General features: G+C 59.5%; 50 protein-coding genes and 1 pseudogene (2 of these 51 only partly in view). 30 read left to right on the forward strand and 21 right to left on the reverse strand.

The window, feature by feature from the left end; all coding sequences use genetic code 11:
• The 8 genes from H586_RS0108850 to aroL all read right to left on the reverse strand — a co-directional run.
• On the reverse strand, positions 1-77 hold the start of the coding sequence (locus tag H586_RS0108850; protein ID WP_011368542.1) for a DUF370 domain-containing protein. It extends 178 nt beyond the left edge of the window; the window shows 77 of its 255 coding nt (coding positions 1-77); the start codon lies at positions 75-77; its stop codon lies beyond the left edge, outside the window.
• Between the two features lie 2 nt (positions 78-79).
• Complete coding sequence (locus tag H586_RS0108855) at positions 80-961, reverse strand: YicC/YloC family endoribonuclease (RefSeq protein ID WP_011368543.1); 882 nt, start codon at positions 959-961, stop codon at positions 80-82.
• A 252-nt stretch (positions 962-1,213) separates the two neighbouring features.
• Entirely contained in the window at positions 1,214-2,521 is a 1,308-nt protein-coding gene (gene mtaB / locus H586_RS0108865; RefSeq protein WP_027181857.1) for a tRNA (N(6)-L-threonylcarbamoyladenosine(37)-C(2))-methylthiotransferase MtaB, read from the reverse strand.
• Positions 2,522-2,713: 192 nt separating this feature from the next.
• Entirely contained in the window at positions 2,714-4,087 is a 1,374-nt protein-coding gene (locus H586_RS0108870; protein ID WP_027181858.1) for an NlpC/P60 family N-terminal domain-containing protein, read from the reverse strand.
• A 72-nt stretch (positions 4,088-4,159) separates the two neighbouring features.
• Entirely contained in the window at positions 4,160-6,355 is a 2,196-nt protein-coding gene (gene recD2, locus H586_RS0108875; RefSeq protein ID WP_027181859.1) for an SF1B family DNA helicase RecD2, read from the reverse strand.
• A 122-nt stretch (positions 6,356-6,477) separates the two neighbouring features.
• Positions 6,478-7,545: a chorismate synthase gene (gene aroC / locus H586_RS0108880; protein WP_027181860.1), complete on the reverse strand. Its 1,068-nt coding sequence runs from the start codon at positions 7,543-7,545 to the stop codon at positions 6,478-6,480.
• 157 nt (positions 7,546-7,702) lie between these two features.
• Positions 7,703-8,125 (reverse strand): universal stress protein, encoded by a 423-nt coding sequence (locus H586_RS0108890; protein ID WP_011368548.1) that lies wholly within the window; start codon positions 8,123-8,125, stop codon positions 7,703-7,705.
• 138 nt (positions 8,126-8,263) lie between these two features.
• The gene (gene aroL, locus H586_RS0108895) at positions 8,264-8,782 is read right to left on the reverse strand and encodes a shikimate kinase AroL (RefSeq protein WP_027181861.1); all 519 of its coding nucleotides are present in this window, start codon (positions 8,780-8,782) and stop codon (positions 8,264-8,266) included.
• A gap of 216 nt (positions 8,783-8,998) precedes the next feature.
• Here aroL and H586_RS0108900 point away from each other — a divergent pair, with 216 nt between their 5' ends.
• The 4 genes from H586_RS0108900 to H586_RS0108915 all read left to right on the forward strand — a co-directional run bounded on the left by H586_RS0108900 (position 8,999) and on the right by H586_RS0108915 (position 14,166).
• A complete protein-coding gene (locus H586_RS0108900; protein WP_011368550.1) occupies positions 8,999-10,408 on the forward strand; it encodes an MFS transporter in 1,410 nt (469 codons plus the stop codon).
• Positions 10,409-10,521: 113 nt separating this feature from the next.
• Positions 10,522-11,706: an aminotransferase class I/II-fold pyridoxal phosphate-dependent enzyme gene (locus tag H586_RS0108905; RefSeq protein ID WP_011368551.1), complete on the forward strand. Its 1,185-nt coding sequence runs from the start codon at positions 10,522-10,524 to the stop codon at positions 11,704-11,706.
• Positions 11,699-12,988 carry a homoserine dehydrogenase gene (locus H586_RS0108910; protein WP_027181862.1) on the forward strand — a complete coding sequence of 430 codons (1,290 nt, stop codon included), beginning with the start codon at positions 11,699-11,701 and terminating at the stop codon, positions 12,986-12,988. Before H586_RS0108905 ends, H586_RS0108910 begins: the two co-directional genes overlap by 8 nt.
• Complete coding sequence (locus H586_RS0108915) at positions 12,988-14,166, forward strand: BPG-independent phosphoglycerate mutase family protein (protein WP_027181863.1); 1,179 nt, start codon at positions 12,988-12,990, stop codon at positions 14,164-14,166. Before H586_RS0108910 ends, H586_RS0108915 begins: the two co-directional genes overlap by 1 nt.
• 77 nt (positions 14,167-14,243) lie before the next feature.
• Here the strand turns inward: H586_RS0108915 and mltA are convergent, their stop codons facing one another.
• Positions 14,244-15,494 carry a murein transglycosylase A gene (gene mltA, locus H586_RS0108920; RefSeq protein ID WP_234702950.1) on the reverse strand — a complete coding sequence of 417 codons (1,251 nt, stop codon included), beginning with the start codon at positions 15,492-15,494 and terminating at the stop codon, positions 14,244-14,246.
• A gap of 249 nt (positions 15,495-15,743) precedes the next feature.
• On the opposite strand from mltA, the gene H586_RS18740 reads away from it, so the two are divergent.
• The 3 genes from H586_RS18740 to H586_RS0108935 all read left to right on the forward strand — a co-directional run bounded on the left by H586_RS18740 (position 15,744) and on the right by H586_RS0108935 (position 19,487).
• Positions 15,744-17,999, forward strand: a complete 2,256-nt coding sequence (locus tag H586_RS18740) for a methyl-accepting chemotaxis protein (protein WP_034618953.1) — start codon at positions 15,744-15,746, stop codon at positions 17,997-17,999.
• A gap of 203 nt (positions 18,000-18,202) precedes the next feature.
• A complete protein-coding gene (locus tag H586_RS0108930; protein WP_027181865.1) occupies positions 18,203-18,616 on the forward strand; it encodes an acyl-CoA thioesterase in 414 nt (137 codons plus the stop codon).
• A 70-nt stretch (positions 18,617-18,686) separates the two neighbouring features.
• Positions 18,687-19,487, forward strand: a complete 801-nt coding sequence (locus tag H586_RS0108935) for an amidohydrolase family protein (RefSeq protein ID WP_027181866.1) — start codon at positions 18,687-18,689, stop codon at positions 19,485-19,487.
• A gap of 390 nt (positions 19,488-19,877) precedes the next feature.
• Here the strand turns inward: H586_RS0108935 and H586_RS0108940 are convergent, their stop codons facing one another.
• Genes H586_RS0108940 through H586_RS20040 form a run of 3 tightly spaced genes read right to left on the reverse strand, consistent with a single transcriptional unit; the run spans position 19,878 to position 21,143 of the window.
• On the reverse strand, positions 19,878-20,222 hold the full coding sequence (locus H586_RS0108940; RefSeq protein ID WP_011368558.1) for a ferredoxin-thioredoxin reductase catalytic domain-containing protein: 345 nt from the start codon (positions 20,220-20,222) through the stop codon (positions 19,878-19,880).
• Positions 20,219-20,578, reverse strand: coding sequence for a glutaredoxin family protein (locus tag H586_RS0108945; RefSeq protein WP_011368559.1), 360 nt, complete (start codon positions 20,576-20,578; stop codon positions 20,219-20,221). The genes H586_RS0108940 and H586_RS0108945 overlap by 4 nt, the downstream gene beginning before the upstream one ends.
• Before the next feature lie 10 nt (positions 20,579-20,588).
• Positions 20,589-21,143, reverse strand: a complete 555-nt coding sequence (locus H586_RS20040; protein ID WP_051363949.1) for a hypothetical protein — start codon at positions 21,141-21,143, stop codon at positions 20,589-20,591.
• Between the two features lie 211 nt (positions 21,144-21,354).
• Here H586_RS20040 and fusA point away from each other — a divergent pair, with 211 nt between their 5' ends.
• From fusA to H586_RS0108985, 6 genes are all read left to right on the forward strand, one after another.
• Complete coding sequence (gene fusA, locus H586_RS0108955) at positions 21,355-23,415, forward strand: elongation factor G (protein WP_011368561.1); 2,061 nt, start codon at positions 21,355-21,357, stop codon at positions 23,413-23,415.
• Positions 23,416-23,752: 337 nt separating this feature from the next.
• Positions 23,753-24,655, forward strand: coding sequence for a pyridoxamine kinase (locus H586_RS0108960; protein ID WP_011368562.1), 903 nt, complete (start codon positions 23,753-23,755; stop codon positions 24,653-24,655).
• Positions 24,646-25,503 (forward strand): glutamate racemase, encoded by an 858-nt coding sequence (gene murI / locus H586_RS0108965; RefSeq protein ID WP_011368563.1) that lies wholly within the window; start codon positions 24,646-24,648, stop codon positions 25,501-25,503. Before H586_RS0108960 ends, murI begins: the two co-directional genes overlap by 10 nt.
• A 26-nt stretch (positions 25,504-25,529) precedes the next feature.
• Positions 25,530-26,642, forward strand: a complete 1,113-nt coding sequence (locus H586_RS0108970; RefSeq protein ID WP_027181868.1) for a pyridoxal-phosphate-dependent aminotransferase family protein — start codon at positions 25,530-25,532, stop codon at positions 26,640-26,642.
• Between the two features lie 568 nt (positions 26,643-27,210).
• Positions 27,211-28,365 (forward strand): KamA family radical SAM protein, encoded by a 1,155-nt coding sequence (locus H586_RS0108980; protein ID WP_027181869.1) that lies wholly within the window; start codon positions 27,211-27,213, stop codon positions 28,363-28,365.
• 314 nt (positions 28,366-28,679) lie between these two features.
• Complete coding sequence (locus tag H586_RS0108985; RefSeq protein ID WP_011368566.1) at positions 28,680-28,835, forward strand: rubredoxin; 156 nt, start codon at positions 28,680-28,682, stop codon at positions 28,833-28,835.
• A 160-nt stretch (positions 28,836-28,995) separates the two neighbouring features.
• Here H586_RS0108985 and H586_RS0108990 read toward each other — a convergent pair whose 3' ends face one another.
• The gene (locus H586_RS0108990; protein WP_011368567.1) at positions 28,996-29,577 is read right to left on the reverse strand and encodes a BON domain-containing protein; all 582 of its coding nucleotides are present in this window, start codon (positions 29,575-29,577) and stop codon (positions 28,996-28,998) included.
• A gap of 182 nt (positions 29,578-29,759) precedes the next feature.
• Here H586_RS0108990 and H586_RS0108995 point away from each other — a divergent pair, with 182 nt between their 5' ends.
• A complete protein-coding gene (locus H586_RS0108995; protein WP_011368568.1) occupies positions 29,760-31,097 on the forward strand; it encodes a glycerate kinase type-2 family protein in 1,338 nt (445 codons plus the stop codon).
• Between the two features lie 138 nt (positions 31,098-31,235).
• Here the strand turns inward: H586_RS0108995 and H586_RS0109000 are convergent, their stop codons facing one another.
• Positions 31,236-31,511 carry an HU family DNA-binding protein gene (locus tag H586_RS0109000; RefSeq protein WP_011368569.1) on the reverse strand — a complete coding sequence of 92 codons (276 nt, stop codon included), beginning with the start codon at positions 31,509-31,511 and terminating at the stop codon, positions 31,236-31,238.
• A gap of 229 nt (positions 31,512-31,740) precedes the next feature.
• Between H586_RS0109000 and H586_RS0109005 the strand changes: the two genes are divergently transcribed.
• From H586_RS0109005 to H586_RS0109035, 5 genes are all read left to right on the forward strand, one after another.
• The gene (locus tag H586_RS0109005; RefSeq protein WP_011368570.1) at positions 31,741-32,211 is read left to right on the forward strand and encodes a GyrI-like domain-containing protein; all 471 of its coding nucleotides are present in this window, start codon (positions 31,741-31,743) and stop codon (positions 32,209-32,211) included.
• A gap of 32 nt (positions 32,212-32,243) precedes the next feature.
• On the forward strand, positions 32,244-32,828 hold the full coding sequence (locus H586_RS0109010; RefSeq protein ID WP_011368571.1) for a hypothetical protein: 585 nt from the start codon (positions 32,244-32,246) through the stop codon (positions 32,826-32,828).
• Between the two features lie 9 nt (positions 32,829-32,837).
• Complete coding sequence (locus H586_RS20045; RefSeq protein WP_051363950.1) at positions 32,838-33,905, forward strand: tetratricopeptide repeat protein; 1,068 nt, start codon at positions 32,838-32,840, stop codon at positions 33,903-33,905.
• Positions 33,906-35,177: 1,272 nt separating this feature from the next.
• Entirely contained in the window at positions 35,178-36,389 is a 1,212-nt protein-coding gene (locus tag H586_RS0109030; RefSeq protein ID WP_011368573.1) for an aminopeptidase, read from the forward strand.
• A 32-nt stretch (positions 36,390-36,421) separates the two neighbouring features.
• Positions 36,422-36,754 carry a hypothetical protein gene (locus H586_RS0109035; protein WP_011368574.1) on the forward strand — a complete coding sequence of 111 codons (333 nt, stop codon included), beginning with the start codon at positions 36,422-36,424 and terminating at the stop codon, positions 36,752-36,754.
• 122 nt (positions 36,755-36,876) lie between these two features.
• On the opposite strand, the gene H586_RS18755 is transcribed toward H586_RS0109035, so the two are convergent.
• Both H586_RS18755 and H586_RS0109045 read right to left on the reverse strand, forming a co-directional pair.
• Positions 36,877-37,233 carry a PilZ domain-containing protein gene (locus tag H586_RS18755; RefSeq protein WP_011368575.1) on the reverse strand — a complete coding sequence of 119 codons (357 nt, stop codon included), beginning with the start codon at positions 37,231-37,233 and terminating at the stop codon, positions 36,877-36,879.
• Positions 37,234-37,280: 47 nt separating this feature from the next.
• Entirely contained in the window at positions 37,281-38,069 is a 789-nt protein-coding gene (locus tag H586_RS0109045) for a tetratricopeptide repeat protein (RefSeq protein WP_011368576.1), read from the reverse strand.
• 196 nt (positions 38,070-38,265) lie between these two features.
• Here H586_RS0109045 and H586_RS0109050 point away from each other — a divergent pair, with 196 nt between their 5' ends.
• The 4 genes from H586_RS0109050 (at position 38,266) to H586_RS0109065 (ending at position 43,523) form a co-directional block, all read left to right on the forward strand.
• Positions 38,266-39,645, forward strand: a complete 1,380-nt coding sequence (locus tag H586_RS0109050) for a sensor histidine kinase (RefSeq protein WP_027181872.1) — start codon at positions 38,266-38,268, stop codon at positions 39,643-39,645.
• Between the two features lie 306 nt (positions 39,646-39,951).
• Positions 39,952-40,683: an amino acid ABC transporter ATP-binding protein gene (locus H586_RS0109055; RefSeq protein WP_011368578.1), complete on the forward strand. Its 732-nt coding sequence runs from the start codon at positions 39,952-39,954 to the stop codon at positions 40,681-40,683.
• 110 nt (positions 40,684-40,793) lie between these two features.
• Positions 40,794-41,621, forward strand: coding sequence for a transporter substrate-binding domain-containing protein (locus H586_RS0109060; protein WP_011368579.1), 828 nt, complete (start codon positions 40,794-40,796; stop codon positions 41,619-41,621).
• Between the two features lie 111 nt (positions 41,622-41,732).
• On the forward strand, positions 41,733-43,523 hold the full coding sequence (locus H586_RS0109065) for an amino acid ABC transporter permease (protein WP_011368580.1): 1,791 nt from the start codon (positions 41,733-41,735) through the stop codon (positions 43,521-43,523).
• 129 nt (positions 43,524-43,652) lie between these two features.
• On the opposite strand, the gene H586_RS18760 is transcribed toward H586_RS0109065, so the two are convergent.
• Together H586_RS18760 and purT are read right to left on the reverse strand one after the other, a co-directional pair.
• Entirely contained in the window at positions 43,653-44,966 is a 1,314-nt protein-coding gene (locus H586_RS18760) for a glycosyltransferase (protein WP_051363951.1), read from the reverse strand.
• A gap of 103 nt (positions 44,967-45,069) precedes the next feature.
• Entirely contained in the window at positions 45,070-46,251 is a 1,182-nt protein-coding gene (gene purT, locus H586_RS0109075; RefSeq protein ID WP_011368582.1) for a formate-dependent phosphoribosylglycinamide formyltransferase, read from the reverse strand.
• Between the two features lie 173 nt (positions 46,252-46,424).
• Here purT and H586_RS0109080 point away from each other — a divergent pair, with 173 nt between their 5' ends.
• Positions 46,425-47,678: an ABC transporter substrate-binding protein gene (locus H586_RS0109080; RefSeq protein WP_011368583.1), complete on the forward strand. Its 1,254-nt coding sequence runs from the start codon at positions 46,425-46,427 to the stop codon at positions 47,676-47,678.
• On the forward strand, positions 47,675-49,996 hold the full coding sequence (locus H586_RS20050; RefSeq protein ID WP_051363952.1) for a hybrid sensor histidine kinase/response regulator: 2,322 nt from the start codon (positions 47,675-47,677) through the stop codon (positions 49,994-49,996). Before H586_RS0109080 ends, H586_RS20050 begins: the two co-directional genes overlap by 4 nt.
• Positions 49,997-50,342: 346 nt before the next feature.
• On the opposite strand, the gene H586_RS0109095 is transcribed toward H586_RS20050, so the two are convergent.
• The gene (locus tag H586_RS0109095; protein ID WP_011368585.1) at positions 50,343-50,915 is read right to left on the reverse strand and encodes a hypothetical protein; all 573 of its coding nucleotides are present in this window, start codon (positions 50,913-50,915) and stop codon (positions 50,343-50,345) included.
• Positions 50,916-51,077: 162 nt separating this feature from the next.
• Positions 51,078-52,430 carry a Na+/H+ antiporter NhaA gene (gene nhaA, locus H586_RS0109100; RefSeq protein ID WP_027181874.1) on the reverse strand — a complete coding sequence of 451 codons (1,353 nt, stop codon included), beginning with the start codon at positions 52,428-52,430 and terminating at the stop codon, positions 51,078-51,080.
• A 259-nt stretch (positions 52,431-52,689) separates the two neighbouring features.
• Between nhaA and H586_RS20055 the strand changes: the two genes are divergently transcribed.
• On the forward strand, positions 52,690-53,928 hold the full coding sequence (locus tag H586_RS20055) for a glycosyltransferase family 92 protein (RefSeq protein WP_051363954.1): 1,239 nt from the start codon (positions 52,690-52,692) through the stop codon (positions 53,926-53,928).
• A gap of 91 nt (positions 53,929-54,019) precedes the next feature.
• Here H586_RS20055 and H586_RS18775 read toward each other — a convergent pair.
• Positions 54,020-54,907: pseudogene (locus tag H586_RS18775) on the reverse strand (YifB family Mg chelatase-like AAA ATPase); the annotation flags it as partial.
• 71 nt (positions 54,908-54,978) lie between these two features.
• On the opposite strand from H586_RS18775, the gene H586_RS18780 reads away from it, so the two are divergent.
• From H586_RS18780 to H586_RS18785, 4 genes are all read left to right on the forward strand, one after another.
• Entirely contained in the window at positions 54,979-56,193 is a 1,215-nt protein-coding gene (locus tag H586_RS18780; RefSeq protein ID WP_051363955.1) for a recombinase family protein, read from the forward strand.
• Positions 56,190-56,315, forward strand: coding sequence for a hypothetical protein (locus H586_RS21125; RefSeq protein WP_267878769.1), 126 nt, complete (start codon positions 56,190-56,192; stop codon positions 56,313-56,315). Before H586_RS18780 ends, H586_RS21125 begins: the two co-directional genes overlap by 4 nt.
• A 436-nt stretch (positions 56,316-56,751) precedes the next feature.
• Positions 56,752-57,321 carry an Hsp20/alpha crystallin family protein gene (locus H586_RS0109125; protein WP_011367675.1) on the forward strand — a complete coding sequence of 190 codons (570 nt, stop codon included), beginning with the start codon at positions 56,752-56,754 and terminating at the stop codon, positions 57,319-57,321.
• 140 nt (positions 57,322-57,461) lie between these two features.
• A protein-coding gene (locus tag H586_RS18785) for a Rha family transcriptional regulator (protein ID WP_051363956.1) crosses the window boundary here: on the forward strand, positions 57,462-57,671 show its 5' portion. Its footprint extends 243 nt past the window's final position; only the first 210 of its 453 coding nucleotides appear in the window; the start codon lies at positions 57,462-57,464; its stop codon lies beyond the right edge, outside the window.

Below are 57,671 nucleotides of genomic sequence, written 5' to 3' on the forward strand. Positions count from 1 at the left end.
GGATTCACTATGGAAACCACGCGTTCGGCAACCACAAAGTTGCCGAACCCGACATTAAGAAGTCTTTGTTTCTGCATGATTACTCGATGTTCTGCACCTGCTCACGGCATTTTTCCAGCTCATTCTTAAAATCAACCACAACGCGCGAGACCGAAGGATCCTGCACCTTGTTACCGCAGGTGTTGATTTCGCGGAAGCACTCCTGCAGGGTGAAATCAAGCCGCTTGCCGGCATCGGTGCCCTGATGCAGCAGCTCGCCCAGCCGTGTCAGGTGCGCGTCCATGCGGGTGATTTCTTCGCTTATGTCCAGCTTGTCGGACATGATGGTGATTTCCTGCAGAAAACGGTTCGGTTCCAGCTCCAGCCCTTCACGTTCAAGAATTTCGGCAATGCGCTCGCGCAGCGTTGTGAATTTTTCATCCTTGATGGCAGGGGCCTTGGCCGCAATGATTTCCGCCCAGCCGCGCATACGGCCTATGCGGGTTTCCAGATCGGCCAGCAGAGCCTGAGCCTCGGTCTCGCGCGCCTTGTTCCAGTCGGCCAGAGCCGCGGCCAGCCCTTCTTCCAGACTGCCCAGCAGTGTTTCGTCCAGTTCGCCGGAAGCATCTTCCCACAGGTAGGAAAGATTAAGCAGCCGGTTATAGTCGGGTACAAAGGCATCGCCGCGCTCTGCGGCAAAACCGGTCAGCTGCTCCAGCATGGATGCGGCCTGACGCGTGTTGAAGCTGACACCATCCAGTCCCTGCCGCCGGATATCCAGCGAAAGCGAGACGTCCACCCGACCGCGCGAACCGAACCGGCGCAGCACCTTTTCCAGCCGGGATTCATACCCGCGCAGAAAACCGGGCAGACGCCATTTGATATCCAGATGGCGGCTGTTCACGCTGCGGATCTCCCATGTCTGGGTCCAGTCGGGGCTTTCCTTGGTGCAACGGCCGAAGCCGGTCATACTACGAAGCATTATGGTACTCCATGCAGAACCGCCCTGCTGTGCAGGGCGGATGATAACGGTACAAAAGCGGCATGCCGGAAAGCATCACCGCCCGGAAAACAAAAAAACATGCGGACGCCACGGCAAAGGTCATCATGCAATGAAGAGGATTCCGGCTTTGCGCTGGCGTGCTCATATATACTCCTCTGACCGCGAACCGTGCCGCTGTGCGGCGTTCCATACGCCAGAAGCAACCCGCGCGCAACCACGCCGCGGGCACCGCTACTGCGGTGAAACAATCAAAACACCTTTGCGCACTTCTAAAGGACGGGCGCTGCGTATTTCACGCAGTGTAGCACCATCGGGCACCGAGTCAAAGCGGCAGTCGGTATAGAATTCACTCACCCCGCGGGCCGGGGACAGGCTCTGCAGCACCACATGCAGGCTGTCCCGCCTGAGCAGCGACTGCAGAAAAGCATCTTTCTTTTCCGCCGCAACAGCCCTCACCGCCGCAGCACGGGCCTTTTTTTCCGCCACCGGCAGTTGGTCCTTCATATCCGCTGCCGCCGTCCCCGGACGTCGGGAATACGGAAACACATGCGCATAGGTAAGCGGAAGCTCGCGGCAGAAAGCCAGCGTTTCTTCAAATTCCTCAAGGGTTTCGCCGGGAAATCCCATCAAAATATCAGCGCCAAGACCGTATACCGGCCAGATACCGCGCAGAGAATGCAGAAAATCAAGCAGCGGCTGCGGTGTATAGTGGCCCCGTCCCATGCGCCGGAGCACCGATGCGCTGCCGCTCTGCAAGGAAAGATGCAGCTGCGGGCTGACCAGCGGATTGGCTGCCAGCGTATCAAGAGCCTTGGAACCAAGCTGCCCCGGCTCTAGCGAACTGATACGCAGCCTTGCTCTGCCGGCCCACTCCGGACCGAACTCGTTGCCCAGCCGCGCCACCACATCCCAGAAGTCCGCGGGCATGGCAAGGTCGCGCCCGTACTGCCGCAGGTTCACCCCGCTCAGAATAAGTTCGCGGAACCCGCCCTGCAGCAGCCTGCGCACCTCGTCTGCAATGTCGTGCGGCGCCCTGCTGCGCGAAGGACCGCGCGTAAACGGTACAATACAGTATGTACAGCGGTGCGAACAGCCGTCCTGCACCTTGACCACCGCGCGGGCACGCGTGTACCCGCTGACCTGCATATCGGGAAAATCCTGTGCCGCGCCGCTGCCGGAAGGTGCACTCACCGCGCCCTGCGGCCACTGTTTCAGGCCTGCCTTGGCGTCCTGCGGTACCACCGCGGCCACGCCGGGCAGGGCTGCCAGCTCATCGCCCAGCACCTGTGCGGCACAGCCGGTGACCACTATGCGGGCAAGGGGGTTGGCTCTGTGCGCCTGCCGTACCGTGGCGCGCACGTCGCTGACGGCTTTTGCCGTCACCGCGCAGGTATTCACCAGCACAAGATCCGCCTCGGCCGCACTCTGTACTTCCGTAAAACCGCGGGCCAGCCACACTTCGCGCAGCGCCTGCGTTTCATACTGGTTTATCTTGCAGCCCAGAGTGGCCGCATAAAATCGTGTAGGATGTTCGCTCATTGCAATACCGCTGTTGTGCCGTCCGCCTGAACGGCATGTATATGGACCGGCAGCACGCACAAAAACACAGACGCGCAATGCCGGTTGACGGGGTGTATAGCCGGAATGCCGCCAAAAAGGTAGTGCCGCTTTAACATACCGTTCTCACTTGGCATTGACATCTGCGGCATGGTCTGCGGCACGGTACTGCCTTCAGGGAACCTGCGGCGGCAACAGCGTGAGTCCGCGGATACGGTCGAGCATCCAGTTCTTACGCACCTGCGGATATTCTTCGCCGGCGTGCAGGGTGGTCACCACCGCCCGCCCGATGACCAGACGCCCTTCGGGCGCACGTCCGCCGCCGGTCCGGATGCCCCACACGTTGTGAAACATGAGCGGTTTTCCCGCTGCGCAGTCCTGCCGGTCAGGCCCCAGATACAGGCCGATATGTCCGCGCATCCAGATAAAACTGAAAAAAGGCACACCCTGTTCCAGAATATGCGCCTCGCGTTGCGGGGGAGTCATTTCTTCCAGCGACACCAACGCTCCGGCCCGTGCCTGCTGTGATGAATTGCGCGGCAGCCAGATGCCGAAGGGGGCAAACAGATCATGCATGGCGGCCGAACAATCGCGGTTTTCCAGCAGACCGCCCCACCCGTAGGGCTGCCGCATCATGCCGTTGCCCACCATGGCCACCGCCACGGGGGTAAGCGGCAGCGGCATACGCGCCGCCGCACCGTACGAAACATGCACCAGCCGGATACCCGCGCCTCCGTCCGCCCCGCGTACGGGCACCCGCAGAACAAGACCGGCGGCATCAGCCTTGTCCACCGGAAAAACAGCACCGGTATGGGCCGTAAGCACCCAGCGGCCTTCCGCCGTCCGCAGCGGAGTATCGTCTGCCACAACAGCAGCATACATTCCGGTTCTGTACGCGTTCATAAACCCGGAATCCACATACGCCACATCGCGGGCGCGCACCCACCCGGCGGCCAGCGGCGTTTCGCACAGCAGCCATCCGCCGTCGGACGAAGCGTGCACCACAAAAACGGGCATACCGGCCCATAACGCACTGTACTGGAAATAATCAAAAGGATAGCCCTCGCCCGCTCTGGCCGGATCGCGGAAAAAGGGTTCGTCGTCCGGCGCCATGCGCAGCGAGGTATTGCCGGTGATAATGGCAGGAACTGCCAGCGATGGATATTCTCCGGTACGGCAGCGCTGCCACAGCGACTCCGTACGCGCGGGGGGTACGGGCAGCAGGTTGGCTCCCCAGCCTTTACCGTCCAGAGTGGCCCGCAGGTCGGCAAACATGGTGTGACGCGGCATGGACGGAGCACGCATATCCCATGCGGCAAAAAAGCGGCGCAGAAAAAAACCGGTCTGCCGTTCCTGCTCCTGCAGAGTCAGCAGCGGAGCATCGGGCTGCGGCAGCGCCCGCGCGTACACCATGAGGTCCTGTTCCAGACAGTCAATGTCGCGCACGGCGGGAGGGGCGGGAAAAGGCGGCTGCACCACGCGGGGGGCGCACCCGCCCGCCAGAAGCATACAGCCCAGCAGCACACAGACAACACGCAATGAAATCATGGCAGCACCTGTCGCGGAAGCATCCGCTGTTTACATACACCGCAGCACCGCACCGTCCGGCGGCGCCGCCGGTCATACCCCGCGGGCCAGGCGCTGCGCCAGATACGTAAAGCGTTTCTGCATCTTATTATTTTTGACGGCAATGGCCAGCGCGCGCTGCGATCCCACCAGCACCACCAGCCGCTTGCCGCGGGTGACACCGGTATACAGCAGGTTGCGCTGCAGCAGCACATAGTGCTGTGTCAGCACAGGCATGACCACGGCGGGATATTCCGACCCCTGCGACTTGTGCACTGATATGGCATAGGCAGGAACCAGTTCATCCAGCTCTGAAAATTCGTACACCACATTACGTTCTTCGTCGAACCGGACAGTCAGCTCGCGCTCTTCCTTATCAAGCCTGCAGATGCGCCCTATGTCTCCGTTAAAGACATCTTTTTCGTAATTATTGCGTATCTGCATCACTTTGTCGTCCAGCCGGAACTGCCGCTCGCCGCGCTGAATGACCAGCGTTTTGGGGTTAAGAGCCTCCTGCAGCCGCGTATTCAGGTTGGCGGCGCCGGCTGTTCCCTTGTGCATGGGCGTCAGCACCTGAATATCATTTATGGAGTCCAGCCGGAATCTGCGGGGAATATGATTTTTCACCAGATCGACAACCATATCGGCCACGCGGTCCGGGTCTTCCTGCCTGATGAAATAAAAATCGCTCAACCGGTCTTTGGAAGATTCCAGCGACGGAATCTCGCCCTGATTGATAAGGTGTGCGTTGCAGATTATTTCACTTTCCTGCGCCTGCCGGAACACTTCCACCAGTTCCACCACGTCCACCACGCCCGACCGGATGACATCCTGCAGCACGTTGCCCGGCCCGACGGAAGGCAGCTGATTCACATCACCCACAAAAACCACAGTGGCCCCCAGCGGCACCGCTTTAAGCAGATGGTACATGAGCATGGTGTCCATCATCGAGGCTTCATCCACCACCAGCAGGCTGCAGGCCAGCGGATTGTTCTCGTTGCGCGAAAAACCGTCCTCGCGCGGGATGTATTCCAGAAGCCGGTGAATGGTCTTGGACTCGCGCCCGCTGGTTTCGCTCATGCGTTTAGCCGCTCTTCCCGTGGGAGCAGCCAGCAGAATGCGCGCCTTCATGGCCGCGAACACTTTGATAATGGCGTTGATGATTGTGGTCTTGCCTGTACCCGGACCGCCGGTAAGCACCATTACCTTGCTGCGGGCCGCGGTGCGCACGGCCTGCTCCTGCTCTTCGGCCAGCGTGATGTCCAGTCCTGCGACTATCTCGTCCACCAGCGCATCCTCGTCGCCGCCGGACACGGATTTGGGTGAATGCAGAATACGGCGCAGATAATGCGATATGCCCGATTCGTACCGGTGATACCGCGAAAGATACACAGCCTGACCGCTGTCCGTCTCATCCAGAACGATGCGCTCTTCCAGCTGCAGGTTGTCTATGGCCTGATCGACCATGGGCGCGGAAATTTCCAGCTTGTCCGAAGTCTGTATGACCAGTTCGTCGCGGGGGTAGTACACATGGCCGTCCTCAGTCAGACGCATGAGCATGTAGAGCAGACCGGCCTCCGCACGCAGGTCGCAGTCGCGGGCAAAACCCAGTTTCTGCGCCACGGCATCTGCGGTCAGAAAGCCTATGCCGCGTATGTCCATGGCCAGCCGGTAGGGGTTTTCGCGCACCACGGCCAGAGCCTGCTGACCGTAATGCCGGTATATGCGCACCGCGTACGAGGTGCTTACCCCGTGGGGCTGCAAAAACATGATGAGGTCGCGGATACCCCTGTGCTCGGCCCATCCGTCGCGGATGCGCTCCATAAGCTTCTGCCCGACGCCCTCCACCTCCAGCATGCGCTCCGGTTCGTCATCCAGCACGTTGAATGTCCCGGTGCCGAAGGTTTCAACGATGCGGCCCGCCATCTTTTCCCCCACGCCTTTGATAAGGCCCGAAGAAAGATAATGCCGGATGCCTTCCAGGGTGGCAGGCAGCACCTGATCAAAGCTGGACATCTGAAACTGACGGCCGAAACGGGGATTTTCCGTCCAGTCCCCCTTGAGCGACAACGCCACACCGGCCTGCGGCTCCACCATGTGGCCCACCACCGTCACCTGATCGCGGTTGCCCTGCACCTTAAGCCGGAACACCGTGTATCCGTTTTCCTCATTGTGAAAAACCACACGCTCCAGTGTGCCTACCAGTTCGACCTGTGCGTCCATCTCTTCCTGCGGGGCGGGATCCTGCATGCTCTTACCAGTCCGTCAACTCCGGCATCAGCCGTCGATTATTTGATGTTATGTTTTCTGCCGGTATGGGCGGTACCCGACATGCCGTCAAGGTGTTACTGCGCTTCTCGCGGCGGGACGCCTTATGCACGCACGGCGGTCATACGGCGCTGCATCAGCAGCATGTCGGCCAGTGTCAGTGCGGTCATAGCTTTAAGAACAGGCACAATGCGCGGTATAGCACTTATATCGTGTCTGCCGCCCACGCGCAGAATCACTTCGCGGCCGGAATCATCCACCGTGTGCTGCTCCTGCGCGATGGAAGGAATGGGCTTGACGGCGGCGCGGGCCACAACGGTCTGCCCTGACGAAATACCGCCCAGAATACCGCCGGCATTGTTTCCGGCGTATCCGCGGGCGGTCATGGCGTCGTTGTTGCTGCTGCCCGTCAGACGCGCTGCGGCAAACCCCGCTCCTATTTCCACCCCTTTTACGGCACCCACCGACATAAGCGCACAGGCAAGGCGCGCATCAAGCCTGTCAAACACAGGCTCGCCCAGACCGGCGGGAACTCCGTAAGCTTCAACCTGCACGATGCCGCCCACCGTATCGCCCCTGCCCTTCACGTTGCGCACCAGAGCATCCCACTGCGCCACAATGTCTTCTTCCGGCGCAAAAAAAGGTCTGTCCTGGGCCCCTGCGGGGTCTTCCGGCCGCGCGGGCACACCGCCCAATTCCACGGTAAAGGCATTGACGGTTATGCCGCATTCCGCCAGCAGCGCCTGCGCCACCGCACCGCCCGCCACGCGTGAAAGCGTCTCGCGGCCTGACGAACGTCCGCCGCCACGGTAGTCGCGCCGGCCGTACTTGGCATCATATGTGACATCGGCATGCCCCGGACGGTAAACGTGCATTATATCGCCGTAATCGCGGGAACGCTGGTCCGTATTTTCCACATGAAAGGCCACAGGAGTGCCCGTTGTCCGGCCCTCGAACACGCCGGAAAGCAGCCGCACTCTGTCAGGCTCTTTACGCGCCGTGGCGGCGGGGCCGCCCTGCCCGGGTCTGCGGCGGTCAAGCTCGGCCTGAATCATGGCTTCCGTCAGGGCAATTCCCGCCGGACAGCCGTCCACCACGCCACCCAGACCGGCACCGTGCGATTCGCCGTAGGTCGTCAGTCTGAAAACACGGCCAAAGGTACTGCCGCTCATTGTTCCTCCGGAATCAAAAAAAAAGAATACGTGCGGCCGGAACATACGCCGCGCAGACGGCGCACGGTCCGGACGCACGAAACATATCCCGCAAGCAGGCATGCACAACGGCAGCCTGCCGCAGCAGACGGGCTGCGCCCGGCATGAAAACTGTCCGCTAGCGGATAACTGTCACAGGGCAGTCGGCAAGCTGCAGAACCCTGTGCGTCACGCTGCCCAGCAACAGACCTTCCAGTTCGGAATGCCCGCGCGAACCCATGACAATAAGGTCGCAGTTCTCGGCTTCTGCCGTTTCGGCAATGGCTTTATCCACAGCGCCTTCCAGCACCCTGCACGCGGCCTCCACCCCTTCGTCCTTCATGCGGTCGCAATACGATTCCAGCAGCACTTCAGAACGCTTGACCAGAGCGGAACGCGCCTGTTCCCAGCTGTCACGTCCCAGCATGGGCGGCAACGCCATGCGGCAGTTGACCACAAGCACCGAAGCCCCCACAAGCTGGGCCAGATTCGCGGCATATTCAGCCGCTTTTTCAGAACAGGCCGAACCGTCCACGGGAACAAGGATCTTACGGATTTCCATATTCAATTCTCCTGAAGGGCCAATGCCCGCATATAAAAGGCCGCCGGAACGGACCGGCAGAAACGCCTCTGCCTGCCATGCAGGCGGTACAGCCACAGCATACCCCACGGGGCGTCACGCGTACAGTGTCCGCGCCGGTCATCCCGCGGCAGCCAGCAGCCGCAGCATCTGTCCGGCAACCGCTGCGGCAGGCTGACAGGCATCCACCACATGATGCGCCGTCTCGCGGTACAGGGTATCGCGTTCCGCCAGCACGGCGGCAATCTCGGCCGCAGGGTTCCCCCCTGTCAGCGAAGGCCGCTGCGAGACCACAGGGTCCAGCACCAGTCTGGATGCCAGAACAGCCGCAGGAGCGCACAGATAAAACACAATGCCCCCCTCGCGCAGCGCCGCGCGGTTATCCGCGCGCAGCACCATGCCGCCGCCGGTGGAGACCACCACCCGTGTCAGCGCACACGCCGCCTGCAGCGCCCCGGCTTCCGCCTCACGGAACACCGGCCACCCGTCGCGGGCCACCATGTCCGCAATGCTGCACCCTGCCCTGCGCTGCACCATCTCATCGGTATCAGCACACCGCCAGCCCAGTTTTTCCGCCAGAATACGGCCCGCCGTCGTTTTGCCGCAGGCCCGCGCCCCGATCAGAAAAATACGCTCCATCCTACCTCCGCCTGCACCGCGCATGCGGCCTGTACCATCCGCACCCGGACGCCCGTAACAAGTGTGCTTTGTCTCTTTCAAATACCCGTCAATGCAGGTATGCTATGACATACGCCGAAACGCGCACTTTCGGCAACCGTACGGCGCAGCGTCTGTCCGGCGCTTTTTTACGGCGCGGCCGCACTCCGCAGTTCCACCGCAACAGCAAATTCCAGTATGAAACAATTTCTTTCCGGCCCCCGCGCGGGCATATCGTCAGGACTGCCGGTGCTGTACACCGTGGCCGCCACCCAGTTCATCATGCCGTTCATGTTTTCGGGCGTGGCCGTCACCCTGCCGGTCATGGGGCAGGAGTTCGGGGCGGGCGGCACGGCGCTGGGGCTTGTGGAATCCATTTATCTTGCCGCCACGGGCGCTCTGCTGCTGCCTTTGGGCAGGCTGGCCGACATGGCGGGGCACGCCCCGCTTTTCCGCTCGGGCGTGCTGCTGTACGCCGTTTCCACACTGCTGCTCAGTTTTACGCAGGACATGACAACCTTCATTCTGCTGCGTCTTGTGCAGGGCACCGGCGCTGCCATGACCATGGCGTCCAACATGGCCCTGCTGACCAAAGCCATTCCGCGCAGCGAACGCGGCAGGGCCATGGGCATAGCGGTGGCCAGCGTGTATCTGGGGCTTTCTGCAGGGCCGTTTCTGGGAGGCGCCATCGCCACGCATCTGGGCTGGCGCTGGCTGTACATACTGGGAACACCGCCGCTGGCGCTGGCCTATCTGCTGGCACGCCGCAACCTTAAAGAACGCTGGCAGCCCGTAACGGAACCATTTGACTGGGCCGGGGCCGCGCTTTCGGTCTGCGCCGTGGGTCTGGCTGTTTTCGGCGGGCCCAGACTGGCGGCCGGCCCCGGCGGCATACTGGCACTGGCCGGCAGCATGGTCTGCGGCGCACTTTTTCTGGTGGTAGAATCACGCACAGCCAATCCGCTGCTCGACCTTGCCCTGCTGCGGCGCAACAAAACGTTCAGCTTTGCCACGGCTGCCCAGTTCATCAATTATGCCGCAACATTCGGCATCACATTTCTGTTCAGTCTGTATCTGCAGAACGCCCGCGGCATGACTGCGCAGGAGACCGGCACCGTATTGCTGGTACAGCCTCTGGTGCAGACGCTGCTTTCGCCGTTGTGCGGACGGCTGGCAGACAGCATGCCCGCGCACCGCATAGCCACGGCGGGCATGGCATGCTGCACCGCGGGCACCCTGATGGCGGCCATGACCGGCGCAGACACGTCCATGGCTTTCATGCTGACCATGTTTGTGGTGCTGGGGGTGGGTTTTGCCCTGTTTGCATCGCCCAACATGAGCATCATCATGGGCAGCGTGCAGACCGGCCGCTACGGCATAGCCTCGGCCATGGCGGCCAGCATGCGCACGCTGGGCATGGTACTCAGCATGGTTCTGGTAACCGCCGCCATGTCGCTGCATACGGGCGATGCCGTGGTGACCGCAGAAAACGCCGACGCCTTTATTTCGGCCATGCGCTGGTCGTTTGCCGTTTTTTCGGCACTGGGAGGCTTCGGAGTGGCACTTTCTCTTTTCGCCTCGCTTTCGCCGGATGCCCCCCGCGAATAAAGTCCGCTTTTCACGGGCGCTGACGCAGCTTTCTTTTTGACAGCGCCATACCCTACCGCATATGGTCACGTCTTATCGTTTTCACCTTTTTATTTCGGAGGACGCCGAAGGCCATGTACGAATTTCCACGCATGCACAGACTGCCCCCCTACGTTTTTGCCGTAGTGGGCGAACTGAAGATGCAGCTACGTCGTCAGAACGTGGATATCGTGGACATGGGTATGGGAAACCCAGACATGCCCACCCCGCAACATATTGTCGAAAAGCTGAACGAAGCCGCGGCCAAGGGCGTCAATCACCGTTACTCCGTATCCAGAGGCATACCCAACCTGCGCAAGGCCATCTGCGAATGGTACATGCGCAAGTTCGATGTTTATCTGGATCCTGACAAAGAAGCCGTGGTGACCATGGGCGCCAAGGAAGGACTTTCCCACCTTGCCCTTGCCATGCTTTCGCCCGGCGACGTGGTGTTTGCGCCCGATCCGACGTACCCCATCCACACTTACGCGGCCATCATCGCGGGTGCGGACGTGCGTCGTATTCCCATCGGCAAAGGCCGCGACTTTTTTGAAGACCTGCTGGCGGCAACGCGCCAGACATGGCCCCAGCCCAAGCTGCTGATGCTCAGCTACCCTCACAATCCCACCACCGAACTGGCGACACTCGAATTTTTCCAGAAGGTTGTGGACTTTGCCAAAGAACACAAGATGTATGTCGTGCACGACATGGCCTATGCCGATCTTGCGTTTGACGGATACGAGCCGCCCAGCTTTATGCAGGCCGATGGTGCCAAGGACGTGGGTGTTGAATTTTACTCCATGTCCAAAAGCTATTCCATGGCCGGATGGCGTGTAGGTTTCTGCGTGGGCAACCGTGAAATGGTGCACGCGCTTACCCGCATCAAATCATATCTTGATTACGGTATTTTCCAGCCCATCCAGATAGCCGCCACTGTGGCGCTGAACGGGCCGGAAGACTGTGTGAAGGAAATTGTGGATACATACCGCCAGCGCCGCGACGTGCTGTGCGAAGGGCTGAACCGCGTGGGATGGCCCATTGAACCGCCCAAGGCCACCATGTTTGCCTGGGCCGAAATTCCTGAACCTTTCCGTCAGATGGGTTCTGTGGAATTTTCGAAACTGCTGCTGAGAGAGGCCGGTGTGGCCGTTTCGCCCGGACTCGGCTTCGGGCACTTCGGCGACCACCACGTGCGGTTTGCCCTTATTGAAAATCCCCATCGCATCAAGCAGGCGATAAAGGGTATAAAACGAGTACTATCAGGGAGCTCCTGTGGCTAGCGACAAACGACTCGTGCTCGGCGTTGCCGGTTTCGGCACCGTGGGCACGGGCCTGACATCCATACTGGAAGAAAACCGCGACTGGATCATCCAGCGCACCGGACGCGAGATTGTCGTAAAGACGGTGCTGGTGCGCGACGTGAACAAAAAACGCGCCGTCAAACTGCCCGAAGGGGCAGAGCTGACAGATGATCCTGCCCGGCTGGTAAACGATCCCGAAATCGACGTGCTGGTGGAGCTTATGGGCGGCATAGAAGCCCCCAAGGCGCTCATCCTGCAGGCTCTCAACGCCGGCAAGCACGTTGTGACCGCCAACAAGGCGCTGCTGGCTGAAGACGGTTTCGAACTGTTCCGCGCGGCACAGCAGAACGGGGCGGGACTGTACTACGAAGCCAGCGTCTGCGGCGGCATACCCATAGTCCAGACACTGCGGGAAAGTCTGGCCGGCAACCAGATGACCTCGCTGGTGGGCATTCTGAACGGAACGGCCAACTACATCCTTTCCGAGATGACCACCAACGGTCTGGACTTTGACACCGCGCTTTCGCAGGCGCAGGAACTGGGCTTTGCCGAGGCCGACCCCACGCTGGACATCGAAGGCTTTGACGCCGCACACAAGCTGTGTCTGCTCATCAGACTGGCATTCGGCAGAGATTACCCCTTCAGCATGCTTCCGGTACAGGGTATTTCCGGCGTTGACCGTATGGGTATCGAGTTTGCACGCGAGTTCGGCTACCGTCTGAAGCTGCTGGGCGAAGTGCGCAACGTGGACGGCAGGCTGGAAGCAGGCGTATTTCCCATGCTGGTGCACCACACCTATCTTATCGCGCGGGTGGGCGGTGCCTACAATGCGGTACGGATGGAAGGCAACGCCGTGGGACCGGTGTTTCTGCACGGTCTCGGCGCGGGTGCAACCCCCACGGGCAGCGCGGTGCTCAGCGACATCATGGCAGTAGCCCGCGGCTGCGCCCCCAACAATACGGGGTTTGTCGAGCAGGTTCCGGCTCCCGCCGACATCATGCCGCCCGAAGAAGCTGAAGCCTGCTACTATTTCCGCGTGATGGTCAGAGACCAGCCCGGCGTGCTGCGGGATCTGGCCGGAGCCATGGCACGGCAGGACATATCCATAGCGCAGGCAGTGCAGAAGGGGCAGGACCCCGGCGGTGTGCCCATCGTGTTTATGACGCACGAAGCCAAAGCCAGAAACGTGGCGGCCGCGCTGGAAGACCTTAAAGGTGCCGGTCTGCTGCTGGCGGAGCCTGTCCATTACCGGATTCTGTAATGCGCCCGCTTATCGTGGCCGTTGCCGACGGCATGGGCGACCTGCCGTGTCCGGCATCGGGCGGTACCCCGCTGGAGACCGCCGCCACACCTACCCTTGATCAGATGGCCCGTCACGCTGTGACGGGCCTTTGCCGCACTATTCCGCCCCGCACCATTGCAGGAACGGAAACCGGCCTGCCAGCTCTGGCAGGGTATGACCCGCAACAGTTCAGGCTGCCCCGCGGCCCGCTGGAAGCCATGGGGGCAGGCATCAGCCCTGCTCCGGATACCGCTGTCTGGCGGCTGAACATTGTCAGTCTGGACCCGGCAGACCGTGTGGAAGACTTCACCGCGGGCAATCTGGACGACGAATCCGCGGCGCGGCTGCTGCATGCAGCCGCACATCTGGCGCACCCTTCGCTTGCCTGCATCACCGGCAGTTCGTTCCGCCACCTGCTGCTGCAACACCATGCCCGCCGGAACACTGCGGCACCGGACATCCCCCTGCCGCACGAATCACAAGGAGCACACCGGCGCATACTGCTCGACGCCCTGCAGACTGTTCCGACGCTGCACAGACTGGTCACCGGCAGTCTGGCACTGCCGCAGGCCCGCCGCCAAAACGGCGGAAAGCTGATGCTCTGGCCGTGGGGGCAGGGTCACAGGCCGCATCTGCCCTCATTTGCCGCTCTGCACGGCAGACGCGCTGCCATGGTAGCCGGCATTCCTCTGGCTCTGGGTCTGGCGCAGGCGGCAGGCATGACCGTTGCGCGCAATGCGGCCTTCACCGGAGACATCCACACGGACTATGCCGCCAAGTCCCGCGAGGCGCTTGCCCTGCTGAAAGACCACGATACCGTGTTCATCCATCTGGAAGCCACCGACCTGTACGGCCACAACCGCGATGCCGCCGGCAAGCGGGACGCGCTGACGCGCTTTGACACGCAGATTCTGCGCCCGCTGTACAGGGCATATCCTCAGGCCGTCTTTCTGGTCACATGCGACCATCTGACCCCCGTGACCACAGGGCGCCATCATGCGGGACCGGTGCCTTTTCTGGTGTACGATGCCGCCCTGCCCGCAATGCCCCCCCGGCATTTCTGTGAGGCAACAGCGGCACGCAGCGGGCTATGCCTGCCATGCGGCCCCTCGCTGCTGGGACTGGCGCTTGAACATGCCTGCAGCCCTTCTGTCTGACTCATCTTTTTATGCACGAGGGCAAAAAAAAAGCGCCCGTCGGGTACACGGGCGCCTCTGGTCGCTTTCAGCACATGCTAAGGCGCTGTCTGCCGCGGCAGCAGCAGATATACACTGCCCCGCGCCGCCAGATGCCCGGCCACAAATTCCGCCAGTTCACCGCTGCCGCTGAACAGGTCTATCCGGTGCTCCTTGATGGCGCCGCCGGTATCCTGAGCCAGACCTATGCCCGTAAACGGCTGCTCCGCATATGCCCTGCCATCTGTTCCGTGCTGCTGCACCGTGGCGGGCAGCGGTCTGGGTACTGAAAACAGCATGGCGCTGCCCAGCGGCAGAGTCGCACGGTCGGTGGCCAGACTGACCCACGGCGTAAGCACCTGATTGATGCTGCCGTAAGGCCCGTCATCGGAAAGCCGGAAGAACACATAGCTCGGATTGGTATTCAACAGTTCGCGCTCTTTTTCGGGATGCGCAGCCAGATACGCCCTGATGGACTGCATGGAAATACCGTCCGCAGGCAACAGACCGCGCTCTTTCATCACTCTGCCCAGCGATACATATTCCCTGCCGTTTTTACCGGCGTACAGCACATGCTTTTCCGTGCCGTCGGGCATTATCAGCCTGCCGGAACCCTGCACCTGCAGAAAGAATATATCCGCAGGATCCTGCACCCATGCTATCTCCAGCCCCTTGCCTTCCAACGCCCCGCCGCTGTCTATGGTTTCGCGGTCATGGTAGGGCACCACTTCGCCGTTTTCCACCCTGTATGTCAGCACCTGCCCTTTCCACCGCGGGTGAAACGCTTCCAGCCGCACGGTTTTCAGATCCTGCGGCTTGCCGTACAGCGGAAAAGGGTACGCCGCACTGCGCACGGGCGAAGCATGAATATAGGGTTCGTAATAACCGGTAAACAGCGGGCCCGGTTCCAGCCGCAGAAAAGTGAAATGCCGCGCCAGCAGTTCCGGACGGCTGTCGAGCTGCGGCAGCAGGCTGACAAAAAGTTCCAGCGACGAACGCAGCTGATCCCATGTGACTCTGCGTCCGTATTTATCCAGCGCCGCATCCTGTGCAGGACGACGGCGCACATATTCCAGACTTCTTTCCAGCGCAGGCCGCAGCGCCAGCCACGAATCAAGTCCCTGCCGCCGCGGGTCCAGACTGCGGGTCAGATCGCGCGCCTCGTCCTGCGGAACCTCGCGGAACACGGGTACCTGTTCCGTAGTTACGGCACACCCGCCGGCCGCCAGCAACACAGTACAGCAAGCAGCCAGCAACAGCAGCCGCAGCCGCGGCGCCATGGGCCGTCCAACACGCATTTCAACAAACATACCTTTCACGTTATGCCATCCTGACCTTGTTCCGCACGGGCCTGCACAGCCGCTGCCGCACACGGCAACACACGGCACCCGTCCGCGGGGTTGGAATATAAATTACGCGGCGTCCGCCATGGTGCTAGCATAAGCACGGTATTCTGCCCGCGACGGACAGCACACCGGCGTTGCGTACCGCGTACAACGCCTTTCAGCCAATCCGCCGTATAGTACAGCACAGCCAAACCCTCAACAAGGAAGCCCGCCATGCGAGCACATTTCGGTTTTCAGTCCATGGCATTGCGCATCATTCTGCTCATAGCCGTCGCGCTTACCCTTCAGGCCGGTATTTTTGCCGCGTCCTCCACACGCAGCCTCATGGGCTTTGCAGAAACGGAAGGCGAACGCTTCCGCGCCAGTGAAACCGAAAAACGCAAAATCCAGCTGGCAAACATGGTCAGCGTGGCCGAGAACACCATCCGGTCATATTACGAGCGTTCGGTGGACATGGAAGCGCTGAAAAAGGAAGCCTCCGCCCCCCTTAAACGGCTGGTGGACGCTACCGCCACGCAGATGATGCAACACTATGACCGCAACAAAATCATCGTGCCGGAACCATCGCTGCGTTCGGACCTGCTTTCCATGGTGCGGGGCATACGTTACGACGGCGACAACTACTTTTTCATCTGCAATGCTGCGGGCACGCTGCTGGCGCATCCCAACCCCTCGCTGGAAGGCCGCACCCTTTACGACATGCAGGACAAGAACGGCGTGTACCTGTTTCGCGAGATCATCAAAACCGCACAGCAAAAAGGAGAAGGCAGCGTAAGCTATGTGTGGCCCAAAAACCGCGATGCAAAACCCACGCAGAAAATAACATGGGTCCGCATGCTGCCCGAACTCGGCTGGATACTGGGCACCGGAGCATGGGTGGAAGACGAAACCGCACGTCTGCAGCAGGAAGCCATGGAGGCAGTGGCAGGTTCCGTGCTGGAAAACGGCGACTACTTCTGGATTCACGACACCTCGCTGCACATGGTGCGCAACCCCCTGCGCCCCGAACTGGACGGTACAGACGTTTCCGGCGTGCAGGATAAACGCGGCACAGCCCTGTTCAAGGCAATGGAAGAAGTCATCACCGCATCCGGACGGGGTTTTGTGGAGTACTGGTGGGCCAAACCCGGGCAGCAGGGAGAGTTTCCCAAAGTGTCCCATATCCGCCTGTTCGAACCGTGGGGCTGGGTAGTGGGTATGGGAGTGTATACAGACGACATAGACGCCGCCGTGGCCGAAGAAGGCCGGAAACTGCGCACGGAAGCCGCCGCCCTGCGCATGGAGACCCTGCTGTTTTCCGGTATATTTCTGGCCGTCATGCTTGTTGCCAGCGTGCTGCTTATACGTGTGTATCTTTCACGGCCGCTGGGTTCTTTGCTGGAATACACGGCCAGCGTTGCCAACGGCAATCTGGACGCACAGACCCACGACACATTTCGCGGTGAACTGAAAGTGCTGCGCAATGATCTGGTGCGCATGGTCGTAAGCCTGAAAGAAAAAATACACGAAGCAGCAGCACTGGCCGGCAAAAGCGAAGAAGAAAGCGAACGTGCACGGCTGGCCATGCAGGAAGCGGAAGAAGCCCGGGGCATGGCCGAACAGGCCCGCAAGCAGGCGCTGCACGATGCCGCATCAGCACTGGAGGGTGTTGTTGAGGAACTGGCCATGACCACGGAAGGGTTCTCTCATCAGATAGACGAAGTGGCCAACAGTGCGCAGATGCAATCTGACAAGCTGGGCCGCACAGCCGATGCCATAGAGCAGATGAACGCCAGCATGCAGCGTGTGGAACAGAATGCCAGCAACGCCAGCGAGGCTTCGTCCGACAGCCGCAACAAGGCAAAGGAAGGCGCGGAGGTGGTCCGCGATTCCGTGGCCGCCATGGAACAGGTGCAGACCATGGCCGAAAACCTGAAAAACGATATGAACGCTCTGGGAGCGCAGACCGAGGCCATAGGACGCATAATGACCGTCATCACCGACATTGCCGACCAGACCAACCTGCTGGCGCTGAACGCCGCCATTGAAGCAGCCCGCGCCGGAGACGCCGGACGGGGGTTTGCCGTGGTGGCCGACGAGGTGCGCAAACTGGCTGAAAAAACCATGAGCGCCACCGGTGAGGTGGGACAGGCCGTAAACGCCATACAGCAGGCCACAAACAGAAATATGGATAACGCCCAGCAGGCGGCCGAAGCCATAGGCAGAGCCACCGGTCTGGTGCAGCACTCCGGAGAAGCGCTGGAAACAATAGTTACCCGCTCTGACGATGCGGCGCATCAGGTCGACATGATACACGAAGCCACTTCGGAGCAGTCGCACGCCAGCGAAGAGGTGACCGGCGCCGTGGAAGAAGTGCGCCGCATAGCCGCGGAAACCGCCACAGACATGGAATCGGCCCGCGAGGCCATCATCAGGCTGACAGGGCTGAGCGAATCGCTGACGGGCATGGTGCGCAAGCTGCGCAGCTGACCGTACGCAGTTCTGACCGTACGCCGCGCCCCCCCACCGGCGGGCGCGGCTTTTTTTTACATGTATGAAGTGCCGCATGCGCACAGGAGCGCACCACACCATTAAAAGACAGCTCTTTTCATACTTTGCCACATGCGGCGGCTTGGGGTATGTAACCACTTTGCCCGACGCATCCCATGAGGGACGCATTCAGGAGTATGCCCATGACCGACTTTCCCGCGCCGGAAACCTGGCTCGCACACCGCGTATCCTATGGTGAGACGGACACCATGGGCGTTGTATACTATGCCGAGTACCTGCACTTTTTCGAACGGGCCCGCAGCGAGTTCATCCGCGCCCGCGGCATGAGCTATGCGCAGGTGGAAGAAAAAGACATCATGCTGCCCGTGCGCGAAGCGGCCTGCCGCTACCGCCGTCCCGCCCGCTTTGATGATCTGGTGCGCATCCGCACCGGTATCTCGCAATGGGGCAGGGCATCACTGACGTTTGTGTATGAAATCTGGAACGAGGATAAAACCGTTCTGCTGTGCACGGGCAGCACGCAGCACGCCTGTGTAAACCGCACCGGGCGACCCGTTTCCGTTCCCGAATGGCTCCGCGCCCTGTTCACAGCGTAACCCCGCCGCTACGCCAAACCGCCCGCGCCCCGCTGTTTACCGCGGAGGCAGCGGCCACACTCTTACTGTCATGCTGCTTGATATACATACCCACGCGTTTCATCCCAAAATAGCCTCCAAAGCCGTGGCCCAGCTGGAAAGCCACTACGGCATCACCATGAGCGGCTCCGGCCTGCTGGAAGATCTTGATGCGGTAACCCGCAAAGCCGGACTGGACGGCTATGTGGTGCACAACGCGGCCACCGCTGCGGCACAGGTTGTGCCTGCCAACAACTTTGCCATGGCGCTCAGCCTCACCTGCCCCCGTGCCGTGGCATTCGGCAGCATCCATCCCGATTATGAAGAATGGGAGGCACAGCTGAAGCGTCTGCAGGCGCACGGCATACGCGGCATCAAGCTGCACCCCGAGTTTCAGGGGTTCTGGCTGGATGACCCGCGGCTGGAACCTATTTTTGAAACCATCGGCGACAGCATGATGATCATGTGTCACATCGGCGACGCACTGCCGCCCGATGAAAACCCTTCATGCCCGTACAAGCTGGCGGCACTGATTAAAAAATTTCCCCGCGTGCGGTTCATCGCCGCACACATGGGCGGCTACCGCCACTGGAAGTATGCGCTGGAAGCACTGGCGGGCAAAAACGTCTACATGGATACTTCCAGCTCACTGGCGTTCATCGACGATGACACCCTGCACGGTCTATGGAAAAAGCACCCGCGTGAACAATGGCTTTTCGGCAGTGACTGGCCGCTGTTTGATCCTGCATCGGAACAGAAAATGCTCCGGAAACGGCTGGGCATCAGCGACAGCGCTCTGGCCGATCTCATGGGCAACGGTGCGCTGGCACTGGGGCTCAGGGCGCAGTACTGAAACACTGCGTTCCGCATGGGAACCTTGCACAAAAAAACACCGCATCCTTAATGAATGCGGTGTTTTTTTGTGTCTGACATACAGGCATGCACATACCGGCGGGCAAACCTGCACTGTACCGCCGGTGCTTGGGGCAACAACAGCATAACCGCCATACGGACGTTATGAAAAGCCACCGGCGCACCGGTGGCGGCCCGTCTGCGCCGGGCGCGTCATACCTTGCGGCAGCACCGGGGCGACACGGCAGCCGCAAACGGCATACGAAAGGCAGCGGCAGACAACCGGCAAAGGCATGTACCGGTCCCCCGCCCTGCCGTCACAGTGGCGGCAGTCTCCGTACCTTGCACCATGAACGCACGGACACAATCTGCCGCCTGCGGAACGGAGACGTCAGCCCAGCAGTTTTTCCGGCGGACGACGCTCGGGCACCACCTTGTGTTCTATGGTGCCTTCGTTCCATTCCTTTGTCACATACAGTCCGCAGAAACAGGCCCCGTACTCCTCCATATCCGGTTCGCGGTACACGCAGGGGCATATGATATCTCTGTCCGCTTCGTATTCACCCAGCGCAAGACGGCAGGGACAGGCCATGTAACCGTAACGTTCCTTGGTCTGCAGCAGGCTTTCGAGCAACGGCATGGTCATGCCCATGTCCGCGTTGAAATAAAAGCCTTTGGGCTCCTGAAATTTTTTGAGCATTTCGTACAGGGTTTCCGGAGTCATGGTTTTGCTCATAAGTCCAGAGCCTCCTCGATCTGATCTTTGTGAAAGCCCACAATCACCGTGCCGCCGTTGTCTATGACCAGCGTGGGAAACGAAAGTTTGGGATTGTGTTTTTTGATGAACGAAATGGTCTCACTGCGTTCATCGCCGGACAGCATGTCCACATAGACGCACTCAAAGGGCACGGAATGCTCTTCAAGAAATTCCTTGCATTTTCTGCAATGGATGCAGGTGGACAGGGCATACAGTCGCACGTCGCTGTTTTCCGCCATGGTGCTTCCTTTTCTGAGAGGGTTGATATCACCGGCAACATAGCAGCGGCCGGAACAGATGACAATGCAGGCACACGGCAGTGCCTGCGTTCCCATGTCACCGCAGCTATTGCTCAGGTTCTCCCGCGGGGTCATGCGCCGGTTCATGCGCCGGTTCATGTGCCAGTTCATGCGCCAGTTCACGCGCCACCATGCGTATGCACTCATCCTGATCGCGCGCCACGCTTTCTCCCCTGCCGGCATGTTCAGGATGCGACAGCACAAAACGCTCATGCTCCAGCAATGCTTCTTCCAGCCCGCGCGTGCCGCGGTCGAGCGAAAAAGCCTGCACCCGGTGCCGCACAAGCAGCGTCACGGTTCTGCCCTCTGCCGCAGGCAGCTCAATACGCAGCCCGTCTTCATCAAGCATGCAGGTAAACCGTGTGTTTTCCGGCAGTGCGTTGCGCATGTCCTCCACGGCCCGCAGCACGGGCTTCAGCCGCTCCACGCCCAGTTCCCGCAGTCTGCGGGCCGCCGCTTCCGGTGCTTTTTCTCGTTCGCGTCTGCGGCGCAGTTCTTCTTCCAGCAGCTCGCGTGCGGGTCTGCGTTCCTGCCACCATGCCCGTATCAGCATTATCACGGCAACAACGAACAGCACTCCCAACAGCAGATTGATGTACATCCGTCCTCCGGTATGCGGTTATCTTACCGTCTTATATCGAACCGATTTGTTTTTCCAGTAGGTTGATTTGTGCACAGGGCTTGACATCTTTCTCTAACTCTCTCTATGCATTAGACTCGCAGCACCGGAAAAGGGCTGCACTGAGCAAAAGGACAAAACCCCTGCGCGCAGGGGCTATTCCCACGATACACACGTTACAAGGGAGAGCTACATGTCCAGAGCGCTTGAAAATCAAAGAACCTATGCCCTGGTCGGCACCGGAGGCAGCGGCAAGACCTCGCTGGCGGAAATGCTTCTTTTCCAGTCCGGCGCGGTCAGCCGCATGGGAAAAATCGAGGACGGAACAAGCTGCCTTGATTACGAGCCGGAGGAAGTGAAGCGGCGCGGCAGCATACAGCCCGCTTTTGCGACATTTTCATGGAACAAGAACCGGCACTTTCTTGCTGACATCCCCGGCGATAACAACTTTATCGGCGACATCAACTACCTGCTGGCCGGCGTTGATGCCGCCGTTTTTGTTGTCGATGCCGTGGACGGAGTACGCCCCCTGACACGTAAACTGTGGAACGCCGTGAAAAATGCCGGTCTGCCCGCCATGGTCTTCATCAACAAGACCGACCGCGACAGAGCCGACTTCGACATGGCCTTTGCGGGATTGTCCGACATACTGGGTATCAAACCCGTTCTGCTCTATTCTCCCGTGGGGCAGCAGGAAAACTTTCGCGGGGTGGCCGATGTGCTGGCAGGCAAGGCCCTGCTGTTCGGCGAAAACGGCAGTGTGACCGAAGCTGACATACCCGCGGACATGGCAGACGACATACAGGCCCTGCGCGAAACCATGGTGGAAAACATCGCGGAAAGCGATGAAGAGCTTATGGAAAAATACCTTGAAGAAGGTGAACTGACAGACGAAGAAATACACGCTGCCCTGCGCAAAGGCGTACTGAAAGGCGAACTGATACCGGTTGCTGCCGGTTCGGCACTGGAAAACAAAGGCGGCGCGCAGGTGCTCGACCTCATCCAGAGTCTTTTCCCCTCGCCGCTGGACCGCGCGGCATGGCTTGACGAAGAAGGCAACGAGCGCGTCTCCTCTCCCGACGGGCCGGTGTCTGCATTTGTCATAAAAACGCTGGCCGACCCCTTTGCAGGGCAGCTCAGTATTCTGCGTATTCTTTCCGGCACGCTGAAGCCCGACACCACGCTGTACAACCCCGCCAGAGAAGAAAACGAGCGTGTGGGCACACCGCTGTGCCTTGTGGGCAAAGAGCAGACCCCCTGCAAGGAAGCTCTTGAACCCGGTGCCGTTATTGCCGTGGCCAAACTGAAAAACACCCGTACCGGCGACACACTGTGCGAAGAAAAAACACCCTTTGCGCTGGCGCGCCCGCATATGCCCCCCACTCTTATCACCTATGCGCTGGCCCCGCAGGAAAAAGGCGATGAAGACAAAGTATACGCGGCCGTGCACAAACTGCTTGATGAAGACATAACCCTGCGTCTGAACAGAGACGAAGAAACCGGAGACATACTGCTTTCCGGCATGGGGCAGATGCACATAGAAACCGCCGTGGAACGTGCGCGCCGCCGTTACAAGGCGGACATTGTGCTGAAAACGCCCAAGGTGCCCTACCGCGAAACCATCAAGGGCAAAGCGCAGGTGCAGGGCAGACACAAGAAACAATCCGGCGGACGCGGGCAGTTCGGCGACTGCTGGGTGGAAATCAGCCCGCAGGAGCGCGGAGCAGGGTACACCTTTGAAGACGCCATCGTGGGCGGTTCCATTCCCCGCCAGTATATACCCGCTGTGGATAAAGGCGTTCAGGAGGCCGCCCACAGAGGCTATCTTGCCGGATATCCCATGGTGGACTTCAAGGTGCGTCTGTACGACGGGTCGTACCACACGGTGGACTCTTCGGAAATGGCCTTTAAAATCGCAGGATCGCTTGCCTTTAAAAAAGCCATGGAATCATGCCGCCCCGTACTGCTTGAACCCGTCATGCTGGTCAGCGTGTCTGTGCCGGATGAATACATGGGCGACATCATCGGCGACCTTTCCAGCCGCCGCGGCAAAGTGCTTGGCTCCGACTCCACAGCCGGCATAACGGAAATCAAAGCGCACATCCCCATGAATGAAATCATGCGCTATGCCCCCGATCTGCGTTCCATGACCGGCGGACAGGGCGTGTTCACCATGGAATTCGATCATTACGAGGAAGCTCCGCCCCATATCACCGAAAAGGTGGTGGCAGAAAGCCAGCAGGCAGCAGCCTGATCTGCATTGCTTCAACGACATCCACGCGGCCGCCTCCGGGCGGCCGCATGCATTGTATCGGGGTGTGATATCCCCTGCCGCGACAGCCCCCGTGCAGCACACGGCAGCACACGGCGTACGTTTTTTTAAACCGCTGCCGCAAGATGCCGCCCTGCCGTTCCCCCGCTCCCGCCATGCCTGCGTTCCCGCGGCAGAGTGTTTTTCTGTCTGCTTGCTTTTTTGCTCCGCTCATGTTGCTTTTGCCCGTCCGCGGGCTTATGCCCCGTGGCAGGATACCGGCACACAAACGCCGGCCCCGAACATTCAACGCAACCGATCCAACGGAGACGTTCCTATAATGCGCACCCCAGTGCCGCGCGTGGCGGCAATACACGATCTTTCCGGCTTCGGGCGCACCTCGCTCACCGTGGCCATGCCTGTACTTTCGTCCATGGGCGTTCAGGTTTGCCCGCTGCCCACGGCGGTGCTGTCCACCCACACGTCCGGTTTTGAAAACTTCAGCTTTGTGGACCTGACGGAACAGATGCATTCCATCCTTGACCACTGGCAGTCGCTCAACCTCAAGTTCGATGCCGTCTACAGCGGTTTTCTGGGCTCGCCGGAACAGGTGGACATCGTGGCCCGCTGCATCGACATGTTCCGCACTCCGGACGGGCTTGCGGTGGTGGACCCCGTCATGGGCGACAACGGCGAAATGGAGCCCACCATGACGCTTGAAATGGTTCACCGCATGCGCTGGCTGGTCACCAAGGCAGACATAATAACCCCCAACTTTACGGAAGCGGCCTTTCTGCTGGACGAAAAGTACACCACCGAAGCCACTGTAAGCACGGTGAAAGACTGGCTGCGCCGCCTCACAGCCATGGGGCCATCCATAGCCATCATCACCAGCGTGCCGGTGCACGGTGATGAACGGCGCAGCGCTGTTATGGCATACAACCGCCGGCATGACCGGTTCTGGAAAGTAGACTGCTCATATATTCCGGCACATTACCCGGGAACGGGTGATACGTTTGCCAGCGTGGTCACCGGCGCGCTGCTGCAGGGCGACAGCCTGCCCATAGCCATGGACCGCGCCGTGCAGTTTGTCACCATGGGCATCAGAGCCACCTTCGGGCACAACCTGCCAAGCCGCGACGGTATTCTGCTGGAACGGGTGCTTGATACACTAAGAGCGCCGGTCACCAGCAGTTCGTTTGAGCTGCTGGACAACGACGGGGAGCAGTGCGCATGCAGATAGAATCCGGCTGCGATTCCCGCCGTGACCTGCCCATCGGCATGTTCGACTCCGGCGTGGGGGGCCTGACCGTGCTCAAGGCACTGCGCCGCCGCATGCCCTGTGAAAGCATTTTGTATCTGGGCGATACCGCCCGGCTGCCCTACGGCACAAAATCGGCCGAGACGGTCACCCGCTATGCCTTGCAGGCTTCGGCCAGACTGGTCGAAAGAGATATAAAGCTGCTGGTGGTGGCCTGCAACACCGTGAGTGCCACGGCTCTTGAGCCGCTGCGCAACGCCTATCCGGGCATTCCGGTCATAGGCGTGGTCCAGCCCGGCGCACAGGCCAGCTGCCGGGCATCCGCCACGGGGCGTATTGCGGTTATCGCCACGGAATCAACCATTCGCGGCCGCGCGTACGAGCGTGCCATCCACGCCATCAGACCGGATGCCCAGACCACCGGCGCGCCCTGCCCCCTGTTTGTGCCGCTGGCCGAAGAAGGCTGGCTGGACGGCCCGCTGGTCGAAGGCATAGCCGCCCGCTATCTGAACCCCATCTTTCATCCCGCCTCCGGTTCCGGCAGGCCGGAAACACCGGATTGTCTGGTGCTGGGCTGCACTCATTTTCCGCTGCTGGCCGGTGCCATACGCAATGTCATCGGTGACGGAGTGACCATAGTGGACAGCGCGGCCATCACTGCAAAAGCGGTGGAGGCGGAACTGCGCGCCAGAGGTCTGGAGCGCCGGGCCACTGAATGCGGTGAGACAAGATTTATGGCCACGGACGATGTTCCCCGTTTTTCACGCACCGGCGGTCTTTTTCTGGGTACTCCGGTCGCCCCCGACGAAGTGGAACTGGTGGACCTGTAACAACCGGCAACGCCGGAGGATACGGCATGAACGCTTACACTGAAATTCCCATGGTTCCGGGGCCCACCACCCTGCACCCCGATGCACTGGCGGCCATGGGCCGTGATTACGGTTCAGGACAGATAGAAACTGCCTACCTGCAGCTGTATGCAGACACGCAGAAACTGCTGGGCACGCTGGCGGGTACCGGCAACGATATGGTGATAATGACCGGCGAAGGCATGCTGGCCCTGTGGGGAGCGCTGAAGAGCTGTCTGGCTCCCGGTGACAGGGTGCTCAGCGTGGCCACAGGCGTCTTCGGCGACGGCATAGGCGACATGGCCGCCGGTCTGGGCTGCGAAGTGCGCAAAATCACACTGCCCTTCAACGCCACGCTGGACGACCTGACCGCCGTGGAAGAGGCTGTCGACCGTTTCAGGCCGCGCATGATCACCGCTGTGCACTGTGAAACGCCGTCCGGCACGCTGAACCCGCTGGCAGAACTGGGCAGGCTCAAAGCAGCCATGAATGTTCCGCTTTTCTATGTTGACGCCGTGGCAAGCCTTGGCGGCGCTCCCGTAATGGCCGACGACTGGCATGTGGACCTGCTGCTCGGCGGCTCGCAGAAATGCCTCTCCGCACCGCCTTCCATGGCCTTTGTGGGAGTAAGCCCCGCCGCATGGGAGGCAGTGGAACAGCGGGCCTATCAGGGCTACGACGCACTGGGACCTTTCCGTACAGTGCACAGCGACGGCCGCTGCCCGTATACCCCGTACTGGCACGGCACGGCGGCGCTGCATGCCGCCGCCGCGGCCATTGTTGCCGAAGGAACAGAACAGGTTTTTGCGCGGCACCGCAATGTGGCCCGGCAATGCCGCGACGGTCTGCAGGAGATGGGCATCAGGTTGTTCACCGCTGAAAACGCTGTGAATTCACCCACAGTAACCGCGGCACTTGTTCCCCGAGGCTGGGAATGCGCTGCATGGCTGCAGGCGCTTGCCGCACGCGGTCTGCGCGCCGCAGGCAGCTTCGGCCCCATGGCGGGCAAGGTGTTCCGGCTGGGGCATATGGGTACACAGGCACACCCCCGGCTGATGGAAAAAGCCCTGCAGGTCATGGCGCAGGTGCTGGAACAGGGTCCGGCGGCATCCCGCCGCTGACTCTGCGCACATGGTTATCTGAAAAAATGTCCGGCACGGCGTACAAGCTGCGCCGGACTTTTTTTCACTCCCGCGCCGGCCGCGCGCAGGCAAAAGCGGTCCGCAATCCATCTCTGCGCCGTGCGGCGCACGGCAGTTTCAGTGCCATCTGCCGGTCATGGCGGCCCAAAAACCGGCCCACGCCGGGTTCTGCCGCATGAAAACAGCCCGTAGCGCCCGCCGTGTCCGGCAAAATAAAGCTTGATTATCAAGTTTATTTTTTCTAAGGTGCTGCCTGCACACAACGGGGAACGCGCATTCTCTCTGCGTTCCTCCCGCAGGTCACACGGCACAGACCTGTCATATACAAAGACGGTTCACCTGCCTTTTCATCCAGCGGCATCATAAACCGCTTTTTTTATCCGTGACCGCCGGTTCTGCCTTCGCGCGCAGGTTCCGGCGGTTAGCCCGATTTCGCATACGTTCATGCTGCACAGCCGGTTTTCCGGCTTCGCCGGCCTGTCCCAGACATGCCGCTCATGCGTTGCCCGTGCGCTGCCGCGTACACAACGCCCCAAGGAGACTGCCCATGACCCGTCAGCACGCTACGTACACGAGCTGTATCAACTCACTGCCCCTCGACGCACAGGAAGCCCGCGCGCTGCGGCCTGTGATGGAATATTACGCATTCAGGGCCAACGACTACTATCTTTCGCTTATCAACTGGGATGATCCGGCCGACCCCATCCGCCGCATCATTGTGCCGCACCCCGACGAGACAAAGGACTGGGGCGAACTGGATCCTTCTGACGAGGCCCGCTACACCGCCGTGCCCGGCATGCAGCACAAATACCGCGACACGGCCATTCTGCTGGCAGGCAAAGCCTGCGGCGGACTGTGCCGGTTCTGCTTCCGCAAGCGCATTTTCATGGAGGGCGGCACACCGCCCGTGCCGGACACCGGAAAAGCGCTGGCCTACATAAGGGCGCACAAAGAAATTACCAACGTTCTCATCTCAGGCGGCGATCCGCTGCTGCTGCCCCTGGCTGAACTGGAACATATCCTCAAAGGTCTGGACACCGTAGACCATCTGCAGTTCATCCGCATAGGGTCGCGCATGCCCGTCTTCGACCCCGGTCTCATCGCCGGCAATACCCGCCTGCTCGAGCTGCTTTCGCGGTATTCCAGACCCGGACGCAAGCTGTACATGCAGACACACTTCAATCACCCGCGCGAACTTTCGCCGCTGGCGCTGGAAGCCGTTGACGCCCTGCAGCGCGCCGGCATCATAATGACCAATCAGACACCGCTGCTGCGCGGCGTGAACGACTGCCCCGAAACGCTGTCGGAACTGTTCGCAAAACTGGCGGGAGCCGGTGTGCCGCCTTATTACCTGTTTGTCTGCCGTCCCACCAAAGGCAACAGACACTTCACGGTGCCCATAGAGGAAGGATACGACATACTGCAGAAAGCGCAGAAAACGCTCAGCGGCCCCGCCAAGCGTGTACGCTATGCCATGTCGCACGCCACCGGCAAAATCGAAGTGGTCTCGGTAACTCACGATCAGGTGGTATTCCGCCGCCACCGGACGCCCAATCCGGCCCACTCCGGTTCTCTGCTCAGCTTTCCGCGCAATCCTGCCGCTACCTGGCTGGATGATTACACCGCTCCTGCCGGTAAAGGCATGCCCCGCAGGATGGAAGGCATACCCGGCTGGGGAAGCCGCAGCAGCCGCGACGCATAGTCCCGACATCACCTTCGTTACGGATTCCGCGGCTGACCATACAATCAGCCGTTACCGAAGACAAAGGCCGCATTCATCACAGAATGCGGCCTTTTCGGGTGTTTGTCTGAACTGCGGTACGGCCCCGTGCCGCTCGGGCGGATTTCATTGACAATACTGCAAACCGGAAGCTATGGGACAGAGACTGGAAGCTGCCCCTTTCAAGCACCGTGCTGAAAAAGCGCTCCGGACGAGGCGGGTCTTGTTTCCTGCCGGCGCGAACGCGGGTACGTCTTCATGTTCAACGCAGAACCCCGCAAACACAGGAGAATATGATGGATAAATACGAATGCCCCTGCGGCTATGTCTACGACCCCGAAGTGGGTGACATCGAAAACGGTGTTCAGCCCGGAACCGCTTTTGCCGACCTGCCCGAAGACTGGGTATGTCCGCTGTGCGGCGCGGAAAAAGAATTTTTTGAAAAAGTTTAGACCGGCGCATGCACCGTGTCAGGCCGTCTTCCAGCCGGAAGGCGGCTTTTTTTGCGCCCCGTGCCGGACAGCATGCCGCGGCACCGCCACGGCAAAAGTCTGCCCCTCACGCACAGCGTGCACAGGCGACGATGAATGCCGTGCGTTTCTTACGCCCTGCTCAGTCGCGCCCCATTCCGTCCTGCACATGCAGAAAAGACCGCACCTGTCCCACACCTTCCACGGCGCGGGCTGCCGCCACGGCCTGCGCAGCCCCGGCACCGGAAGGCACGGGGCCCATCAGTACCGCATCGCCGCGCACAGTATCAACGACCAGTGCGGAGATATCCAGCCCTTCCACGCCGGAAAGCGCATCCATAACCCTGCCTGCCAGCGCGTTATCGTGCACGTCTGCCGCATCACCGGCAGGCGGAAACACGTAACCGGCCACTGCGCTTATTTCCGGAGCCCTGCGCGCCTCACGCACCACCTGCGCAAAGGTGTCATCGTCCGCTTCTCCTATAATGAACGCGGTGTCCTGCCATGCATACACCGTCAGCCCCGCCGCTCTGTCGCCCAGCGCGGCCAGTGCCGCACGCACGGCCTGTTCGGCTTTTTCATTGCGGGCATACGCGGGAACGGCATCCGCAGCGGAACTGTCTGCAGAAAAAAGCCCCCCGCCCATGCAGCCCGGCAGCGCAAGCACAGTTGTCAGCAGCATGGCGGAAACAAAAAAACGACGCAGCACGGTATAATATCTCATATCAGCGGATTCCTTTTGTCTGTCTTACGTTGACCGTGTAGTAGCACGGCACACAGCCTGTGTCACCCGCAGCGCGGGCGTTGTTCCGCACAGCGGATTTCTTGACCGGCCGGACTTCCCGCAGCTACCATAAGCGCCCCGCACACATACCGGCGGCCATCGCCGCAACAGGAAGAATACTGATGACAAAAAATCCCAGAGCAGTGCTGCGCAGCCTGCTGGATGCGGCCCTGCAGGCCGTGGCGCCCGACAGGGCCGTGCACCGCCATGTTCAGGTACAGGACAACCTGCTGCACATCGACAACAGAACATACAATCTGGATGACTATGACCGTATTCTGGTGACCGGCGCCGGCAAAGGCGCGGCCCCCATGGCGGCAGCACTGGAGCAACTGCTGGGCGAGCGCATCACGCAGGGAGCTGTATGCGTGAAATACGGACACACGGTACCCTTGCGCCGCATCACGCTGTACGAGGCTGCGCACCCGGTGCCCGACGCCGCCGGAGAAGCTGCAGCCAGACGCATGCTGGAGCTTGCCGCATCCGCCACCGGCCGCGATCTGGTGCTGTGTGTACTTACCGGCGGCGCCAGCGCACTGACCCCGGCACTGGCCGACGGCATATGCCTTGCCCACTGGCAGGCAGCCACGCAACGGCTGCTGGCATGCGGCGCCACCATCCACGAGATCAACGCCATCCGCAAACACGTGTCTGTCTTCGGCGGCGGCAGACTGGCCGCTGCAGCCAGTCCGGCCACGCTGGTGGCGCTGATAATCTCCGACGTGGTGGGTGACGATCTGGATGTCATTGCATCGGGGCCCACATCGCCGGATTCTTCCACATATGAAATGTGCCTCGGCATTCTTGACAGATACGGACTGCGGCACAGCATGCCCGCAGCCATAACCCGCAGACTGGAAGAGGGCGCGGCCGGCAGGGTGCCCGAAACTCCGGCACAGGGCGATGCCGCGTTTGACCGCGTGCACAACGTACTGGTGGCCAACAACAGGCAGGCACTGGAAGCCGCAGCGCAGGAAGCCGCGCGGCAGGGATATACACCGCGCATACTGACCAGCACCATGACCGGCGAGGCACGGGAAAAAGCAAAAGAACTGGTGACAGCCGCACGGCAGCTCTGCGCGGGTGAACCGCTTTCCGGTCCGGTGTGCCTGCTGGCAGGCGGCGAAACCACGGTAACCATAACCGGTGCAGGTCTGGGCGGACGCAATCAGGAAATGGCACTGGCCGGAGCCATGCACCTGCAGGACTGCAACAACATTACCATGCTGTGCGCAGGCACGGACGGCAGCGACGGCCCCACGGATGCGGCAGGCGGCTTTGCCTGTGCGGCCACGCTGAATGCCGCACGCTGCTGCGGGCTGGATGCCGGAGCATGTCTGGCCGACAACAACTCTTATGTTTTTCTGGAAAAAACAGGCAACCTGCTGAAAACAGGTCCCACGCTGACCAACGTTATGGATATGGCACTGCTGCTGGTAGAATGCCCCGACGCGGCCTGAGCAGCCGCCGTGCACACGGTGTTTCGCGTGCGGCGCACGCATGGCCTGACTCCGCCGCCGGAGCGGACCGCCACAGACATAAATAAAAAACGCCCCGCAAAGCGGGGCGTTCATGCATTCCGGTTCCGGAAAGACTGCTTATTTAACGGCGTCTTTCAGAGCCTTGCCGGGGGTGAACTTCACCACTTTGCTGGCGGGAATGGTCATTTCTTCGCCGGTGCGGGGGTTGCGGCCTTTACGGGCGGCGCGTTCGGCAACCTTGAAAGAACCGAAACCGGTGAAGGTCACGGAATCACCGGCGCTCAGCGCTTCGGTGATAACGGCAATGGTGGCGTCCAGAGCAGATTCGGCCTGGGTCTTGGAATTCATACCGGCTTTGGCAGCAATCTTCTGAACCAGTTCAGCTTTGGTCATTTTCAATCTCCGATTCTATATGACGTTAAATTAAGGCGTACGCCGGGCGCCGCCTGAAAAGGCGATATCACGAGGTAGCCCTTCTTTCAGACCATCAGTCTCTTGTCAACCGCAAACTCGCAACAGGGGCCACTTTACGCAAATTTCTCACGAATCCGTCCTCAAAACGCCTGACTGTTGGACAACGCCGCAGTGTGGTGTATAGAGGCAAAAAGCGCAAGAGGTTGTCATGGATATACGTGTTGTCATGCTGAGCGCCTTCACTGTTGCGGGTATCCGCGCGTACGGGCCGTACAGTGTTTCAGCGCCGGAAGCGTGGAATACGCTGGCCCCGTGGCTGGCGCGCATGGAAAAATCCGGCGCGGAGCTAAGCTACTGGGGTATCATGCATGACGATATTCATATCACACAGCCCGAAAAAATACGGTATGATGCCATGGTGGCCGTGCCTGCCGACCTGCGGCTGGACGGCAGCGTGTTTGCCCGGCGCATGGATGCGTGCGAGTACGCCATGGCCGAACATAAAGGCCCTTACCATGAAGTGCAGGCCATATGGCTCAGTCTGTTCTGGGACTGGCTGCCCTTCAGCGGCCGGTGCCCCGCAACCCTGCCCTGTCTGGAACAATACATGGGCAACCCGGTGCGCACCCCTTCGGCACTGCTGACAACACGCCTGTACCTGCCTCTTGCCCCTTTGTAGCAAGCAAGACTGCCCCATAAGGAGACACCCCCGTGAAGAAATCACTTTTCCATCTGCCGCTGCTCGTGTGCATCACCGCCGCCGCGATGCTGCTTTCCGCCTGCGGCCCTTCGGAACACGTCCGCCTGCGCTATACATCGCAGGCGCCCATCATCGCCCCCGGTCCCGACGCCGCCAAAGTTATCGTGGTGCGCTTTGCCGATGCCCGCGAAACCACCGCCGCCGGACTCCGCAAGGACGGCACCAGCTTTACCCCGCTTTCAGGCATGGCACACTGGGTAGCTGACGCACTGTATCAGGAACTGGCACGGCGCCCCGTTTTTGCAAGCTATGTCACCGACCCCGCCAGTGCACAGGGCAAGGGGTATGTGGTGACCGGCACGCTGCGCAAGGTGTGGATTGAAGAAAAAAGCGCCATCGACTACCAGACCACTGTGGAAATGACCGTAACCATGACCTCCGGCGACGGCGAACAGGTTTTTTCCGAAACGCTGCGCGGTTCGCTGACCAGACGGGTTGTGCCTACTGAAGACGCGACTCAGGAACTGATGACCGAGGCCCTGCGAGACATCGTGTCGCCTCTGGCCGATAAAATTGTCGCCGCCACGCGCAGATAGGCTGCTTCTGTGTTCTTTACTGCGCCGGACAGGCTCCAGTGGGCCCCGCACCTTGCACTGCTGCTTTTTCTGCTGGCACACTGTCCGGCGCATGCACAGCCTGCGCCCCCCGCAGGCCCTGCGCCGCTGACTTTTTCGCACACGGTGGCGCAACCGTACGGGGGTGATCTTTCAGAAGAAAATGCGCACGAGGCGGCAGCGGTACTGGCCCGCCATGCCCTTGTGGATATGGTGGCGCGATGGCTGGCTTCACGGCCGCAGCTGGACGGAGCATTTGAAGAAATTTCCGCAAGACCGGTGGCCGACGCGCTGGTGGAAGCGCATATAACCGGCTCTGAATTTTTCGGCTACGAGAACGACGCAGGGGCGGCCGTGACCATGGAGACAGCCCTGCACCCCGAAAAAACTGTTCTGCAGGCGACGGTGCTGCTCAGCCAGCCCATGCTGCTGCATCTGTATGCCGCCTGCCTGAAACGCGAGCAGAACATCCTGAACCAGTTTGTCGCGCTGGCCGCCGCACGCCGTTCTCCCGCAGACCGCGCACCCGGGCGCGAGGCAGCCTTCAACCGTCATATCCGGTCACTGCGCAGCATGCGGATTTACCGTCAGGCCCTGCCCCTGCTGCAGGCTGACGGAGTATGGCAGGCACCGGAAACAGTGGTGGAGACCATGCGCGAGGCCATAGATAAAGACGGACTGAATCCGCTGCCGTGGAATGCCCTGGGTGAAGCACGCTTTCAACTGGGACAGACGCTGGAAGCCGCAGGCGATCAGGACACGGCGCTGCGGCTTGACCCCGCCTTCGCCCGTGCATGGCACAGCCGCGGCACAACCTACCTTAAACTGCATCTGCCCGAACTGGCTGTGGAAGACTACTCCGCAGCCATCAGTCTGGCGCCGCAGATGGCCCAGTTCCGGCAATCACGCGGAGCAGCCTATCTGGTGCTCAAAAATTTTTCCGCCATGTGTGAAGACTACCGCACGGCCTGCGGACTGGGGCGCTGCGAAAGTCTGCACTGGGCGCGCACCCGCAATTACTGCACCGCCCCCCGCTCTGCAGATACGACCGCACAATAAACTGACAGAAGTCAGCTCCGGCTCCTCAGACGCACCGCCATGTGTTCCGGCACCACGCCTGCAGGCCCGGGCGCAGCCCTGCTTCCTTCCGGCTGCCTCCGCCCGATTCCATACGATTCCGCCCGACGCTGCACAGCCGGTTTTCCGCCCGTCTTCCCGGACAGATTTTGCCGTTTGCCGGAACAAAGAAGCCAGTGCGGCAGAAGCATTTGGCAGCCCGAAAAGCGGCTGGCCGTGTCCCAAGGGGTGCAAGGACACGGCCAGCGGTGCAAGGGAGGAGGATGAAGGCAGTGTTGCCACCGCCCGTCTTTCACAGCCTGCTGCCAAGGCTGTAAAAGTCGCGCCGCCGGTTACGCGGCGCTTTTCACACTGTTCCAGAATACTCCGCCACAAGGCTTGTGCCATTATTTTCTGTCAGACGGACAGGCACCGCCATACATGGTCATCACCGGATTGCGTAACACTTGCCGCGCGTGCGCCTGCTCATGCAGCCAGTCGGCATGCGGCCAGTCGGCATCCGGCCAGTCGGCATCCGGTAGGACGGAGTGCGGCCATGCAGCATGCGGCAGGCGCATCAGCCGCACCGGCCCTGCCGCTGTACCTGTCATACCGGACACAGCGGACATACCGGCAATAGCGGGCACAGCACACCGCCTGCCAACGCCTACAGGGCAGGCACTCCGGCCGCCCCCGATCCGCCACGGCGGAACACGCGCTAGCAGAGTATGCTCCACGCTGTTCCGCATTCTCAGCGCCGGACTCATCTCCGAAGACGATGTCATGCGGAATCACCTGCTGTCACATTCCCTTCGCTATTTTTTGAGCGCCTTGCATATCATAGGAAACCGGAAAGCATTTTTCTGCGCAACAGGGCTTGACGTCCACCGTCTGCCGGAGTAGGAATCTCTTCACTGTTTGCACAAACAAACAGCGTGATACCTTCTTCCTTTGCGGGTTATGATACCCGCGATGCTACTGTGTGTGCCGTGTGGCGCCGGGGCGGGTGTGCCGCCCCGGCAACGCGCAGCAGGCCGCCAACATCATGCAATCACTTCCGGTCGTACAGAACGGAAACGATATACAGCGCAAACGCTCTGCAACTGCCTGCATGCCGCGAACCTTCCGCTCGCGGCATGCTCTTTTTTTACTCTCTGCCTTTGTGTGGGGTGCCGGTTCGCGCTGCTGGCAGCCGGCTGCTTCGTCCGGTCAGGCATTTTCAAAAGACTTGCCCTCCGGCGCGGCATGACGCACACTTGCGCCGGAGGCACAATCATGTTCACACCCGTCTTTACCCCCGATGAACTGGAGAAATATGCCGAAGTGCTGCTGTGGGGGCTGAAGCGCGGCAAAAAAAGCCCGCTGGCCAAAAGCAGCTTCATACTTGTGCGGTACCACCTGCCCGCGCTGCCGCTGGCGGAAGAACTGTGCGCGCTTCTCCACGACGAAGGCATGATTCCCGTACCGCGCATGCTGCCTACCCCGCGCATGGAACGTGACCTGTACACCAAAGCCAACAACAAGCGGCTTACCACGCTCATCCCCGGCGAGCGCGACCTGCACAATCACCTGCACGGCACCATATCACTGCTTGCACCGCAATCGCTTACGCACCTTTCCGGCGTAGAGCCGGAACGGCTTGCCATGCACCAGCAGTCGCGTCAGCCTGTTCAGCACATAACACGCACCCGCGAAGAAATGGGGGCCTTCGGCTGGACTTTGTGCGTCTATCCCACCGAGGCGCAGGCACAGGCCGCGGGCCTTTCGCTGGCAGAGTATGCACACGAAATCAAAAACGCCTGCCTGCTTACCGAAGGCGATCCCGTGCAGTCATGGCGCATGCTTGCCCGTCATGCCGAAGACATCCGCAACTGGCTGAACAGCATGGACATGGTCAGTCTGCGCACGGAATCCGATTCGGTCGATCTGCTTGTGACTCTGGGAGAACGCAGGGTGTGGGCGGGCATCACGGGGCGGAACATCCCCAGCTTCGAGATGTATGTCTCGCCCGACTGCAGGGGTACCGAAGGGGTGTATTACGCCGACCTGCCCTCCTACCGGTCGGGCAACATTGTCAAAGGCATCAGACTTGAGTTCAAAGGCGGACGGGTGACGTCACTGACAGCAGAAGAAGGACACAGTTTTGCTGTTGAGCAGGTGAACAGTGATCCCGGTGCCGCCCTGCTGGGAGAATATGCACTGGTGGACAGACGTTTTTCGCGCATCGGCAGATTCATGGCCAATACGCTGTATGACGAAAACCACGGCGGGCGGCACGGTTCCATGCATATCGCTCTCGGCCAGTCATACAGCAACACCTTTGACGGTCCGCCGGAAGACCTTACCCCCGAACTGCGGCGCAGTTTCGGCTTCAACACGTCCACCCTGCACTGGGATATGGTCAACACAGAATCAAAACGCGTCACCGCCCTGCTGCGCAGCGGTGAAAAACGCACCATTTACGAAAACGGACGCTTCACCCTTTAGCCGCTGCCCCGCCGGAGCGCTGCCATACCGCCATGCAACATATTCTTATCAAAGTTTACGGGCATATCTCGCCCGCAGGAGAAGCCCTTGAATGCGCCCTGCGCAACGAACAGCCGCAGAAGGAAGACGGCACCGAAGCGCTGGAACGCAACGGCGATATGCTGCTGATTTCCTACGAAGGCATGTACTATCCCATTGAAGAGGTGGTGGACATTGTCAGGCAGGCGCTGCAGCCCGCAACGGAAGGCAAGATAGACTACATAGATATGGATGCATGGACGCTGACCCGCTACACCATCAGCGCCGGAACCATGACCGAGGCCACCCGCAGCCTGAATCACGTCATGGCATATTCCGGCCACTGATGCCGCGCGCACGCCCCCCGTGCGGGCAGAGCCGTCCGCCGCAACAGCAGGCGGTGCGGTTTCTGACGGCGTACACCATCGGGCACGGCTTTCCGGCGTGCCTGCACTCTGCCGCGGAAGGACTATACAGATGCTTCCACAAGACGCTGTAGTTCCTGCCGGGTAAGGTTCAGCCGCGCATCAAACTGCAGGCCGCACAGCCCGCCATCCAGCCACATGACACTGGCAGACAGCGGAGCAGCGGTTCCGGCCGGAAAAGGCCAGTCTTCGAGCAGTACGCCGCAACCGGCGCACAGCCACGACGGTGCGGTCTGACCGGGCGCCAGCCGCAGCCGCACACCGCCCAGACTCACGTCGTCCAGCATGACCATAATGGTATGCTCTTCATGCCGCACAGTGGCAAACACGGGGGCATCCAGCGGAATCCGCTCCTCTAGCCGGCGCTCGTCTCCGGCCGGTTTATATCCGCTACACTCCATAAATTCTCCTCCGTGGCCTCTGTCCGCAGGCAAAGACCGGCGCATATTCAGCCATTCTGTTCCGCAGCCTGCAGAAACGAAAGAAATCTGCCGGCCATTTCCAGCCGCGGATTAATTTCCAGCGCACGCTCCAGACAATGCTTTGCCTCCTGCACGCTGTCCGACTCGAACAATGCCCGGGCCAGATTGAAAAGGATATGATCATCTTCACGCAGTGCCAGTGCCTGACGGTAAATTTCAATGGCCCGTGCATGGTTGCCGCGCTTGCGGCAGGCTATGGCACACGCCGCGGCACAGCGCAGATGCCCCGAAAGCAGTTGCCCGCTGTCAACCAGTGAACACAGCGCGGCATGCAGCCCCTGATGCCGCAGCACGGCGGTATCACAGGCCACGGCAGGCACTGCGGGCAGCAACTCGTGCCGCATGACGGCCAGCATGCCGGAAACCAGCAGCTGTTCGTCGTTGTCCAGCCATTCCTGCGGGCAGGGAGCAACCTCTATAACAGCCGCCCCGTGCCGGTACAGCTTGTCCACGGCACCCGCGCGCGCACTCTCGGCTGCCATTTTGCGCAGTATGCCTGCAGCCACCGTCTGAATACGTTTCAGCGGCGCGCCCAGTTCCGGACGGTAGTTTTCCAGCAGGTCGTCTTCATCCACAGGATGCAGGTACCCGCTGGGCATACCGCAGGCGCACAAAGGCTGTCCCGTCAGACGGCCCTGCGCTCCGCGCATGACAAAAACCAGCACGGGATCGTCGTCCATAGCCACGCAGCCGGTTTTCCCGCCCCGCGCGGCTGTCAGGTCCAGTGCATATATTCCCAGCACCGCAGCGTTCATTCCACCCCCTTGTTCCACCGTGCCATACCCCCGCAACGGCTGTTCTTTTGTTACGTTTTGCAGCAGCCACAAGTCAATGAAACACCGCGATGTGCACCGCACGGATATGTATTTTTTGCAAACAGTTGGCGCGGAGAAAAAAATGGGGCATATTTTTAAAAAACATCCAGCGCAACCGAACCGTGACGGGGAAGCGATGAACACCATGAATCTGCCCAGAGATGCCGAGGTGAACTGCGACAAACAGCACTTCGAGCATGTGCGTCAGCGCATCGACTCCAAAATGCGGGACTATGAACGCTATGGCTTCAGCACCCACCAGACGCGGGCATTCAATGTGTTCTTTGACCTTGCGCAGGAATTTGAAACCGTGGAAGAGGTCTACAGCCTTGCCGTTCTGGTGCTCAAATCATTCTTTGCAGTGGAATCGGCGCTGTTCATAGCCGATTCCGCCGGCAAACTGGTGCTGCGCTGCTGCTCTCAGGGGCCTGCCTGCGGCGTTAACGCAGCCGATGTGGACCAGCTTTCGCCCGACGACGGCCCGCGGGTGATAAAAAACCACCTGTGCCTGCCCGTACGCGGCAAAACATCCGCTTCTCCGGCGCCTTCTTCTCCGCTTGCAGGCGGCAGACTGGGGGTGCTTGTCATCCTGCCCGCTGACGGCGCCCCCCCTCCGGAACAGCTGTATTACGAAAAATTTGCAAACCGGCTGGGATTTCAGCTGCACAACAAGCTGCTGTTCATGAAAAACAGCGAGCACATACGCTTCATCAACAGTCTGGTGCACGACATCGGCCATAATGTCATTGTGCCCAACATGTACTTCAAACTGCTGTTCCGCCAGCTGGACGGCAAGATTCACGCCCTTTCCGAAGCCCTGAATGAAATGGCGGGCCAGCGCATGGCAGGGTCCGGCCAGTCGGACGCCTTTCGCAAACTGAGCTATGTGCACGACAGGCTGAGCGAGCAGTACAAAGAAATTTACAGGCATTTCCAGCAGACCAGTCTTTTTCTGGAAACGTTGCTGCGCCAGAGTCATTTTGAAAAAGGGCACTATGTGCTGCAGCGCACACTTTTCGACCTGCACAGCCGCATTGTCACCCCGCAGGTGGAGCGCTTCCGCAGCCGGTTCGGCGAAAAAGACATAGCCATCTTTCAGGAAGCCGAAACAGGCGGCACTCCGCTTATGATTCCCGCTGACATGGGGCTTATAAGTCAGGTACTGGCCAATCTGCTTTCCAATGCCGTCAAATACGCCCGCCCGCCTCAGGCTGCCGACCGCCCTGCGCGGTATGTCCGCTGCAGAGTCAGCCGCGTTCCCGACCATTTCGGCCCGGGAAAAGACGGCGCGCGCGTGGATGTTTTCACCACCGGCCCCGCCATAGGCGCCTCCGATGTGCCCAACCTGTTCACTGCAGACTTTCGCGGCAACAATACCGACCACGAATACGGTACCGGCCACGGACTTTTTTTTGTCCGCGAAATTGTAGACCTGCACGACGGCGAGACCGGATACGAGCCGTGGCCCGACGGTAACAATTTCTATTTCATCCTTCCCTGCGCAACAGCAGACTGATTTTTACAACACTGTTCATCTGACAGGGTAAAAGCAGCTTCCCCGACCCCTTTCTGCCTTCTTTTGCCGCCCGGTGCGGCCGCTGTGTGCCCGGCCATTCATTGATCGCGCACACAGCGCCTTGTCTTTACTGAATTTCCCCATAAATATTTCGCACCTGCAAAGTGATAACAAATTTGTAATTCAGGCTCATGACTTCTTGCCCAAGGGCCGCGTTTTTGCTACTCGCTTTGAGCGGGGAACATTTTTTCCTCTCCATTCCGTGAAGGGCCAGAGGCTTCTTCCATTCAATACAGGGAGTATTACGTGATCCGGTTTGACCATGTGCACAAGTGGTTCGACAGCGGGCTGCATGTGCTCAAAGATATCAACCTGCACATCAACAAAGGCGAAGTCGTGGTCATCTGCGGGCCTTCCGGGTCCGGCAAGTCAACGCTCATACGCTGCATCAATAAACTGGAACCCGTGCAGAAGGGTGACATAATTGTCGACGGCATGAACATGAGCGATCCGCGGGTGAATCTGACGCTGCTGCGGGCCGAGGTGGGTTTTGTTTTTCAGCAGTTCAATCTGTATCCGCACATGACCGTGCTGGAAAACGTTACACTGGCGCCCCAGCTGGTGCGCGGCATTCCCAGAGCCGAAGCAGAACGCACAGCCATGGAACTGCTTGAAAAAGTGAACATTCCCGACAAGGCTAATGCCTATCCGGGGCAGCTTTCCGGCGGTCAGCAGCAGCGCGTTGCCATTGCCCGCGGGCTGGCCATGAAACCCAAGATAATGCTGTTTGACGAGCCCACCTCCGCCCTTGATCCGGAGATGATCAACGAGGTGCTGGACGTGATGAAAACACTGGCACGCGAGGGTATGACCATGGTGTGTGTCACCCACGAAATGGGCTTTGCCCGTGAAGTGGCTGACAGGGTCATATTCATGGATTACGGCGTACTGGTGGAAGAAAACACGCCGGAGGAGTTTTTCAGCAATCCCCGTCATGAACGGTCCAGGGAGTTTCTGAGCAAAATCCTTGCGCACTAGCAATACGTGATTCACCCCGTCCGCGCCGGTGCGGCGGGGTTTTCGCATTACCACGACGGCACGGCATGCCCGTCCGCCGCACAGGGAATCCAAACAGGGAGTTATTCAACATGCGTATGGCGAAAATTGTCGCTCTGGCAGTGGCTATGACCATGTTTGTCGCATCGGCGGCCTTTGCAGGCCCCGTATACGACAAAATCATGCAGACCAAAAAAGTGCGGGTCGGCATCATGACCGACTCCATCCCCGGCGCCTTTTACAACGAAAAAGGTGAATGGGTCGGCTTTGACTACGACATAGCCACTGAAGTTGCCAAGCGGATGGGTGTGGAAATCGACCGCGTGGCCGTAAACAACCAGACCCGTATTTCGTTTCTGCAGCAGGGCCGCATTGACATTTCCGTGGCCAACATGACGCACACCCGCGAACGTGACAAATCAATCGATTTTTCAATCACCTACTTCTTTGACGGCCAGAAAGTGCTGGCAAAAAAAGGTCAGTTCACCTCGCTTAACGACATGGTCGGCAAAAAAATAGCCACCATGCAGGGCACCACGTCGGAACTGAACCTGAAAGCAGCGCTGAAGGCAGCCGGTGATCCTGACTACGACAAAAACGTAATTTCCTACCAGAAGGAATCACAGTGCTTTCAGGCACTGCAGTCCGGCCGCGTGGCAGGCTGGTCCACCGACGCCACCATTCTGCTGGGTTATGCATCCAAAACCCCCGGCGCCTACGAACTGGTGGGAGATTTCCTGAGCGACGAACCCTACGGCATGGGTCTGCCGCAGGATGATTCGGCCCTGCGTGACGCCGTCAACATGGCCATTCAGGACATGTGGCGCGACGGCACCTACATGGAAATCTACAACAAGTGGTACGGCCCCGGCACCCCCTTTGAAATGCCCATGAGCGATCAGATCGAGCTGTGGCCGTAGCCTCTGCGGCGCCGCATCCCGATTAATGTTCAGCGCAAGCCCGGCATGCCGGGCTTGCGCAGCTTTCAAGGCTAACGGAAGGCTGCCCTTCCCCAACGTTCCGGCGACACCATGCTACGATACTGGCTTGATAAAACATGGGTGCAATACACCCTGCTGTGCACCACGACGCTGCTCGGCATCTATTATTTCGGATGGGTCTTCAACTTCGGCTACCAGTTCGAATGGTCGGTTCTGTACACGCAGAACGAAACATACAAGCTCAATCTGGGCGCGGAGATGCTCCGCGGGCTGGTAACCACCGTCAACATTTCGCTTATCAGTTCGGCGCTGGCGCTGGGGCTGGGAACAATGCTCGGGCTGGCCCGCCTGTCCGCTTTCAGACCGCTGCGTATTTCCGCATCCGTTGTGGTGGAATTTTTCCGCAACACCCCTCTGCTGGTGCAGCTTTTTTTCTGGTATTTCGCTTTTCCCAACGTGCTGCCCGAAGCGGCCCGCCAATGGGTTTTTGAACAGAATTTTGAATTCTGGTGCGCCGTATCGGCACTGGGTGTATATACAGGCTCTTTCATGGCCGAAGTCATCCGGGCCGGCCTGCAATCCATTCCCAAAGGGCTTCTTGAAGCCGCTTACTCTTCGGGACTCAGCTATTTTCAGGTGCTCACACGCATCATTCTGCCGCTGGCCTTCCGCACCATTATTCCGCCGCTGGGCAGCGAGTTTCTGAACAACATGAAAAACTCCTCGCTGGCCATGGTCATCGGCGTTGCCGAACTCACATGGCACTCACAGCAGGTTCAGTCACTGACGTTCAGAGGCTTTGAAGCCACCACCGCGGCCACGGTGCTCTATCTGTCTCTCTCGCTCATCATCTCGTTCATCATGAACGGGGTGAACGGCAAGCTGCGTCTGGATACCATGCAGGGCCGCAGTGTTTCCGTAATGTTCATCAACGCGCTGCTGGCACCTCTTGCCGCGCTGCGCAACCTGCTGTACCGGCCCGTGCGCAGCGCCCTGAACGCGCGCCGCGCAGGCCGCCGCGCAGGGGGGCTTGCCCCCAGAGTCAGCGCATGGCGTGCGGCTGCAGTCAGGGCCCGCAGCATGCTTGTACTTTCACTCAAGGGAGCATATCTGGCGCTGCTGGCGGGCCTGCTGTACACGGCAGTCCGGGGGCTGATGGGATTCGAGTGGAGCGTCATTGCCGACAACATCAGCGCACTGCTTATCTGGCATTTTCCAAACGGCTCAGAAAACGAAATATTCATGGGTCTTGGCGGCCTTGCCAGCTCGCTGCTCATGGCGCTCATCGCCATTTCCGTCAGCTTTTTCATCGGTCTGGCTGTGGGGCTGGGCAGGTGCGCCCGCAACAGAATATTCAGGCTCCCCTGTCTTGTGTACATCGAAATAATCCGCGGCAACCCGCTGATCATCGTCATTTTCTGGATTTATTTTTTCCTGCCGGTGGTGTTCGGCGCATATTTTGATGTGTTCTGGTCGGCAACCATCGCCCTGACCGTATTCACCGGTGCGTATCTGGCAGAAATAGTGCGCGCCGGCGTGCAGAACATACCTGCAGGTCAGGTGGAGGCCGCCTACTCCACTGGGCTTAGCTATTTTCAGACCATGCGCAGAATTGTACTGCCGCAGGCACTCAAACAGATGATTCCCGCCATTGTCGGCCAGTTCATCGCCATCTTCAAGGATACGTCGCTGGCTTTTGTCATCGGCGTGCTTGAACTGACCTTTGTGGCACAGGGGCTGGATAACAGGCTCATGGTCTATCCTTTTGAAATATGGACAACCGTGGCAGTGCTCTATTTTGTCTGCTGCTATGCCATGTCGGTATACGCCGCGCGGCTGGAACGCAGACTGAGCCCGGAAAAAGTCAATCTGGTCATGTAGGCCTGCTGCGGCAGTATGTACTGCCCGTATCCGCACCGACAGAAAAGAAAAAGGCGCCCTGTGAAAACGGGGCGCCTGCCTGTATGGCAGATCAGCCTGCATAATTTACGGGAAGCCGGTGCCCGCACCTCACCGCCGCCCTGCGGAAACCGGCAGCAGGCCGTCCAGCGCAGGTTTTCCTTCTGCAAGATTATGCAGCATGCGCAGCTGGGCTGGCAAAGTGCGCGCAAGAGCGTAACGCCCTGTCACGGTTTCCCGCGCGCGTGCACGCACGGGCGCCAGATCATCCAGCCGGTCAAGGCATGCGCACACCGTATCGGCCAGAGCCTGCGGAGCAAAAAAAGGCACCAGAAAACCGTTTTCGCCGTGGGTCAGCACCTCGCGCACAGGCTGCGTGTCCGATCCGACAAGCAACGCTCCGCAGCTCATGGCTTCCAGCATTGACCACGACAGCACAAAAGGCCGTGTCAGGTACATATGCACATCGGAAGCCTGCAACACCGTTTTGTACACGCCGTACGGCAGTGCGCCGGTAAAATGAATCCGCCGCTCCACAGCTTCTCCGGCGGGCATCAGCGGCGCTATCCGCTCCAGCATGACCTGTTTCCAGCCGCTACCCGACGGCGGCCGCCTGCCGTAACACACGCGGTCTTCACCCACCATAAGCACATGAACATCCGGATTGTGCGCCACGATGGCGGGCAGAGCTTCCATAACCTGCACAAAGCCCCGGTAAGGCTCCATGCCCCGCCCCGCCCATGTGACAAGGCGTGTGCGCGGCGTCCACGCCACACCCAGCCCGCGCAGCAGTGCGGCCGCGGTCTGCGCTTTATCGGCGGCAGGGATAAAAAATCCCGTGTCCACACCGTCATGCAGCACGCTCATGCGCGCTCTGGCCACGGCAGGAAACTGCGACGCCTGCCAGCGGGTCGGGGTATAGCTCCAGTCGCACTCCGCCGCATCGTTGAGAATGACAGCATTGCGGGTGCGCAGCGCCAGACGCATGGCATCCGTGACCGGCTCCTGCGGGTCAAAGCCCACATCGGCTCCCGCGGCGTTGTAATACCATTCAAAATAAGACAGCAGCCGTGCCTGAGGAAAAGCGTCGCGCAAAAAATATGAACTGCCCCATCCCGAGTGGGCTACCATGACATCGGGCTCGAAGCCTTCTGCACGCAACGCCCTGCAGGCGCTGAAAACCCCGCTTCCCACAGCGGTACACCGTGCGAAATACGCCCCCGTTCCCTGCTGCGGCAACGCTCCGCCGCAGGAATCCGGCGCATAACGCACCGTGCGCACACCGGGAATAGACCAGTCGCGATGCGGGGCAGCGGTAATAAAAACCACCTCGTGCCGGTGCTCGGCCCGTCCCAGTGCGGCTGCCATATGGCGGAACTGGGCCGGAAAATTGGGATGAACGAACAATATCTTCATACGCACCATGTACCGCACGGCTCCTGCCGCGTCAGTAACATTTGTGCCGCACAAAGCACGGCATAACGCAAAACGCCCGCGCGGCTGCGCGGGCGTTCCGGAACAATGCGGATTACAGCATGACCTTGACGGCGTCTGAAACGCGGCACGCCTTTTCCACAGCCTGCTCCACTGTTTCGCCCAGAGCCAGAGCCACCCCCATGCGTCTGCGGCCCTGCACTTCCGGCTTGCCGAACAGCAGCAGAGAAGTATCCGGCTCGCCGAGCGCTTCCTGCAGATTACCGAAGCGGGTCCGGGCAGAACTGCCTTCTGCCAGAATAACGCTGGATGCAGCGGGCCCGTACTGGCGGATGACCGGCACCGGCAGCCCCAGAACGGCACGCACATGCAGCGCAAATTCCGAAAGATTCTGAGAAGCTATCGTAACAAGCCCTGTATCATGAGGCCGCGGGGACACCTCGCTGAACCAGACGGTATCACCTTTGATGAACAGCTCCACCCCGAACAATCCGTAACCGCCCAGCGCCTGTGTCACGGCCTGCGCCATATGCCGGGCCTGCTCCAGCGCGGCCGCGCTCATGGGTTGCGGCTGCCACGACTGACGGTAGTCTCCGTCTTCCTGCCTGTGGCCGATGGGCTCGCAGAAAGAAGTACCGTTGCAGTGCCGCACGGTAAGCAGTGTGATCTCGTAATCAAAATCGACGAATGATTCGACGATGACCCGTCCGCCGCCGGCTCTGCCGCCGGACTGGGCATACGTCCACGCATCTGCGATGTCATCCGCACTGCGCACCACGCTCTGACCTTTGCCCGAAGAGCTCATGACCGGCTTGACCACACAGGGCATGCCCAGCTCCTCCACTGCGCGGCGGTATTCATCCTCTGTCTGCGCAAAGCGGTACGGGGAAGTTCTGAGCCCCAGCTCTTCCGCAGCCAGACGGCGTATGCCTTCTCTGTTCATGGTCAGGCGGGCGGCGCGGGCCGTCGGCACCACGGTAAGAGAATCACTTTCCAGTTCTTCCAGCACGTCCGTGGCGATGGCCTCTATCTCCGGCACCACAAAGTCAGGGCGTTCTTCGGCAATAAGCCGCCGCAACGCATCCGCGTCCAGCATGGAAATAACGTGCGAGCGGTGGGCCACCTGCATGGCGGGAGCACCGGCATAGCGGTCCACCGCCACAACTTCCGCTCCCAGCCGCATTGCCTCAATGGCGACCTCTTTGCCCAGCTCGCCGGAGCCGAGCAGCATTATTCTGGTTCTAACAGGACTTAAAGGGGTACCGATGACTGTCATGGCAAAGCTCCTGAGTTGCGGGTGTACGCTGCGGAATATTGATAAAAAACATTGTGGCGCAAAGCTGCTGCGCTCATTTGGCATACTCCACCAGTCAAGGCAAGCATCTAACCCTCTTGCCTGATTCCGCCAATGCATGTATTAAGAATGATTCTTTTTTGTGGGGAGTGACAATGGGGGGACGCAGTACGGTATATTCTGTCCGGTACAGGGCCGCAGATGTTCTGACGGCAGCCCTGCTGGCTGTGCTGTGCCTTGCGGCTGCTCTTCCGGCCTTTGCCGGCGGCAGACAGGGTCCGGCAGTGCTGGGCATAGCCGCCGTATCCCCCGTGACCGACCCCGCCGAAGTATCTTTCCAGCACGGAGTGCGTGTTGCCGTGGCCGTGTTCAACTCTCTGGGCGGACTCATGGGGCAGCCGATACGCACCGTGCTCATTCCGCTGGGGTCTTCTCCGCTGGAAGCACGCCATGCCGCCAGACAACTGGTGCATACACCGCCGCTGGGCATCATCGGGCCGTCTGCCAGCACGCAGGCCCTTGCCATGGCCGAAGTGCTGGACCGCGCGCGTATACCCACCATCACGCCTTCGGCATCCCACCCGCTTGTCATCCGCGGCAGGCCGTACATTTTCCGCATCTGCAACGGCGACACAGCCAACGCCAACGCCATGGCGCGGTTCATCACGCGGCATCTGGGACTTTCACGCGTGGCCGTCATAACCAACATCAGCAGCGATTACAGCATTTCCATGTCGGAATCGTTTGTGGATGAAGCCATCAGGCAGGGCGGTGAAGTCGTCTGGCGGGGACAATATCTGGACCGTCAGCAGGATTTTTCCGTCATTATACACCAGTTGCTGCGACTGAAGCCGGAATGCGTCTTCCTGCCCGACTTCATGCGTTCCAGCGGACTGTTCATGCAGCAGGCCGCCGGCATGGGGCTGAAGACAGTATTTGCAGGGGGCGATGCATGGGACGCCACCCTGCCCCGCTACGCGGCCGCCGCTGCGGAAAATGCCTATTATATGGCACAATGGATACCCGAAGAACCGGCCGGTGCCGCAAAAAATCATCATGACCGGTGCCGCGGGCATATCACTCCCATGCGTGCATTCTGCAAGGCACCGTGGCTGCTGGCCCGCACCCATGCCTTGCGTTATCTGGGCAGAGACTTTGCCGGCAGTCTGGAAGCGCTGGGCTACGATGCGGCCTGTGTGCTGCTGGCCGCCGCCCGCCGTGCGGGTTCGTGCGACCCGCGCGCGGTGCGCGAAGCTCTGGCGCAGACTTACTGGCACGGGCTGACCGGTCCGCTGCACTTTGACGCCGACGGTGCACCGCCCCCCGGACCTGTTCATATCCTGCAGCTGCGCAACGGTTCAGCCCGGCCGGTACAGACTGTCACGCTTTCCCCGCGGGAGGCTCAATGAACCGAACCCCTCTCAAACGCAGATTCACCGTCACCCTCATGCTGTTCACCCTGCTGTGCTGTGCTCTGTACACTGTGACGGCAAGCAGTTTCATGCATTATCACAACGCCCAGATAACCTCCCGCACCAAGCGGCTGCTGCATGCTCTTGTGCTCCAGCGCGAAAATGATCTGGCAAATCAGATTTTCGTGGGACACATCCGCGCGCTGCGCAGCACCGCTGCCGACCTGCAGGAAACCGACGATGTTTATTCCATCACCGTGTACGACAAATCAGGTAAACCGCTCATACATACCCGCCCCGAACGCCCGCTGCCTCTCACCGGTGCCGAGATGGCCATCCTTGCACAGGGCGATGTGGATGCGCGCGGAACAGAAAACGGTGTCCCGCTGCTTTATCATACTTCGGCACTTATGGTCATAGGCGAACTGCAGGGATTTGTAACCGTAGCCTACGACCTGTCGCATGTACGGCGCGACACCATACTGCTGTCGGCCATGCTTACAATCCTGCTGCTGGGCACAGTGATTGCCGCGGGCATGGTGTGCTGTCATTTCATTACGCAGCACATACGCCGGCCGCTCACAGCCCTGCGCGATGCCATGCACCGGGCACGCAGCGGCGAACTGCAGCACCGCGCCCCCATCGAAGCACAGGACGAAGTGGGCCGGCTGGCGGAATCATTCAACGCCATGGTAGCCACACTGCAACGCAACGAATCGTCGCTGCGGCACGCCCAGACCATATACAGAGATATCTTTGAAAACGCGCTGGAAGGTATTTTCCAGATCACAGGCCGCGGTTATCTGATTAACGCCAACCCCGCCCTTGCACGCATGCTGGGATATTCTTCAGTAATGGAGCTGCTGGCCGAACGCGGCACAACCCCGCTTAAATCGCTGGTCAACAGACGCGATCTGGCCCGCATGCTGCGGATGCTGCGCGCAAAGGGAGCAGTGGACGGGTACGAAACCCGGGTCTACACCAAAGGCGGCGGTATCACGTGGATATCTGTTTCGGCGCGCACCATTGCAAAAGAAGAAACCGGCCAGCCGGAATCATTCCGCTACGAAGGGTTTGTCAAAGACATCACCGAACACAGACGCCTGCGCGAACTGGAGCAGACCCGCACCGCCATGATAGAAGCCGACAAGGCAAAGAGTGATTTTCTGGCGCACATGAGCCACGAAATACGCACCCCTATGAACTCGGTACTGGGCATGGCCGAGCAGATGCTGCGCACGCCGCTTTCGGCAGAACAGAAAGAATGTATGGATGTGCTGAAAAATTCCGGTGAATCGCTGCTGCACCTGATAAACGACATACTGGATCTTACACGGGTGGAAGGCGGCCAGCTGGCACTGGCCAGTGCGCCTTTTACCCTGCATGCCGTGGTATACGGCGTGCGTGACATGCTCTCGCTGCAGGCCCGTCAGAAAAACATTCTGCTGGCCGCGACCATTGCTCCCGATGTGCGCAAAAACCATATGGGCGATGCCCAGCGTCTGCAGCAGATACTGGTGAACCTGCTGGGCAACGCGGTCAAGTTTACCGACAACGGTGAAGTTTCACTGCATGTCAGCCGTGCTCCCGATGCCGTGCACGACGGAGAGCTGCTCTTCACGGTCCGGGACACAGGCATAGGCATAACCCCTGCCGAACAGAGCAGACTTTTTCAAAAATTTTCGCAGGCTTCCACAGCCATCCACAGCCGCTACGGCGGTTCGGGACTCGGGCTTGCCATATCCAGACACCTTGTGGACCTTATGGGCGGAACCATAAGACTGGAAAGCGAACCCGGGGTGGGGACAACCGTCACCTTTACCGCCCGCTTTGCAGCCGTGCCGGAAGAAACAGCACGGACCGGCCATGAGGCGGAACAGCCGGATACCGCCGGCGACGACGCAACCGCGCTGCCAGCCCTGACCGTGCTGCTGGCCGAAGACACCCCCAGCAACAGGGCCGTGGTACGCATGATGCTGCAGGACACCCCCTGCACCGTCATTGAAGCAGAAGACGGACAGCAGGCACTGCACCTCTTCGGGCAATACGATATCGATGTTGTGCTCATGGACATCAACATGCCTGTGATGGACGGCATGGAAGCCACACGGCAACTGCGCAGGCAGGAACACGGAAGCGGCAGACGCACACCGGTCATAGCGCTGACAGCCAATGCCTTTCAACAGGACATCATCAGATACAGGCAGGCAGGCTGCGACGGCCATCTGGTAAAACCCGTCACACGCAAAGCACTGCTGACTGCGTTGCAGAGCTGTGCGGGCGGCGGTGCCACGCATTCCGGTTCCGGCGCCTAACGGTCAGCCTGTACGCCCCGGGCACCGGCCGGAGGCGCAACCGGCCAGACGCGCACCGGCAGTGCACCCCCTCCCACGGCAACCGCAGCAGCTGTCCGGCGGCCTTCAGACGACAGCGGCACCGGCAGCAGATGGCCGAAGCAGGCGGACTGAAAACAGGGCACCGGCAGCCGCCCGCCATACACGGCCCGAAACCATCGCACGGCATCCGCAGGCAGCTTTCAGGCAAAACGGTATACCGGCCGCGCCACCGCATGTCCGTACGGGCACACAAAGGCCGGTCATACCAGCAGCGTCCCCGCCGAATCCAGCAGCGAAGCCGTTGCGCGGAGCCTGTGCACAGCGTCTACAGCGGTATGAGGCAGCAGCCGCGGCTATGCTCACCGGCGGCGTACAACATTTCCGCGTCTTTCACCAACACTCCGCTCAGACCGGGGCGCTTCCAGCTTTTCAGCCAGCGGGCGATCTGCTTTTCCGTTTTCAGCACGGGGGTGTGAAAATGCTGAGCCGGACGGACATGAGGCAACTGCGGCTCAAGCAATGCCGCCGCATCGGCAAGCAGATTGACCTGCCGCCACACAGGCAGCGGTGCCACCATATCCAGAATGCGGTACTGGCACAGGCTGTCCTTCACCCTTACCAGAATACCGTCCATGGAAGGCAGCGTGCCGGTTTCGGCGGCAATCCTTTCCGCTATCAGCCGCAACTGCGGTTTCAGATGCCCGGCAGCGGTTTCCACCACGCCTTCGGCGGTAAGGCATTCGTCAGTCCGGGCATCCCACAGCACCCTTGTGCCCATGTAGACCCCGCAATGAAACGTGCCGCCCAGATTTCCGCCCCGGGCGGCCATGAAATCTTCCAGCCGCTCAGCGGCATACATGGGCCTGAGGCCGCTGGCAGCCATTGTTGCTATATGCATGGTACTGTCTTCCTTATGGCAGAATGTGTCACCGGACTGTATCCGCAGCAGGCCCGCCGCGCAAGGCGTACCGGCGCGGGGCACCGGTCTTCCGCACCGGTCTGACCGGCGGCAGACACAAAAAAAGGGCGCGTTGCCGCGCCCTTCATAACCAGGAGGATACTAAGCCTTTTCAGGCTCGCGACCGCGCAGCAGCACACGCATCAGCATATACCCGCCGAAACCGGCCACAAACGAGGCACAAAGAATACTCATCTTGGCGGCCTCAATATGTGCAGGGTCTTCAAACGCCAGTGTGGCGATGAAAATGGCCATGGTGAAGCCGATACCGGCAAGCCAGCCGATACCGTAGTACATCCCCAGACCGACACCCTTCGGCAGCTTGGCGATACCGGTCTTTACCAGCAGCCACACCGCCAGCGTGACGCCGCCCTGCTTGCCCAGCAGCAGGCCGAAGAATATGCCGAGGGAAAGCGGTTCAAACAGCATACTCACCATTTCGGCGCTGACGGTGACACCTGCGTTGGCAAGAGCAAAGACAGGCATGATGAACCATGCCACCCACGGATGCAGGGCATGCTCAAGCCGCTGCAAAGGTGTGCCCGCCTTTTCGGTCAGCATTTCCACATGATGTATGGCATGCGATTTATCCTGACTGGCAAGCACAGGCGTATCGCCCTGAAGGGCGTTTTCAAACACGGAAAGCGCCTGACGGGCAGTACCGCGCAGAACAGCCGGTGCCAGTGCGGAGCGGGCCGGTATGGCCATGGCTCCCAGCACGCCGGCTATGGTGGCATGCACGCCGGATTTCAGCAGGGCAAACCACAGCACCAGCCCCACAAGCAGGTACGGGGTTACCCTGCGCACGCCCAGCCAGTTGAGCAGCAGCATGACCGCAAACGCCGCAAACCCCAGCATGAGAAAGCTGAACGACAGGTTTGCAGTATAAAAAAATGCGATGACCAGAATGGCACCCAGATCATCCACAATGGCCACTGCCGTAAGAAACACTTTGAGGCTAAGCGGTACACGGTCACCCAGAAGCGAAAGAATACCAAGGGCAAAAGCAATGTCGGTGGCCATGGGCACGCCCCAGCCGCTGGCGGCAGCGGTACCGCCGTTAAGCGCCAGATAAATGCCCGCGGGAACCAGCATGCCGCCTATGGCCGCGGCAATAGGCAGCGCTGCCTGCCTGGGCGATGCCAGTTCACCCGCCAGAATTTCGCGCTTTATCTCCAGTCCGACCACAAAGAAAAATATGGCCATCAGACCGTCGTTGATCCACAGGATAAGAGCTTTGGACAAGGCGTAGTCGCCGAAGCCCACGGTTACTTTATTGCTCCACAGCGCATGGTACGATGCAGAAAAGCCCGAGTTTGCCCATGCCAGCGCCAGCACGGTGGCGGCCATCAGCAGAATGCCGCTGGATGCCTCGATGGCAAAGAAACGCCTGAAAGGCGCCAGCAGTTTGTCGATGGGCTGGGGGGCGGCCCCGGGTATGTCGTGGTGTTGCATGTAGAAACCTCCCGTTGGTTGCTTTGATATGACCGGAAACTGGCATAGCCCTTTCTATCCCCCAAGCATCACTACAGAACGAAACAGCACCGTTGTACATGATTCAAATTAAGACAAAAAGAAACGTCGTCGATGATTTTTCCCCGCCTCCGGCAGGCACCGCACAATATACATCTGCCAGCGTACCTGATATAGTCAGCTATAGTCCATACTTCAGCCATCGGGCATGATTCTTTTTTTGCACCCCGCGGAGCCGTCCATGCCAGACTACCAAGCCGGATTATGCGCCATAGTCAAAGACGAAGACCTGTATCTGGAAGAGTGGCTGCACTATCACCGGCTGCTCGGATTCGAGCATTTCATATTGTTTGATAATGAAAGCGCCCGTCCGTTGCGCGACACGCTGCGGCACCATATCGAATCAGGGCTGGTCACCGTGCATGAGGTTGCCGGCAGAAGCATGCAGATTCCCAGCTACAGGCAATGCCTGCAGCAGCACGGTGCCCGCTTCCGCTGGCTGGCGTTCTTTGATCTCGACGAATTTCTGGTACTGAAAGCCCATCAGGATGTCCGGCTGTTTCTGGCAGAATACAACGACTATGCCGCCGTGGCCCTGCACTGGGTTCCTTTCGGGTCCGGAGGGCACATCGTGCGGCCGCACGGGCTGGTCATCGAAAATTATACCCAGACACTGCGGGATGAACAGAAAAGGCTGCATGTCAAATGCATCGTACGGCCCGACCGCACAACCGATGTCCGCGACCCGCACTGCTTCCGCTTCTGCGCGGGCAGCCACTGCGTGGACGAAAACCGCATGCCCGTCACTAACGCGCTGGCCCCTTTCACCGCCGGCACTGCGCAGCTGAACCACTACCACTACAAATCACAGCAGGATTATGAAGAAAAAATGAACAAAGGAAGGGCGGATAATTTTGCCCTCAGCAGCAGCCGCAGCCTGCAGGAATTTTATGAACAGGCAGCCGAAGACGGCGCAAAGGACTACACGGCACTGCGGCGTGCCCCTCTGGTGCATGCCGCGGTCAAAGGACCGCTGACTTCCGCAACGCAGCACATCACCCTGCGGCAGGTTAACGGCATGAAGCTGTATGAAATTGTCGAACACATCAGAGACAGCCTGACCCGCGGTGATGCGGCCGGTGCGCTGCTGTACGTCATTCTGGCCGAAGAGCGCTACGGACAGGTACCTGAATATCTGCATGCCGCCACGCTGGCACTGCTTGCGGCGGGCAGACCCGAAGCCGCTCTTGCCACAGCCTGCACGCTCATACGCGTGCAGCCTTCGGCGCCGTCTTACTACCAGCTGTTTCTCACCCAGCTGAAAAACGGACAAAAAGAAGCCGCGGCAGCCACAGGCCTGTACCTGAAGCATACATACGACATTTTCAATATGCCGCCCGATGCAACGCTGGCTGAGCTGCAACGGCATGACAAAGCGCTGGGGCTGGGCATCTGGCCCGCAGACGCCGCAACCGTCTGACACATGCCACTCCGGTTTCCGGCGGGTGCTTTTTCTTGCTGCCCCGCACAGACCCTGCCTGCATAACAGCCTGTCTCTGAATGATGACCGGTTACAGACGCTGTCTGTCCAGAGTCCGGCAATTGACGGCTTCGGCCAGTCCGGCACAGGTTATGGCATCGTGCCCGGCAAGGTCTGCGATGGTGCGCGCAATGCGCAGAATGCGGGTATAGGCGCGGGCGGAAAGAGCCAGCGCGCTGACCGCTTTTTCCAGAAAGACATGCTCTGCAGAGCCCAGCCGGCAGTATTCTTCCAGCCACCGGCCGGAAAGGTCGGCATTGGTCACACACGGTGTGCCCTGATACCGTTTGTCCTGCCGTTCACGGGCCTGCAGAATGCGCTCGCGCATGGCAGCAGAAGAATCCCCCCTGCCGGTATGGCGCAGGTCATCGTACTGCACGGCAGGCACTTCCACATGCAGATCAATCCGGTCAAGCAAAGGCCCTGAAAGACGCGAACGATAGCGCTGTATCTGAGCCGCCGTGCAATGGCACACATGGCGATCATCGGAAAGATACCCGCAAGGACAGGGGTTCATGGCCGCCACCAGCATAAAATCCGCGGGATAGCTTAACGACAGGGCCGCGCGTGAGATGGTTACCGTGCCGTCTTCCAGCGGCTGACGCATAACCTCCAGCACACTTTTACGAAACTCCGGCAACTCGTCCAGAAACAGCACGCCCCTGTGTGCCATGGAAACTTCGCCCGGACGCGGATGCGTACCGCCACCCACCAGTCCGGGGTCTGATATGGTATGATGCGGGGTGCGGAACGGCCGCTGTGTTACCAGCGCGGTTTCAGCCCCCAGCTGTCCCGCCACGGAATAAATCTTGGTCACCTCCAGCGCCTCGGTAAACGAAAGCGGTGGCAGAACAGTGGGAATACGCTGCGCGAGCATGGTCTTGCCACTGCCGGGAGGGCCGATCATCAGCAAGTTGTGTCTTGAATACCCGAAAGCCTCTTGATATGTTTCGGCCTTCAGAAAGAAGAAGGAGGAGGAACAAATCAACTATGGCAGTCGATAACACACACAACCCACATACTCATGACCATACGGCGACGACCGCCACCACCAGCAACACAGCAACCGCGCACTATAGCCACCTCAAGCCCAAGGCATACAGCTATCTCCGCTTCTCAACTCCCGACCAGATGAAAGGCGACAGCTTCAGGCGACAGACTGAATTAAGTCGCAAGTACGCCGAAGAAAATGGCTTGGACCTCGACGACACTCTAACTTTTCAAGACCTAGGTGTTTCAGCTTTTCGCGGAAAAAACGCCGAAGAAGGTGAACTAGGTGCGTTCATTGAAGCTGTGGACCAAGGGAAGGTCAAGCGCGGTTCTTTCTTGCTTGTCGAAAGCCTCGACCGTCTTTCACGACAATCGCCATACAAGGCTTTCCTTCAGTTCTCAAACATCCTTAACAGGGGCTTGAGCATCGTCACCCTTCAGGATGGAAAGGTTTATTCAGCAGGGAGCAACGGCAACGATTTGGCTTTCTCCGACCTCATGGTTTCAATTGCCGTGATGCAACGCGCCTATGAAGAATCACTAACTAAGTCGCGCCGCTTGTCTGAAGTATGGAAGGCCAAGCGGAGAAAAGCCGCTGACGGTTCATTGAAGCTGACTTCACGCTGTCCTGAATGGCTCAAACTCGACAAGAAGAACAACACGTTCCACGTCATTGAAGAGCGCGCCGCCATTGTCCAACGTATATTTGAAATGACCTTGGACGGCATAGGCAAGCGCGTCATTGCCGCCACATTCAATGCTGAAGGAATAAAACCGTTTGGACGTGGCAAAGGCTGGCACTACTCATACGTGACCAAGATTCTTGAGAATGAGGCGACTATAGGACGTTACCAGCCACACAAGATGCAAGAGGTTCAGGGGAAGAGAAAACGTGTTCCGGTAGGTGAACCCATTGAAAATTACTTCCCCGCTGTTATCAGTGAAGAAACATTTCTCAAGGCAAAGCGTATGCGGAAGGAAAGAAAGATAGCAGGGGCTAACGTGGGAAACAGGTATTCCAATCTTTTTTCAGGGCTTGCCGTGTGCGGCGTATGCGGCAGTGTGATGCACTTCGAGAACAAGGGAAAGCCGCCTAAAGGAGGTACTTACCTTGTCTGCTCTACCTGCGGCGTTCCGGTGGCGTGTACAGGGTGCGCGGCAAGTTCAGAGACAAGTTCTTCGCAGAGCGCATTAGCCCATTCAAAGGCTTTGTGACCATCATCGCCCTCGATGGTGGCAAAGAGAAGATGGTTGAGCTGTATCTCGATGGCAAGCTGACCATGCGAAGAGGTTTCGAGCATGCTCACGAGCGATTCTTTGACGAACTGGACTTCTAGAGAAATCGCTCAAATTTGCCGCATAACGAATGAAAAGAGCCGGATAAAACCATTGGCCCTGTCCGGCTCTTTTTCGTTCTTAGCAGGCGAAATTCACGCAAATTCCAGCAAGTAAAATCATAGGAGAGAGACCATGACCACCACCAAAGCCATTGCCAATCAGATTGTACGATTCGAAACTGTAACGTGATTGCCAGTCATATAGGCGAAGAAGCAGTTAACGAATTGAAAAGGCTGGTCGAAAGTTCCCCTTGGCCAGCCTTTATATTTCACAGCGAGCCTGAAACCCATTTGGCACAAACAGACGCTATATATTCTGTTTTACAGTGTATTACCAGAATGTTGCGCAATTTTAGCGACTCTATCTTGACACGTCGTTCTTTAGATTTATTCATGCTGTGCTGACCATAATTTTAAACTCTTCAAGGAGGACGCTATGATGGTTTCTAAGCTGAATCCATGGAACTGGTTTAAGAAGGAAAGCGAACAGGAAAAGACCCTTCCGGTTAAGCAGACGGAACGGGGAGCAAGGGAATACGCTTCTCCGCTTGACCACTTCCACGCAGAATTCGACCGTATGGTTGATTCGATGTTCTCTGGCTTTGGAATGCCTTCGCCTCGCCGCTTGTTCGACGCCGCCAGCCCGATGCTTGGCAAGTCTGTCATCAAGCCGAAAGTCGATATTTACGGCACTGACAAAGAGTATGTTGTTGAAGTGGATCTTCCCGGCATCGAAGAGAAAGACCTGTCTGTTGAACTGAAAGACGACGTGCTGATTCTCTCTGCGGAAAAGAAGCATGAAGAGAAAACAGAAGAAAAGGGCTACTACCGCGTTGAACGCTCTTACGGTTCCTTCCGCCGGGTGCTCAATGTCCCTGATGATGCGGACAAGGAAGGCATAAACGCCAAGTTGAACAAGGGCGTGTTGCGAATCACCATGCCGCGAAACAAGGCCATTGAAACAGAATCCCGCAAGATTGCGATTGAAAGTTCGAAAGAGGACTAACCTGACAAGGGCATCTTAAAGAAACAAGAGCATTTTTGATTCCATAGTCACTTAGACGATACAACCCCGAAGGCTGGTGAGGACGATGATCCTCGCCAGCCTTTCTTTTTTGAAAATCAAGAACGTGAAGGAGAAAACTGATGAATACTGCGACTGTGACCAACTCCCTTGTGATGCTTCTGGACGACAAAGCCATGACTACGAGCCTCAAGGTGGCGGAGATGTTCGGGAAGGCGCACAAGGATGTGTTGAGAGCTATACATAATCTCAGCTGCTCGGATGAATTTATAGAGCGCAATTTTGCGCCCAATGAGTACGAGTTCAATGTTGGCTTCGGAATAAAGAAGGCT

It is taken from the genome of Oleidesulfovibrio alaskensis DSM 16109 (genome assembly GCF_000482745.1).
Lineage (GTDB): Bacteria > Desulfobacterota > Desulfovibrionia > Desulfovibrionales > Desulfovibrionaceae > Oleidesulfovibrio > Oleidesulfovibrio alaskensis.

Coding starts and splice junctions, on each gene's coding strand:
- H586_RS0108900 (WP_011368550.1), top strand. CDS start 8,999: ATGAAACAATTTCTTTCCGGCCCCCGCGCGGGCATATCGTCAGGACTG.
- H586_RS0108990 (WP_011368567.1), bottom strand. CDS start 29,577: ATGAGATATTATACCGTGCTGCGTCGTTTTTTTGTTTCCGCCATGCTG.
- H586_RS0108930 (WP_027181865.1), top strand. CDS start 18,203: ATGACCGACTTTCCCGCGCCGGAAACCTGGCTCGCACACCGCGTATCC.
- H586_RS18780 (WP_051363955.1), top strand. CDS start 54,979: ATGGCAGTCGATAACACACACAACCCACATACTCATGACCATACGGCG.
- H586_RS0108970 (WP_027181868.1), top strand. CDS start 25,530: ATGAACGCTTACACTGAAATTCCCATGGTTCCGGGGCCCACCACCCTG.
- H586_RS0109080 (WP_011368583.1), top strand. CDS start 46,425: ATGGGGGGACGCAGTACGGTATATTCTGTCCGGTACAGGGCCGCAGAT.
- H586_RS20055 (WP_051363954.1), top strand. CDS start 52,690: ATGCCAGACTACCAAGCCGGATTATGCGCCATAGTCAAAGACGAAGAC.
- H586_RS0109000 (WP_011368569.1), bottom strand. CDS start 31,511: ATGACCAAAGCTGAACTGGTTCAGAAGATTGCTGCCAAAGCCGGTATG.
- H586_RS0108890 (WP_011368548.1), bottom strand. CDS start 8,125: ATGGAAATCCGTAAGATCCTTGTTCCCGTGGACGGTTCGGCCTGTTCT.
- purT (WP_011368582.1), bottom strand. CDS start 46,251: ATGACAGTCATCGGTACCCCTTTAAGTCCTGTTAGAACCAGAATAATG.
- recD2 (WP_027181859.1), bottom strand. CDS start 6,355: ATGCAGGATCCCGCCCCGCAGGAAGAGATGGACGCACAGGTCGAACTG.
- aroL (WP_027181861.1), bottom strand. CDS start 8,782: ATGGAGCGTATTTTTCTGATCGGGGCGCGGGCCTGCGGCAAAACGACG.
- H586_RS0108915 (WP_027181863.1), top strand. CDS start 12,988: ATGCGCCCGCTTATCGTGGCCGTTGCCGACGGCATGGGCGACCTGCCG.
- H586_RS0109060 (WP_011368579.1), top strand. CDS start 40,794: ATGCGTATGGCGAAAATTGTCGCTCTGGCAGTGGCTATGACCATGTTT.
- H586_RS20050 (WP_051363952.1), top strand. CDS start 47,675: ATGAACCGAACCCCTCTCAAACGCAGATTCACCGTCACCCTCATGCTG.
- nhaA (WP_027181874.1), bottom strand. CDS start 52,430: ATGCAACACCACGACATACCCGGGGCCGCCCCCCAGCCCATCGACAAA.
- H586_RS0108855 (WP_011368543.1), bottom strand. CDS start 961: ATGCTTCGTAGTATGACCGGCTTCGGCCGTTGCACCAAGGAAAGCCCC.
- fusA (WP_011368561.1), top strand. CDS start 21,355: ATGTCCAGAGCGCTTGAAAATCAAAGAACCTATGCCCTGGTCGGCACC.
- H586_RS0109035 (WP_011368574.1), top strand. CDS start 36,422: ATGCAACATATTCTTATCAAAGTTTACGGGCATATCTCGCCCGCAGGA.
- H586_RS0108980 (WP_027181869.1), top strand. CDS start 27,211: ATGACCCGTCAGCACGCTACGTACACGAGCTGTATCAACTCACTGCCC.
- H586_RS0109030 (WP_011368573.1), top strand. CDS start 35,178: ATGTTCACACCCGTCTTTACCCCCGATGAACTGGAGAAATATGCCGAA.
- H586_RS0108960 (WP_011368562.1), top strand. CDS start 23,753: ATGCGCACCCCAGTGCCGCGCGTGGCGGCAATACACGATCTTTCCGGC.
- H586_RS0108995 (WP_011368568.1), top strand. CDS start 29,760: ATGACAAAAAATCCCAGAGCAGTGCTGCGCAGCCTGCTGGATGCGGCC.
- H586_RS18760 (WP_051363951.1), bottom strand. CDS start 44,966: ATGGTGCGTATGAAGATATTGTTCGTTCATCCCAATTTTCCGGCCCAG.
- H586_RS0108940 (WP_011368558.1), bottom strand. CDS start 20,222: ATGAGCAAAACCATGACTCCGGAAACCCTGTACGAAATGCTCAAAAAA.
- H586_RS0108905 (WP_011368551.1), top strand. CDS start 10,522: ATGTACGAATTTCCACGCATGCACAGACTGCCCCCCTACGTTTTTGCC.
- H586_RS18740 (WP_034618953.1), top strand. CDS start 15,744: ATGCGAGCACATTTCGGTTTTCAGTCCATGGCATTGCGCATCATTCTG.
- H586_RS0109095 (WP_011368585.1), bottom strand. CDS start 50,915: ATGCATATAGCAACAATGGCTGCCAGCGGCCTCAGGCCCATGTATGCC.
- H586_RS0109050 (WP_027181872.1), top strand. CDS start 38,266: ATGAACACCATGAATCTGCCCAGAGATGCCGAGGTGAACTGCGACAAA.
- H586_RS18755 (WP_011368575.1), bottom strand. CDS start 37,233: ATGGAGTGTAGCGGATATAAACCGGCCGGAGACGAGCGCCGGCTAGAG.
- H586_RS0108870 (WP_027181858.1), bottom strand. CDS start 4,087: ATGATTTCATTGCGTGTTGTCTGTGTGCTGCTGGGCTGTATGCTTCTG.
- H586_RS20040 (WP_051363949.1), bottom strand. CDS start 21,143: ATGTACATCAATCTGCTGTTGGGAGTGCTGTTCGTTGTTGCCGTGATA.
- H586_RS0108985 (WP_011368566.1), top strand. CDS start 28,680: ATGGATAAATACGAATGCCCCTGCGGCTATGTCTACGACCCCGAAGTG.
- murI (WP_011368563.1), top strand. CDS start 24,646: ATGCAGATAGAATCCGGCTGCGATTCCCGCCGTGACCTGCCCATCGGC.
- H586_RS0108945 (WP_011368559.1), bottom strand. CDS start 20,578: ATGGGAACGCAGGCACTGCCGTGTGCCTGCATTGTCATCTGTTCCGGC.
- H586_RS0109045 (WP_011368576.1), bottom strand. CDS start 38,069: ATGAACGCTGCGGTGCTGGGAATATATGCACTGGACCTGACAGCCGCG.
- H586_RS0109005 (WP_011368570.1), top strand. CDS start 31,741: ATGGATATACGTGTTGTCATGCTGAGCGCCTTCACTGTTGCGGGTATC.
- H586_RS0109125 (WP_011367675.1), top strand. CDS start 56,752: ATGATGGTTTCTAAGCTGAATCCATGGAACTGGTTTAAGAAGGAAAGC.
- mtaB (WP_027181857.1), bottom strand. CDS start 2,521: ATGAGCGAACATCCTACACGATTTTATGCGGCCACTCTGGGCTGCAAG.
- mltA (WP_234702950.1), bottom strand. CDS start 15,494: ATGTTTGTTGAAATGCGTGTTGGACGGCCCATGGCGCCGCGGCTGCGG.
- aroC (WP_027181860.1), bottom strand. CDS start 7,545: ATGAGCGGCAGTACCTTTGGCCGTGTTTTCAGACTGACGACCTACGGC.
- H586_RS0109065 (WP_011368580.1), top strand. CDS start 41,733: ATGCTACGATACTGGCTTGATAAAACATGGGTGCAATACACCCTGCTG.
- H586_RS0108935 (WP_027181866.1), top strand. CDS start 18,687: ATGCTGCTTGATATACATACCCACGCGTTTCATCCCAAAATAGCCTCC.